Source organism: Roseivirga sp. (assembly GCF_034669765.1).
Classification (GTDB): domain Bacteria; phylum Bacteroidota; class Bacteroidia; order Cytophagales; family Cyclobacteriaceae; genus Roseivirga.
The window spans coordinates 1-57,671 of record NZ_JAXMOQ010000009.1 but is presented as its reverse complement, the minus strand read 5'-3'; the positions used below and the strand labels follow the sequence as shown (position 1 = coordinate 57,671).

At 40.9% G+C, this 57,671-nt stretch carries 51 protein-coding genes and 1 tRNA gene (1 of these 52 running past the window's edge); 28 read left to right on the top strand and 24 right to left on the bottom strand.

The annotated features are described in order from the left end of the window. The 3 genes from VOI17_RS16290 to VOI17_RS16280 all read left to right on the top strand — a co-directional run. Window positions 1–2,078 carry the 3' portion of an efflux RND transporter permease subunit gene (locus VOI17_RS16290; RefSeq protein WP_323758288.1) on the top strand. The gene continues 994 nt to the left of window position 1, outside the view, so only the last 2,078 of its 3,072 coding nucleotides appear in the window; its start codon lies off the left edge, out of view; it ends in the stop codon at window positions 2,076–2,078. Window positions 2,079–2,080: 2 nt separating this feature from the next. Further along, the gene (locus VOI17_RS16285; RefSeq protein WP_323758287.1) at window positions 2,081–3,385 is read left to right on the top strand and encodes a TolC family protein; all 1,305 of its coding nucleotides are present in this window, start codon (window positions 2,081–2,083) and stop codon (window positions 3,383–3,385) included. A gap of 116 nt (window positions 3,386–3,501) precedes the next feature. Continuing rightward, window positions 3,502–5,007 carry a transporter substrate-binding domain-containing protein gene (locus tag VOI17_RS16280; RefSeq protein ID WP_323758286.1) on the top strand — a complete coding sequence of 502 codons (1,506 nt, stop codon included), beginning with the start codon at window positions 3,502–3,504 and terminating at the stop codon, window positions 5,005–5,007. On the opposite strand, the gene crtD is transcribed toward VOI17_RS16280, so the two are convergent. The 6 genes from crtD to VOI17_RS16250 all read right to left on the bottom strand — a co-directional run bounded on the left by crtD (window position 5,008) and on the right by VOI17_RS16250 (window position 12,097). Then, window positions 5,008–6,471, bottom strand: coding sequence for a 1-hydroxycarotenoid 3,4-desaturase CrtD (gene crtD / locus VOI17_RS16275; protein WP_323758285.1), 1,464 nt, complete (start codon window positions 6,469–6,471; stop codon window positions 5,008–5,010). It abuts the gene before it with no gap. 199 nt (window positions 6,472–6,670) lie between these two features. Next, on the bottom strand, window positions 6,671–7,924 hold the full coding sequence (locus VOI17_RS16270) for an NAD(P)/FAD-dependent oxidoreductase (protein ID WP_323758284.1): 1,254 nt from the start codon (window positions 7,922–7,924) through the stop codon (window positions 6,671–6,673). A gap of 3 nt (window positions 7,925–7,927) precedes the next feature. Further along, the gene (locus VOI17_RS16265; RefSeq protein WP_323758283.1) at window positions 7,928–8,926 is read right to left on the bottom strand and encodes a 4-hydroxyproline epimerase; all 999 of its coding nucleotides are present in this window, start codon (window positions 8,924–8,926) and stop codon (window positions 7,928–7,930) included. A gap of 94 nt (window positions 8,927–9,020) precedes the next feature. Continuing rightward, window positions 9,021–9,380: a four helix bundle protein gene (locus tag VOI17_RS16260; RefSeq protein WP_323758282.1), complete on the bottom strand. Its 360-nt coding sequence runs from the start codon at window positions 9,378–9,380 to the stop codon at window positions 9,021–9,023. Between the two features lie 197 nt (window positions 9,381–9,577). Then, the gene (locus tag VOI17_RS16255) at window positions 9,578–11,146 is read right to left on the bottom strand and encodes an aldehyde dehydrogenase (NADP(+)) (protein WP_323758281.1); all 1,569 of its coding nucleotides are present in this window, start codon (window positions 11,144–11,146) and stop codon (window positions 9,578–9,580) included. Window positions 11,147–11,182: 36 nt separating this feature from the next. Further along, complete coding sequence (locus tag VOI17_RS16250; RefSeq protein ID WP_323758280.1) at window positions 11,183–12,097, bottom strand: dihydrodipicolinate synthase family protein; 915 nt, start codon at window positions 12,095–12,097, stop codon at window positions 11,183–11,185. A 125-nt stretch (window positions 12,098–12,222) separates the two neighbouring features. Here VOI17_RS16250 and VOI17_RS16245 point away from each other — a divergent pair, with 125 nt between their 5' ends. Beyond that, complete coding sequence (locus tag VOI17_RS16245; protein ID WP_323758279.1) at window positions 12,223–13,071, top strand: helix-turn-helix domain-containing protein; 849 nt, start codon at window positions 12,223–12,225, stop codon at window positions 13,069–13,071. A gap of 61 nt (window positions 13,072–13,132) precedes the next feature. Next, window positions 13,133–13,816, top strand: a complete 684-nt coding sequence (locus VOI17_RS16240) for a hypothetical protein (RefSeq protein WP_323758278.1) — start codon at window positions 13,133–13,135, stop codon at window positions 13,814–13,816. A 40-nt stretch (window positions 13,817–13,856) separates the two neighbouring features. Here the strand turns inward: VOI17_RS16240 and VOI17_RS16235 are convergent, their stop codons facing one another. The 5 genes from VOI17_RS16235 to VOI17_RS16215 all read right to left on the bottom strand — a co-directional run bounded on the left by VOI17_RS16235 (window position 13,857) and on the right by VOI17_RS16215 (window position 18,566). Further along, window positions 13,857–15,179 (bottom strand): NAD(P)/FAD-dependent oxidoreductase, encoded by a 1,323-nt coding sequence (locus tag VOI17_RS16235; protein WP_323758277.1) that lies wholly within the window; start codon window positions 15,177–15,179, stop codon window positions 13,857–13,859. Between the two features lie 11 nt (window positions 15,180–15,190). Beyond that, a complete protein-coding gene (gene kynU, locus VOI17_RS16230) occupies window positions 15,191–16,459 on the bottom strand; it encodes a kynureninase (RefSeq protein ID WP_323758386.1) in 1,269 nt (422 codons plus the stop codon). Then, the gene (locus VOI17_RS16225) at window positions 16,459–16,953 is read right to left on the bottom strand and encodes a methylated-DNA--[protein]-cysteine S-methyltransferase (RefSeq protein WP_245658032.1); all 495 of its coding nucleotides are present in this window, start codon (window positions 16,951–16,953) and stop codon (window positions 16,459–16,461) included. The genes kynU and VOI17_RS16225 overlap by 1 nt, the downstream gene beginning before the upstream one ends. 3 nt (window positions 16,954–16,956) lie before the next feature. Continuing rightward, window positions 16,957–17,970 carry an amidohydrolase family protein gene (locus VOI17_RS16220; protein ID WP_323758276.1) on the bottom strand — a complete coding sequence of 338 codons (1,014 nt, stop codon included), beginning with the start codon at window positions 17,968–17,970 and terminating at the stop codon, window positions 16,957–16,959. 62 nt (window positions 17,971–18,032) lie between these two features. Then, complete coding sequence (locus tag VOI17_RS16215; RefSeq protein WP_323758275.1) at window positions 18,033–18,566, bottom strand: 3-hydroxyanthranilate 3,4-dioxygenase; 534 nt, start codon at window positions 18,564–18,566, stop codon at window positions 18,033–18,035. An 88-nt stretch (window positions 18,567–18,654) separates the two neighbouring features. On the opposite strand from VOI17_RS16215, the gene VOI17_RS16210 reads away from it, so the two are divergent. Together VOI17_RS16210 and VOI17_RS16205 are read left to right on the top strand one after the other, a co-directional pair. Then, window positions 18,655–19,443, top strand: a complete 789-nt coding sequence (locus VOI17_RS16210) for an SDR family oxidoreductase (protein WP_323758274.1) — start codon at window positions 18,655–18,657, stop codon at window positions 19,441–19,443. A 9-nt stretch (window positions 19,444–19,452) separates the two neighbouring features. Then, entirely contained in the window at window positions 19,453–20,898 is a 1,446-nt protein-coding gene (locus tag VOI17_RS16205) for an aldehyde dehydrogenase (protein ID WP_323758273.1), read from the top strand. A gap of 362 nt (window positions 20,899–21,260) precedes the next feature. Here the strand turns inward: VOI17_RS16205 and VOI17_RS16200 are convergent, their stop codons facing one another. Beyond that, entirely contained in the window at window positions 21,261–21,992 is a 732-nt protein-coding gene (locus tag VOI17_RS16200) for a carbon-nitrogen hydrolase family protein (protein WP_323758272.1), read from the bottom strand. A 119-nt stretch (window positions 21,993–22,111) separates the two neighbouring features. Between VOI17_RS16200 and trxA the strand changes: the two genes are divergently transcribed. From trxA to VOI17_RS16185, 3 genes are all read left to right on the top strand, one after another. Further along, entirely contained in the window at window positions 22,112–22,411 is a 300-nt protein-coding gene (gene trxA / locus VOI17_RS16195; protein ID WP_323758271.1) for a thioredoxin, read from the top strand. Between the two features lie 325 nt (window positions 22,412–22,736). Next, complete coding sequence (locus tag VOI17_RS16190) at window positions 22,737–23,894, top strand: acyl-CoA desaturase (RefSeq protein ID WP_323758270.1); 1,158 nt, start codon at window positions 22,737–22,739, stop codon at window positions 23,892–23,894. Between the two features lie 145 nt (window positions 23,895–24,039). Beyond that, a complete protein-coding gene (locus VOI17_RS16185; RefSeq protein WP_323758269.1) occupies window positions 24,040–24,528 on the top strand; it encodes a GNAT family N-acetyltransferase in 489 nt (162 codons plus the stop codon). Between the two features lie 187 nt (window positions 24,529–24,715). Here the strand turns inward: VOI17_RS16185 and VOI17_RS16180 are convergent, their stop codons facing one another. The 4 genes from VOI17_RS16180 to VOI17_RS16165 form a co-directional block, all read right to left on the bottom strand. After that, complete coding sequence (locus VOI17_RS16180; RefSeq protein WP_323758268.1) at window positions 24,716–26,335, bottom strand: class I SAM-dependent methyltransferase; 1,620 nt, start codon at window positions 26,333–26,335, stop codon at window positions 24,716–24,718. A gap of 68 nt (window positions 26,336–26,403) precedes the next feature. After that, complete coding sequence (locus VOI17_RS16175) at window positions 26,404–26,778, bottom strand: cyanoglobin (RefSeq protein ID WP_323758267.1); 375 nt, start codon at window positions 26,776–26,778, stop codon at window positions 26,404–26,406. Further along, window positions 26,778–28,031 carry an aminotransferase class I/II-fold pyridoxal phosphate-dependent enzyme gene (locus tag VOI17_RS16170; RefSeq protein ID WP_323758266.1) on the bottom strand — a complete coding sequence of 418 codons (1,254 nt, stop codon included), beginning with the start codon at window positions 28,029–28,031 and terminating at the stop codon, window positions 26,778–26,780. Before VOI17_RS16170 ends, VOI17_RS16175 begins: the two co-directional genes overlap by 1 nt. Next, window positions 28,028–29,284 carry an NfeD family protein gene (locus tag VOI17_RS16165; RefSeq protein WP_323758265.1) on the bottom strand — a complete coding sequence of 419 codons (1,257 nt, stop codon included), beginning with the start codon at window positions 29,282–29,284 and terminating at the stop codon, window positions 28,028–28,030. The genes VOI17_RS16170 and VOI17_RS16165 overlap by 4 nt, the downstream gene beginning before the upstream one ends. A 169-nt stretch (window positions 29,285–29,453) precedes the next feature. Here VOI17_RS16165 and VOI17_RS16160 point away from each other — a divergent pair, with 169 nt between their 5' ends. The 12 genes from VOI17_RS16160 to VOI17_RS16105 all read left to right on the top strand — a co-directional run bounded on the left by VOI17_RS16160 (window position 29,454) and on the right by VOI17_RS16105 (window position 43,072). Continuing rightward, window positions 29,454–30,245, top strand: coding sequence for a DUF4905 domain-containing protein (locus VOI17_RS16160; protein WP_323758264.1), 792 nt, complete (start codon window positions 29,454–29,456; stop codon window positions 30,243–30,245). Beyond that, window positions 30,242–31,105: a LysM peptidoglycan-binding domain-containing protein gene (locus tag VOI17_RS16155; protein WP_323758263.1), complete on the top strand. Its 864-nt coding sequence runs from the start codon at window positions 30,242–30,244 to the stop codon at window positions 31,103–31,105. The genes VOI17_RS16160 and VOI17_RS16155 overlap by 4 nt, the downstream gene beginning before the upstream one ends. Before the next feature lie 3 nt (window positions 31,106–31,108). Next, window positions 31,109–33,067 carry a hypothetical protein gene (locus VOI17_RS16150; RefSeq protein WP_323758262.1) on the top strand — a complete coding sequence of 653 codons (1,959 nt, stop codon included), beginning with the start codon at window positions 31,109–31,111 and terminating at the stop codon, window positions 33,065–33,067. Between the two features lie 26 nt (window positions 33,068–33,093). Beyond that, window positions 33,094–33,888 carry a TIGR02757 family protein gene (locus tag VOI17_RS16145; RefSeq protein ID WP_416376057.1) on the top strand — a complete coding sequence of 265 codons (795 nt, stop codon included), beginning with the start codon at window positions 33,094–33,096 and terminating at the stop codon, window positions 33,886–33,888. A gap of 70 nt (window positions 33,889–33,958) precedes the next feature. Beyond that, window positions 33,959–35,125 carry a 6-bladed beta-propeller gene (locus tag VOI17_RS16140; protein WP_323758261.1) on the top strand — a complete coding sequence of 389 codons (1,167 nt, stop codon included), beginning with the start codon at window positions 33,959–33,961 and terminating at the stop codon, window positions 35,123–35,125. Between the two features lie 111 nt (window positions 35,126–35,236). Next, window positions 35,237–35,845: a sigma-70 family RNA polymerase sigma factor gene (locus VOI17_RS16135; RefSeq protein ID WP_323758260.1), complete on the top strand. Its 609-nt coding sequence runs from the start codon at window positions 35,237–35,239 to the stop codon at window positions 35,843–35,845. Window position 35,846: 1 nt separating this feature from the next. Further along, the gene (locus VOI17_RS16130; protein WP_323758259.1) at window positions 35,847–36,149 is read left to right on the top strand and encodes a hypothetical protein; all 303 of its coding nucleotides are present in this window, start codon (window positions 35,847–35,849) and stop codon (window positions 36,147–36,149) included. Window position 36,150: 1 nt separating this feature from the next. Next, on the top strand, window positions 36,151–36,723 hold the full coding sequence (gene gmk / locus VOI17_RS16125) for a guanylate kinase (protein ID WP_323758258.1): 573 nt from the start codon (window positions 36,151–36,153) through the stop codon (window positions 36,721–36,723). A gap of 4 nt (window positions 36,724–36,727) precedes the next feature. After that, window positions 36,728–37,303: a nicotinate (nicotinamide) nucleotide adenylyltransferase gene (nadD, locus tag VOI17_RS16120; protein WP_323758257.1), complete on the top strand. Its 576-nt coding sequence runs from the start codon at window positions 36,728–36,730 to the stop codon at window positions 37,301–37,303. A 138-nt stretch (window positions 37,304–37,441) separates the two neighbouring features. After that, window positions 37,442–40,051 carry a DUF5686 and carboxypeptidase regulatory-like domain-containing protein gene (locus VOI17_RS16115; RefSeq protein ID WP_323758256.1) on the top strand — a complete coding sequence of 870 codons (2,610 nt, stop codon included), beginning with the start codon at window positions 37,442–37,444 and terminating at the stop codon, window positions 40,049–40,051. A gap of 83 nt (window positions 40,052–40,134) precedes the next feature. After that, the gene (locus VOI17_RS16110; RefSeq protein ID WP_323758255.1) at window positions 40,135–40,746 is read left to right on the top strand and encodes a thiol:disulfide interchange protein DsbA/DsbL; all 612 of its coding nucleotides are present in this window, start codon (window positions 40,135–40,137) and stop codon (window positions 40,744–40,746) included. A gap of 145 nt (window positions 40,747–40,891) precedes the next feature. Beyond that, window positions 40,892–43,072, top strand: coding sequence for an acylase (locus tag VOI17_RS16105; RefSeq protein ID WP_323758254.1), 2,181 nt, complete (start codon window positions 40,892–40,894; stop codon window positions 43,070–43,072). A 277-nt stretch (window positions 43,073–43,349) separates the two neighbouring features. Here VOI17_RS16105 and VOI17_RS16100 read toward each other — a convergent pair whose 3' ends face one another. From VOI17_RS16100 to VOI17_RS16090, 3 genes are all read right to left on the bottom strand, one after another. Further along, window positions 43,350–43,652, bottom strand: a complete 303-nt coding sequence (locus tag VOI17_RS16100; RefSeq protein ID WP_068418913.1) for a helix-turn-helix domain-containing protein — start codon at window positions 43,650–43,652, stop codon at window positions 43,350–43,352. A 98-nt stretch (window positions 43,653–43,750) separates the two neighbouring features. After that, entirely contained in the window at window positions 43,751–44,365 is a 615-nt protein-coding gene (locus VOI17_RS16095) for a hypothetical protein (protein WP_323758253.1), read from the bottom strand. Window positions 44,366–44,383: 18 nt separating this feature from the next. After that, a complete protein-coding gene (locus VOI17_RS16090; RefSeq protein ID WP_323758252.1) occupies window positions 44,384–44,998 on the bottom strand; it encodes a hypothetical protein in 615 nt (204 codons plus the stop codon). 423 nt (window positions 44,999–45,421) lie between these two features. On the opposite strand from VOI17_RS16090, the gene VOI17_RS16085 reads away from it, so the two are divergent. The 3 genes from VOI17_RS16085 (at window position 45,422) to VOI17_RS16075 (ending at window position 48,677) form a co-directional block, all read left to right on the top strand. Further along, a complete protein-coding gene (locus VOI17_RS16085; RefSeq protein WP_323758251.1) occupies window positions 45,422–46,177 on the top strand; it encodes a S1 family peptidase in 756 nt (251 codons plus the stop codon). A 496-nt stretch (window positions 46,178–46,673) separates the two neighbouring features. Further along, complete coding sequence (locus VOI17_RS16080) at window positions 46,674–47,816, top strand: methionine aminotransferase (RefSeq protein ID WP_323758250.1); 1,143 nt, start codon at window positions 46,674–46,676, stop codon at window positions 47,814–47,816. Between the two features lie 63 nt (window positions 47,817–47,879). Then, window positions 47,880–48,677, top strand: a complete 798-nt coding sequence (locus VOI17_RS16075; RefSeq protein ID WP_323758249.1) for an amidohydrolase — start codon at window positions 47,880–47,882, stop codon at window positions 48,675–48,677. On the opposite strand, the gene VOI17_RS16070 is transcribed toward VOI17_RS16075, so the two are convergent. Both VOI17_RS16070 and VOI17_RS16065 read right to left on the bottom strand, forming a co-directional pair. Continuing rightward, window positions 48,674–49,066 carry a hypothetical protein gene (locus tag VOI17_RS16070; RefSeq protein ID WP_323758248.1) on the bottom strand — a complete coding sequence of 131 codons (393 nt, stop codon included), beginning with the start codon at window positions 49,064–49,066 and terminating at the stop codon, window positions 48,674–48,676. The two genes, VOI17_RS16075 and VOI17_RS16070, sit on opposite strands and share 4 nt — an antisense overlap. Then, a complete protein-coding gene (locus VOI17_RS16065) occupies window positions 49,063–51,279 on the bottom strand; it encodes an FG-GAP-like repeat-containing protein (RefSeq protein ID WP_323758247.1) in 2,217 nt (738 codons plus the stop codon). The genes VOI17_RS16070 and VOI17_RS16065 overlap by 4 nt, the downstream gene beginning before the upstream one ends. 82 nt (window positions 51,280–51,361) lie before the next feature. On the opposite strand from VOI17_RS16065, the gene VOI17_RS16060 reads away from it, so the two are divergent. Continuing rightward, entirely contained in the window at window positions 51,362–52,651 is a 1,290-nt protein-coding gene (locus VOI17_RS16060) for a UDP-N-acetylmuramoyl-tripeptide--D-alanyl-D-alanine ligase (RefSeq protein WP_323758246.1), read from the top strand. Window positions 52,652–52,752: 101 nt separating this feature from the next. Here VOI17_RS16060 and VOI17_RS16055 read toward each other — a convergent pair whose 3' ends face one another. The 3 genes from VOI17_RS16055 to VOI17_RS16045 all read right to left on the bottom strand — a co-directional run bounded on the left by VOI17_RS16055 (window position 52,753) and on the right by VOI17_RS16045 (window position 57,035). Continuing rightward, entirely contained in the window at window positions 52,753–53,709 is a 957-nt protein-coding gene (locus VOI17_RS16055) for a FecR family protein (RefSeq protein WP_323758245.1), read from the bottom strand. A 53-nt stretch (window positions 53,710–53,762) separates the two neighbouring features. Beyond that, window positions 53,763–56,441: a carboxypeptidase-like regulatory domain-containing protein gene (locus tag VOI17_RS16050; RefSeq protein WP_323758244.1), complete on the bottom strand. Its 2,679-nt coding sequence runs from the start codon at window positions 56,439–56,441 to the stop codon at window positions 53,763–53,765. 102 nt (window positions 56,442–56,543) lie between these two features. Beyond that, on the bottom strand, window positions 56,544–57,035 hold the full coding sequence (locus tag VOI17_RS16045; RefSeq protein ID WP_323758243.1) for an RNA polymerase sigma-70 factor: 492 nt from the start codon (window positions 57,033–57,035) through the stop codon (window positions 56,544–56,546). A gap of 163 nt (window positions 57,036–57,198) precedes the next feature. Between VOI17_RS16045 and VOI17_RS16040 the strand changes: the two genes are divergently transcribed. Together VOI17_RS16040 and VOI17_RS16035 are read left to right on the top strand one after the other, a co-directional pair. Then, a tRNA-Val gene (locus VOI17_RS16040) sits at window positions 57,199–57,276 on the top strand. 36 nt (window positions 57,277–57,312) lie between these two features. Continuing rightward, entirely contained in the window at window positions 57,313–57,597 is a 285-nt protein-coding gene (locus VOI17_RS16035) for a GIY-YIG nuclease family protein (protein ID WP_323758242.1), read from the top strand. Window positions 57,598–57,671: the final 74 nt, after the last annotated feature.

Below are 57,671 nucleotides of genomic sequence, written 5' to 3'. Positions count from 1 at the left end.
ATGAAGTGCAACAAACCATTATTGTGGCTTTTGCACTGGTGGTGGTAATTATCTTCCTCTTTTTACGTGACTGGAGAACGACCCTTATTCCTGTAATGACCATCCCGATTTCATTGATCGGAGCGTTTTTCGTGATGTACATTTTTGGCTTCTCTATTAATGTGCTCACGCTTTTAGGGATCGTACTGGCCATTGGATTGGTGGTGGATGATACCATCGTGGTGCTGGAAAATATCTATTCCAAAATTGAAGGTGGAATGGAGCCTGAAGAGGCAGGCATTAAAGGAACGAATGAAATTTTCTTTGCGGTAATCTCTACTACTGTGGCTTTGGTGGCTGTGTTTATGCCAGTGATTTTCCTTCAAGGACTTACTGGGCGTCTCTTTAGGGAATTTGGACTTGTGGTGGCTGGAGCCGTTGTGATTTCTTCCTTTGTTGCACTCACCCTCACCCCAATGATGAGTGCCAAGCTTTTGAGAAAAACCGAGAAAAAGAACTGGTTCTATCGCAAGACAGAGCCCTTCTTTGTGAGCCTTAACCGAGGTTATAACAATTCTCTGGATGCCTTTATGAACATCAGGTGGATGGCATTTGTAATCATTTTGCTTTCTGCAGGGATGATCGCTTTCTTTTTGTCGGGAAATAGAATTCCGGAAGAAATTGCTCCTTTGGAAGATAGAAGCTCATTAAGTGCGAATGCGACAGGGCCAGAAGGGGCTACTTTTGAATACATGGATCAATACGTTGATAGTATTATCAGTGCTGTCGATAAGCACATTCCCGAAAAGGAAGCTTTGATAACTATTACGTCACCTGGCTTCGGAAACAGTTCAATGAACTCAGCAAGGATTACGATTATGTTGAAGGATCCTTCTGAACGAGAAAGGAGTCAACAACAAATTATGGACGACTTTACACCTATTTTAGGGCAGTATACGGAAGCAAGAACCTCACTTTCTCAGCCAGCCACTATTGGTGGTAGAAGGAGTAGTGGGTTCCCAGTACAGTATGTGATTCAAGCGCCTAATTTGGAGAAATTGAAAGAAGTGCTACCAGAGTTTATGGCTAAAGCGCAAGATTCTCCAGAGTTTACATTTGTTAATTTGAACTTGAAATTCACCAAGCCAGAAATCACGATTGAAATTGATCGAGAGAAGGCACGAACATTGGGTATTTCAGTAAGAGATGTGGCCCAGACTTTGCAATTAGGTTTGGCGGGGCAAAGATTTGGATTCTTCATTTTAGATGGTAAACAATATCAAATTATAGGTCAGGTGGATCGGGATAACCGAAATGATCCATTGGATTTAAAAGCACTGTATGTGCGGTCGTCTGACGGAAGATTAATTCAGATGGATAACCTTGTGAGTCTAGAGGAAAATAGTTCGCCACCGCAGCTGTATCGATTCAACAGGTTTGCTGCAGCTACTGTTTCGGCTAGCTTAGCGCCAAAGGTAACAACGGGCCAAGGAATTGATGCCATGGATGCCATTGCTAAAGAGGTATTGGATGAATCATTTACTACCGATTTAGCTGGAACTTCACGCGAGTTTAGAGACAGTGCAGACAGTCTTTATTTTGCTTTTGGTTTCGCTTTGATTTTGATCTACCTGGTGTTATCCGCTCAGTTTGAAAGTTTTGTTGATCCATTAATTATCATGTTTACAGTGCCTCTTGCTTTAGCAGGCGCATTGCTAGTGATTTGGAGATACGAAGAGTCACTAAACATCTTTAGTCAAATCGGTATCATTATGCTCGTGGGCTTGGTGTCTAAAAACGGAATTTTAATTGTAGAATTTGCCAATCAAAGAAAGGCAGATGGGTTAAGTGTTCGTGATGCAGTTTTGGATGCTGCTAAATCACGTTTCCGACCAATCCTTATGACGTCTCTCTCTACCATTTTAGGGATTTTACCAATAGCCTTGGCGCTTGGTGCAGGGGCTGAAAGTAGGGTTTCGATGGGAGTGGCGATTATTGGCGGATTGATATTCTCTACGATATTGACCCTTTTTGTGATTCCCGCTGTCTATACCTATTTCTCCAGTAAAAAAAGTAGACTTTCTAGAACGACTGCCTGATTATGAAAATGAAAATAGCTTTAGTACTCTTCTTTTTTGCCTTAGTAAAAGTTAGTGCACAAGAACCATTGACCATTGCTGAGGCGGTTCAGTTGGGCCTTGAACATAACTTGTCGATTAAGATTTCAAAAAAATCGGCCGAAACTAGTGCCAATAATTCTGATATGAGTTATGGTGCATTGCTGCCTACTTTTGGAATTACCGCGAATAAATCTTTTAGTAATACAGATGTTACGCAACAGTTGGCCAATAGTAATGAAACGAGAGAGATTAAAGATGCCAAGACCAATAACCTCAATATTTCTCCAACTTTAAACTGGACAGTTTTTGATGGTTTAGGGATGTTTCATGTCCGAGACCGACTGAAGGCACAAGCCCAATTGGGAGAGGATGATCTTCAAATTCAGATAGAAAATAACATCGCACTTATTTCTAATGCCTATTACAGAGTGGTGCTGGAACAAGAACGAGCCCGTGTTTTTCAAGATGCACTAGATTTGAGTAAACAGCGCTTAGAACTGGCTTATACGCGATACGAAGTGGGTAAAGCCTCTAAGTTAGTATACCTTCAGGCACAAGTGGATTATAACTCAGATTCATCTAGTTTCTTAATCCAAGAAGAGTTAATCCGTAATGTAAAACTAGAATTGAATCGACTATTGGGTCAAGACTTAGAAAACGATTACGAAATCACTTCTGGCTTTTCTTTCGATAGTTCAATAGCCTTGGATGAAGTACTTGCTGACGCCAACTTGAATAGCCCTACCGTGGTGAGGGCGCAACGAAACAGGGATATAAATTACCTTCAAATGAAGGAATTGAATGCTGAAAAATTCCCACGTGTGAGCTTAAACTTCGGCTATACTTACAATGATAGAAATTCTGATGCGGGGGCAGTGTTAAGTAACCTTTCAACGGGTTTTAACTATGGTGCAGGACTCTCGTTTAATATTTTCAATGGCTTTGATTTAAAACGAAGAGAGCAAAACGCTCAAATTCAACTCGAGTTGACGGAACTTCAAATTCGTGATCTTACGCAGTCTCTAGAGTCTGATGTTCGTAAGGTATATGGGAATTATAGAAACAATATCCGCCTAAATCAACTTGAGGAGTTAAACCTTGAAGTGGCCAAGGAAAACTATGATATAGCACTCGAAAGGTTCAAAGTGGGTAACTCAACGGCTATAGAATTACGGGAAGCCCAAATTAATTTGGTCCAAGCCGAAATCAGAAAAATTACTTCTCAATACAATGTTAAATTGTCTGAAATCGAGCTTAAAAGACTTTCAGGAGGAAACGTGAAGTAGTTGATAAATGCTTACTGGCTTTGATTCCAAACTTTTCTTAAGTATTTTATCTAATCGAATTTGAACGATTTGCCCCTTAGGCTGGTTTAAGTTCTTGCTCACCATCAGGAGAGAATATGATAAAAAGAAAGTCGTTAGTGATTTTTATGGTGCTGTTTTCAGTGCTTCTTATACTTACATCGTGTCGAAAAAGTGCGACCACAAACAGTGGTGAAGCTACCATGCCCGAATTACGTGCAGAGCCAGTTAATCTTGGTTTTGATGAAATTAAGGAACGAGGCACCCTTACTGCCGTAGTTGATAATAGTTCTACGGGGTATTTTATTTACAGAGGCCAACCTATGGGCTATGAGTATGATTTGCTATCACGTATGGCTTCTGACTTGGGTCTTAACCTCAAAATTAAACTTACCTCTGACATTGATGAAGCATTCTTTATGTTGAATACAGGGGCAGCAGACGTGATGGCCTACCACTTAACTGTGACTAAAGAACGAACCGAGCGCGTAGCATTTACAGATAATCATACTGAGGTAAGACAGGTGTTAGTACAGCGCAAACCAAAAGGTTGGAGAAAAATGAAACTCCACGATATTGAAGAAAGTATGATCAGAAACCCTCTAGATTTAGGGGGGAAAGAAGTTCATACACGAAAAGGATCTTCATTTTCTGAAAGACTCGAGAACCTCTCCAATGAAATTGGAGAAGATATAATTATCCTCGAAGACGTTGCCATAATGGACACCGAGTCACTGATCAAAAAAGTAGCAGAAGGTCAGATTGAATACACCATTGCAGATGAAGATATCGCAATGATTAATGCCACCTATTACCCTGATTTGGATGTGGAAACCGCCATTAGTTTTCCTCAGAAAATAGCTTGGGCAGTACGGAAAAATGCGCCAGTTTTAAAAGACACCATAAATCATTGGTTGGATGAAGTGAAATCGACACCAGATTTTAATATGATTTATGATCGCTACTTCAAGTATAGAAAAACGCAAAATTTAAGAGCACAGAGTGACTTTAGTTCGGTTGGAGGAACCATGATTTCGCCTTATGATGAACTGTTTAAATCGGCTGCTGAAAACCTTTCCGTGGACTGGGTGATGTTAGCCTCTTTGGCCTATCAAGAATCAAAGTTTGATCCGGAAGTGGAGTCTTGGGCAGGAGCAAAAGGCCTTTTGCAGCTCACAGACATTTCAATTGAGCAGTTTAATGTTCAAGACCCTTTCAACCCTGAGGAAAGTATAGAGGCAGGAACTGAGTTTTTGGAATGGCTAGAAGATTACTGGGCTGATAAAGTGACCGACCCTAAGGAACGACTAAAATTTGTGCTGGGATCTTACAATGTGGGTCAAGGCCATGTAATGGATGCCGTAAAACTGACGAAGAAATATGGAAAGGATCCTCAGGTTTGGGATGGTAATGTTGCGGAATATTTGATTGCCAAGTCCACCGAGAAATTCTATACCGATCCAGTTGTTCGGTTTGGGTATTGTAGAGGAGATGAGCCAGTGAATTACGTTATGAGGATTTTGGAAAGGTATGATCAATACAAAACTTTGTTTGCGAAGAATTTAGAGGAACAGTCGGACTCCACTTTGGTTACCGTAAACTAACTATTCAAAGTTATTGGCTACAATTTTTGCTGATAATAGGCATAATGGAATTCCACCACCCGGGTGAACGCTTCCACCGCAGAAATACAGTCCTTTGATCTGTTTTGAAAAATTAGGATGCCTCAAAAATGCAGCATACTTATTATTTGAGCTATTCCCATAGAGTGCACCTTGTGTAGATGAGGTGCGAACTTCAATTTTTATTGGATCCAAAATGTCTTCTACTTCAATCAAAGACTCAATATCTTCACCCAATTGTTCTGAGAGCTTTTTCAGTACATTTTTTCTGGCCTCTTTAATTACCTCTTCCCAATCTTGCCCCTGATTATTTGGCACATTAATCATGGTGAACCAATTTTGACAGCCTTCTGGGGCGTCATCTTGCTTTTGGGTTGAAGTGATGTTTACATAAACTGTAGGGTCCTCATAAACACTTCCCTTTTTGAAAATATGCTGAAACTCTTTTTCATAATCATTTGAGAAGAAAATGTTATGAAGATCGAGTTGTTTAAAGTTCTTCTTGATTCCCCAATAAAAAATAAGCGCAGAGCTTGACTTGGGCTGATTGATAAGCTTTGTGGGTTTGCGCTCGCCTTTTAACAGTTTTTCATAGGTGTTTACAATATCCATATTGCTTACTACCCGATCCATTTTATGAAAGCCAAATTTAGTAACTATCCCTTTGGCTTGCCCTTTGTGTAAAGTAATCTTACTGACTGGTGTATTGAAAAGGAATTTGACACCCACTTTTTTTGCCAAGGTGTAAAGGCTTTGGGTGATGTCATGCATTCCTTGAGTTGGGAAATAGGCGCCTATCCCAAATTCTAAATGAGGAATGATGTTCATTGTGCCTGGTGCTTGGTAAGGGTCCGAGCCATTATAAGTAGCATAACGATTAAATAGCTGTACTACTTTTTCACTTTTGAATCTCGCTTTGTTTACCTGATTCATGGTGCTATTAAAACTGAATTTAGATAGCTTACCATAGGATCGGAACGCGTACTTGCTTACCCATGTACTTAGTTTATGCAATGACTTATGCATAAACAGAGGTGATAGAGATGAATAAAGAAAAGCACTTTTACTAAGCGCTTTCTCAATGTTTTCCTTTGGCTCTCCTGTTTTTTGATAGATTTCCTCTTTTAAGGCTTCAATGTCCGCCACAGCATTGATCTCGGTACCATCCGGGTAGAAGTATTTACAGGTAGTATCAAGTTTTTTGTAATCAAAGTATGCTTTAGTATCCAAGCCATGCAGCTCAAAAAGTGCTTCAATTTCTTCTGGTAATGTGAATAATGAAGGCCCAGCATCAAAGCGATAATTCCCCAATTGAATTTCAGTTAGCTTTCCTCCTGGGTGAGCGTTTGCTTCAAAAACAGATACGATATGTCCCTTCTCAGCTAAGCGAATGGCACAAGCCAAACCAGCTACACCAGAGCCTATGATTGCTACGGTTTTTCCCATAGAATTGAATTTACTTCTAAATTGAATTGCAACTAAATCGTGTTAGGGAGAGTACTGTATTGAAGTCAAAAATGAATCCAGAGCGAAAAAATGCACTTTTGCTTACAATTCCAAATTAATTATCGCTTTACGAATTAGGTTTGTGTTGTTTGTCCGCACTATTCCGTAAGAAGGGATAGTGCGGACAATGATTTGTGTTTTAAGCAAACCGCTCAACATCTAGTAAAGGAGACACAATTGATGGCTTCCTACCCAATATTTCTTCCGAGAGCATATGTCCAGTAATTGGCCCTAAAGTAAAGCCGAGCATGGCGTGGCCTGTGCCCACCAATAGGTTTTTGTATTTCTTTGTTCGGCCAATGTATGGCAGACCATCTGGCGTACACGGGCGCAACCCTGCCCAAGTTTCAATTTGAGAAAAATCCTGTGCTTCAAACTGAGGCATAAACTCTTTTACCGATTTGATGATCCCTTGAACCCTTCGCTCATTGATGTTCAATCCCGTGCCGGCAATTTCCATTGTACCCGCAATTCTGAGCCCATGCATCATTGGGGTGGTGGCTACTCTTCCTTCCACCAAAATGGAAGGGAGTTTCGGCATGGCAACAGGCGTAGGAAGAGTGAAACTATATCCTTTTCCTGCCTGCAAAGGAATATCTACCTTAAGTTGCTTCATCAGCAATGGCGACCATGACCCAGCGGCCAATACATATTCATCGGCAGAAAATTCACCTTTTGAAGTAATGATTCTATCGATTTTACCCGCTTTATGAATAATTCTATTGAGTTGAGTATTGTACTGAAACTTAACTCCAATTTGCTCTAACTTCTGCTTGAATTCGCGCATGAACACATTGGGCGTCATCCACGCATCACAACCAAAATAAACGGAACCAGCCATGTTGTACTGGACATTTGGTTCCATGGACTCGGTTTCTGTACGGCTCAAGACTTCGGCTTCGAGCCCAAAAGATTTGGCTAGTTCTACCAGTTCAATTTCATGGTGAAGGGTACTTTCGGTCTTGCAGATCATCAAAAGCCCGGGTTTTTTATAACCCGCTTCAATTCCTTCTTCCTCCATGATTTTTTCATAGAGGCTTTGGCTTTGTACCGTAAGATCATAAAGCACTTGAGCAGCACTTTGCGATTTAATGGCCGTTGCTGATTTCTTGAAAAGTAAGCCCCATTTTATCAGGTCGCGGTTGAGCCGGGGTTTTATATAAAATGGGCTTTCAGGGTTGAACATCCACTTGATGCCTTGACTGATAATGCCAGGTGAAGCCAGTGGAATAAGGTGACTGGGCGAAACGTATCCAGCATTCCCTGTAGAGCAGTTACTACTGCCATCGGTATTATCGATTACGGTGACTTCTACCCCTTGTTTACGAAGGAAATAGGCGGTGCTCAAACCTACAATCCCTGCACCAATCACAATTACTTTTTTCGCTTCCATCTTCTAAATCACCTGAAAACCATAGGCGTATGGATCATCGTCATCAATTACTATTGTATTGTATCCTGTGATTCTGGCCCAACCTTCAATGCTTGGAACAATACCCGAATACGCGCCTAATTTAACTACATCTTCTACTTTTCCAGTAAACTGACTGCCAATAATACTTTCGTGAACGAATTGATCTCCTTTTTGAAGTTTTCCTTTGGCTGCCCATTGTGCCATTCGTGCCGAAGTGCCTGTGCCACAAGGAGATCGGTCGATGGCCTTGTCTCCATAAAATACGGCATTTCTTGCCGTAGAATTAGGTTGAAGTGGAGCGCCTGTCCAAAGCACATGGCTTAAGCCACCGATGGTATCGTTTTCAGGATGACTGAAGCTATGCTCGGCATTGATGCGTTCTCTAACCTTCAAACTCCAACCAATCAGTTGCATGGCGGTGTAATCGGCCATGTCTCGGTAATTTTCTTGAGGGTCGACAATGGCGTAATAGTTTCCCCCATAGGCCACATCCACCTTGAGCATTCCTAAATCAGGGCATTCTACTTCGATATTCTCCTTTGCCAAATAAGCGGGCACGTTGGTCAGCTTTACCGAAGTCACCCTTTTCCCTTCTTGCTGATATTCAATTTTCACGATTCCCGCTGGCGTTTCTAGCTTTAGCTGTCCAGGAATTTTAGGTTGAACCAAACCCTCCTCAATCATAATCGTCACTGTACCGATGGTGCCATGACCACACATGGGCAAGCAACCACTGGTTTCGATGAACAATACCCCGATGTCATTTGCAGGGTCAGATGGTGGATAAAGAATACTCCCCGACATCATATCGTGTCCGCGTGGTTCAAACATTAATCCCTTTCGAATCCAGTCGAATTCTCTGAGGAAATGCTGTCGCTTTTCACTCATATGGGCACCTACTAATATTGGACCGCCCCCAGCTACCAGCCTTACTGGATTACCGCAAGTATGGGCATCGATGCAGAAAAAACGCTTGTTCATTTTAGTTTAATGAAATAAGGATTGAAGGGAATAATGTAATAATGGGTTCATGTTACAATGAATTAATTGGTGAGTGAGTTAATGATTCAATGTTTTAACGGTTGGTGTTTTTTCTGGCTTTTGAGACCACTTTGACTATTTCTAATGCTTCACTTTTGAATGGTGCTATTTGTTCTGGTTGTGCTAAATCTGCTTCCTCCATTACTTCCAACCAAAAGAGCGTTTCATCGGCTTCTTCGTTTACAATTGACATTTTAGCGAAAAACTCAGCTTGAGAGCGAGCAATACTGGCGGCTCTATAATTTGCTGCGGTCGATGTAACTGAACGTACAAGTTGTTTTCCCACAATATATGTAGCATCTGTCTTTTTTAGCTTACCATAGAATTTGATTATTTCTACCGCTAGCTTTTTAGTTCTTGCTTTAAATGCTTCAATAAATTCTACCTTTTCCATGACCTTTTTTTAATGAATTAAGGGAATAATGAAGTAATGAGGAAATGAACTAAGGAATAAATAAGTTAATTATCGATTGTTTTCTGATCATAATAGGTAGTGGTTTTGTGTCTTAACTACATTCCTTGATTCATTATTCCACTATCTCATTAATTCCTTATTTCATTCTTCCCTTAATTCCCTAACTCATTAATCAATTATCTCCTTAACTCATTGTCCACCTTTCTCCAGATACTAAGCGGATTCTCAGCCTTCAGCTCTGCGGGAAGCATCTGATCTGGCCAGTTTTGGTAGCAGATAGATCGGGTAAAGCGGTAAATGGCATCCGTGCCCACCGAAGTATACTTTCCATTGGTGCTGGCAGGGAATGGGCCTCCGTGGTGCATGGCTGGACAAACTTCAACTCCCGTTGGCATTCCGTTAAAGAGGATTCTACCTACTTTTTGCGAAAGAGCGTCTACTGTGTCGATGTTTTCGGCCATGTCGCTTTCAGTGGCCAATAATGTGCCCGTCAATTGCCCTTGAAGCGATTGAGCTACTTGCTTCATTTCGTTTTCATTTTCACAGACCACCAATAATGTAAATGGCCCGAAAATCTCTTCGTGAAGTTTTGTGTTTTTTAGAAATTCAGAGGCAACAACACTCGCGGTTAAGCCTTGTCCGCAGTTGTCTCCAGTGGCTGTAGCGTTTCCGTTTAAGGTTACGCCTTTTTCTTCCAACAGCGCTTTTCTATTCGCGTAATAGCTTTTAGCGATACCCTCATTCAACATTGTAGAAGGAGCCGTTTCGGCCAATGCTTGTGAAAGTGCGGATGAAAAAGCTTCTAATTCTGGCGATTGAATTCCCACCAATAAACCTGGGTTGGTACAGAACTGACCTACAGCCATACTGACTGAGCCTGCTACTGCTTTTCCCAAATCGGCTGGGCTTTCTTTTAGTTTGTTCGGGAATATAAATGTTGGGTTGATGCTCCCCATTTCCGCATACACCGGAATTGGTTCGTCTCTTTGGTTGGCCAAATCGAAAAGTGCTTTTCCTCCTCTAAATGAACCCGTAAAACCGACAGCCTTGATTTGCGGATGCTTGACCAATTGCTGACCCACAGGGATTCCACCATTTACCATGGAGAAAACGCCCTCTGGCATTCCGGTTTTTTGTGCAGCATTCAAAATCGCCTGCGAGACCATTTCGTTGGTGCCTAAATGTGATTCGTGTGCTTTTACAATCACTGGGTTTCCAGCGGCTAAAGCAGAAGCGGTATCGCCACCGGCTGTTGAAAAGGCTAGCGGAAAATTACTCGCACCAAAAATGGCGACAGGTCCAATGGCGACTTCCATTTTGCGCAAATCAGGTTTGGGCGCTGGCGCTCTGTCTGGAATTGCGGTGTCGATGGTGGCATTTACCCATGAGCCTTCGCGCACCAAATTGGCGAACATTTTTAATTGATTGCAGGTACGACCTCTTTCTCCTTGAATTCTACCCTCAGGCAAGCCCGATTCTCCACAAGCGCGCGCTACCAAGGTATCGCCCAAAGCCATGATCTCATCCGCTATTGCGTCTAAGAAGTCTGCTTTTTTTGTTGGCGCTATTCCTTTGTAGACTTGAAAAGCCTGTGTTGCTTTGGCTACTGCTTCATCAATTTCAGCAGTGGTAGCCACCGAAAACGATTCAGGGAAAGCCTCGCCATTGGCAGGGTTGTTTGCAAAGAGTTGTGTGGTGCCTTCTTTCGAAGGGGTTGATCCTATAAAGTTTGTTCCTTTAATCATTGTGTGTTTTTTGCTGCGCGAATAATTGAGTTCAATTTACAAATTCAAATAGTCTGGCAATTCAGGACGGGTTTTAATTCCTGTTTCGATAATCTGTAGTACGTGCTTTCTTTCTGCCCCTGAAAGGGCGAGTCTTGGCGCACGAACGTTTTCGGTACCGATGCCGGTGCCCACTTCAGCCAACTTAATGTTTTGTACCAATTTTGGGTTAATGTCCAGCTCTAATAGTGGCAAGAACCAACGGTAGATTTTCAAAGCTTCCGCATGTCTTCCAGCTTTCTGAAGTCGGTAAATGGCTACGGTTTCTTTTGGGAAAGCGCAAACCAAACCAGCGACCCAACCATTGGCGCCCATAAATATGCTTTCCAAAGCGAGGGTGTCAACGCCAGAAAGAATTTTGAAACGATCGCCAAAACGATTGATCATTCGGGTGATGTTTGAAATGTCGCGGGTAGATTCTTTTACGGCTTGAATGTTTTCGCATTCGGCCAGTTGCTCGAACATGTCTAAGGTCACTTCGATTTTATAATCTATGGGGTTGTTATACACCATGATGGGTAAATCGGTAGCGTTGGCGACTGCTTTATAATAGGTTACGGTTTCGTGATCATCCGCTTTATAGCGCATCGGAGGTAGCATCATTAAGCCACTGGCTCCGTTCTTTTTAGCTTTTTCCGCAGCAATAATGGCTGCCTTGGTGGTTTGTTCCGCAATGTTCATGATCACAGGAACTTTGCCTGCAACCATATCCACCGTGGCGCTTACTAAGGTATCCTTTTCATCTTCCAAGAGTGCACTGGCTTCACCCAATGTGCCACCTAAAATAATGCCGTCAACACCAGCGGCCAATTGCGCTTGGATGTTGGTTTCAAACATTTTTAAATCAAGTTTATCGTCATCTGTAAACTTTGTGGTTACCGCTGGGTAAACGCCTTGCCATGCTACTTTCATCGTATTGTTTTTTTTGGCTAAGGTAGGGGAGTCCATGCTGCACAACTTTGCGAAAATTCACCAATACTAATATGATATTTGCTACTTGGTTAACTTAGGTTTATTTTTGGGCTTAAATAATACAGGTGAAAGTACTTCCTTTTAAAATCCCTAAAACCGAAGCGTCATCAATCTACTTACAAATTGATGATGAATTGTATTTCTATGATATGCTTCATCAGCATCCTGAAATACAAATTACGTGGATCATTTCAGGGGAAGGAACGCTGATTCATGGTGATCATTTGGGGAGTTTTAGACCGGGTCAAGTCTTTGTGATGGGCTCCAACGTTCCTCACGTTTTTCGCTGCGACAAAAAGCACTATCAAGAGGATATGCGGGTGTTGTCTAAGTCGATATTCTTTCGTGCCGAACATTTAAGAGAAACTTCAAAGCTGTTTCCAGAAGTAAGAGAACTACTCGATTTTATTCAGAATGCGGAAAGGGGCATTCGAGTGAAGGGTGTTTTTTCAACCCAGATGATAAGCGCTTTTGAAAAGGTATTTGAAACCAATGGCTTAAAGCGGTTGAATGCATTTTTTGAACTGCTCAATTTGTTTGGCAACCAAGAGAGCATTGCCTACCTCAACGAGTTGCCTCAAAAATCAGTGAAAGAAGCGGAGGGAAGGAGACTGGACGATATCTTCCGCTTCACCCTAGAAAACTTTGGCAGACGCATTACTTTAGAAGAAGTGGCCGAAGTGGCCAATATGAACAAAGCTTCTTTCTGTCGCTATTTCAAACAGCATACCCGCAAAACTTACATCGACTTTCTAAACGATTACCGTATTGGACAAGCTTGTAAACTCCTGCTCAATAAGGACAATACGGTTTCCCAAGTCTGCTACGAATCTGGCTTTAGCAACCTCTCCAACTTCAACCGAAAATTTAAAGAAGTAACAGGCAAAACACCGAGGGGGTATAGGGGGAGTTAGATATTGATTATAAATTTAGAAATTAGAGAATTGCTTTGCTGAGTGCTTAAACCAGATGGAAATGAGATATAGAGATATCAGAAAATATATTGACCTTTTAAATAAAGGCAATATAGAGGAAGTGATTTTTTTGAGACCAATTAGTGAGAATGTCGATTTAGCCAAGGTTTGGCATAGACAGTCAAGAAAGACTGGAGGAGTGGTTTGTTCGCTTGATTTCTTCTTTATCAAAAATGAGGATGAAATCTACATAGGTGCTATTCTAGATATGTGCGATGATTTACATTGGTACATTGTCCCTAAACAAAGGAAAAAGGGATATTTAACAAGAGCCTTGACAAATGAAGTGCTTCCATATATTTTTCTTAATGGTAGAGAAAGTCAAAGGATAACCGTTAGTCCTGGCTTAGGTAGATTGGCTTACCTCAATTCTAAAAGTGTTGCAACAAAGGTGGGCTTTAAGTCGATTGATAAGGAGGAGTCAGTTTTCTTGTTAGAAGAAAGGGACGAGAGCTTTCAAGATAAGACAATTCAGGAAAGAAATATGGGGCTATCAAAAGATAGGTGTGAGATACTCAAAAGAAGGGTTAATGATCTTTCTAAAGAGTTACATAAAATAAGTGATGAGTTAAAAATGGCTTATGGAGATGACAGTTGCTTGAAAGAAATTTCTAAAGAAGTCTATTCATATGTCCATATTATTGAAGATTTGGAATGGAAGAATGATAAAAACCGAGTTGACTAAGTAGTTTTCAGGTAGAAAGATGTGTGGTAAATGTAAATTATTACAACTTCCTCACAATCCCCTCAAAATCCAGCCCTTCCCAAAGCTCTTCAATATTCGGTTGGGCTAACACTTGGTCCATAATGGCTTGTTGTTTTTTGCCTAGGGCATGGGCTTCGGAATAGCGGAAATCGCTAAAAGTAACCATGGTGTAGAGCGGCACCCATTTTTCTGGAAAAAGTTCGTTCAGGCGCTTTTCAATTTTCTTTTGCAGCACAAACATTGGGTCGGCTACTTTGTCGCGCATTTCTATAAAGTTATAGAGCGCCAAATCGGCAATGGCGTTTCCATCAGGAATTCGCAAGGCCTCATACTCCGCCAGTAGGGCAGGATTGATTGCTCCGTGCTTCTCTAGTAATTCATTAAAGACAAAGCAATCTTCAAAGCCCGCATTCATGCCTTGGCCATAAAATGGCACTAGCGCATGGGCGGCATCGCCAATCAATGCAGTATTTCCTTTTACCCAAGGTTTGCACCTCACGGTAATCAGACTGGAAGTAGGATTTTCGAAAAACTCAGTTTTCAATTCAGGAAGGAAAGGCAGCGCATCTTTGAACTTACTTTCGAAGAATTGCTGAACATCCTCTTCTGTTTTAATCGCTTCAAAAGATATTTTCCCTTCAAAAGGGAAGAAAAGGGTACATGTAAAACTCTTGTCTAAGTTGGGCAAGGCAATGAGCATGTATTCGCCTCTTGGCCAAATGTGAAGTGCGTTGGGGTCTAAAGCAAAATCGCCATTGGCCATAGGGGGCATGGTCAGTTCTTTATAACCAGCCGAAATATATTCTTGCGCATAATTGAACCTGTCGGTTTTTTGCATGGCCGAACGTAAGGCGGAAAATGCACCATCGGCCCCAAAAAGAAAATCGGCACTTATCTTTTTACCATTTTCAAAATGGGCGGTGGCGGTATCAAAATCTACTTCCTCACATTTATGATCGAAACGAATTTCAACGCCATGCGCTTCGGCTTCGCTCATCAACAGTTCGTTCAAGCCACCTCTGGAAACCGAATTAATAAATTGACCTTCTTTTCCGTAAGGTTGAAAACCAAGGTTTCCTTCCAAATCATGAATCATTCTGCCGGGCATCGGAATACAGCTTTCCTGTACTTTTTCTTTCAGACCTACTGCATCTAAAGCTTTCAGCCCACGCCTGCTTAAGGCGAGGTTGATAGAGCGTCCGCCTAAGGCACCTGCTTTACGCATGTCGCTTCTGCGTTCAAAAATGGTAACAGAATAGCCTTTCTTCGCTAAGAAAATTGAAAGTAATGAGCCTACAAGGCCCGCTCCCAAAATTGATACTTTTTGATTCTGGCTATCCATGATTACATCATTTAGAGGTTTTTCTTAAGTAGATGAGCAAACTGATACACGTCTTCGAAACGGTTATAAAGTGGAACTGGCGCAATGCGGATTACATTAGGCTCGCGCCAATCTGCAATCACTCCAGCGGCAGCCAGTGCATCAAAAAGTCTTCGGCCATCTTTATGGAAGAAAATGGAGAGCTGACATCCGCGTTGCTCAGGATCTGAAGGCGTGATGATTTCGAAAATACCAGAATCACCAGCTATGTCTTTGATCAAAAACTCAAGATAGCCCGTTAGTTGTAAGCTTTTCTTCCTCAGTTTTTCGATTCCAACTTCATCAAACAATTCTAAAGCGGCCAAATGAGAAGCCGTAGAAATTACGTTTACATTGCTCAGCTGCCAACCGTCTGCACCGGGCATGGGCTGGAAACCCTTTTTCATTTTAAATCTTTCTTTTTCATCGTGACCCCACCAGCCTGCAAATCGGTCAAGTGAACTGTCATTGGCATATCGTTCATGAATAAAAATTCCTGAAACGTTTCCTGGGCCAGAGTTTAAGTATTTGTAGGAACACCATGTAGCAAAATCCACATTCCAGTCGTGCAATTGCAAAGGCACATTCCCGAAGGCATGGGCCAAGTCAAACCCAACTTTAGCGCCTACTTTTTGGCCCGCTTCAGTAATCGCTTTCATGTCGAATAACTGGCCCGTGTAATACTGAACGCCACCAATGAGCACCAAAGCCAGTTCATCGTCCAGTTCAGCTATTTTGCTTAAAATGTCTTCGCCACGCAGCGTATGCTCACCAGTTCTAGGTTTGAGTTCAATCAGCGCTTCATCAGGATTGAGTCCATGAAATTTAAGCTGAGTTTCGAACATGTATTGATCGGAAGGAAAAGCACCTGCTTCACAAATGACTTTGTAGCGCGTTTTGGTAGGCTTAAAAAACGACACCATCAGCAAATGGAGGTTCACAGAAAGGTTGTTCATAGAAACCACCTCGATTGGTTTTGCCCCTACAATTCTAGACAAAGCATCTTTGCTGAATTTATGGTATTCCATCCAAGGCCTTTTGCTCGATGCAAAATGTCCTTCTACACCCAGGGTTTCCCAACCTTTCATTTCTTCTTCAATATAAGTTCTGGCGGTTTTGGGTTGAAGGCCAAGTGAGTTTCCAGTAAAGTAATAGCTGTCTTTGCCATTCACTTTTGGAATATGAAAACGATTGCGGTAATCTCTTAAGGGATCGTTTTTGTCTAAATACTGAGCGTATGCTAAAGTGTTCTCGTAAGTCATTAAAATAAACTGGTTTGTGCCATTCCAGGCATGCTCTTTTCGTGTTTTAATAGCCAAGCTTTTTTATCGAGCCCGCCTGCGTAGCCCGTCAAACTTCCATCTGAGCCAATGACTCTGTGGCATGGGATAATAATAGCGATTGGGTTTTTGCCATTGGCAGTTCCTACGGCCCTAATCTTCTTTATATCTCCTAACTTGATGGATTGTTTAGCATAAGTGCTCGTTACTCCAAAAGGAATGTCTTGTAGTACTTGCCAAACTTCTTGTTGAAAATCGGTTCCTTCTGGTGCCACAGGAATGTTGAATTGCTTGCGCTGCCCAACGAAATATTCGTGAAGCTGCTTTTTGCATTTACGCACCACTAACGGAATAATTCCTTCGTTCTCTTCTCCTATTTCATCCACAAAAACCACCATCTTTATGGCGTTTGCGTCCCCCACTATTTTGATGGCGCCCAAGGGCGAATCCATGTACGTGATTGCTGTATTTTTCAATGCTTAGTTTAAAAATTGTTCCTTAGATAAGTTTAACCACTCTAAAGTGGCATTGCAGAATATGTCTTCCACCACTTCGTTCGATAAGCCCATTTTCTCAATAAAGGCCCCAATTTCGAGGTCGCCTAAAGGGAATGGGTAATCAGAACCAAGGGTGATTCTTTTAGAGCCCTGCATCTCTAAAATGTATTTCATCATTAATGGGTCGTGGGTGATAGAATCTACCCAAAACTTCCCAATGTATTCCCGAGGGTTTACGGTATTGTCAATCGCTACTAAATCTGGGCGGCAGTTAAAACCGTGCTCAATTCTTCCAATGGTCGGTAAAAAGGAGCCTCCGGCATGAGAGAAGTTGAACCTTAAGTTCGGAAGTCGCTCCAAAACTCCACCAAAAATAAGTGAGCAAGCGGCCCTTGAGGTTTCGGCAGGCATGCCTACCAACCATGGCAGCCAGTAACGTTCAATGCTATGAAAGCCCATCATGTTCCAAGGGTGAATCATCACGGCCATGTCTAGTTCTTCGCAAGCTTTAAATATTTGAAAGAAGCGTTCGCTGCTTAAGTTTTTGTCATTGATGTTCGACCCAATCTGAATACCAGGCAGGTTCAATTCGTTTTTACAACGGTGTAATTCCTGAATGGCCAAATCCTCATCCTGCATCGGGATAGTGGCCAGTCCGATATAGTTCTGAGGATAGTCGCGGCAAATGCCTGCAATATGATCGTTCAAAAACTGACTGATTTCCAATCCGTGATGTGGTTGGGCATCGTAAGAAAACATAACCGGAATGGTAGAAATGACCTGCACTTGCGTTCCAAACTGTGCATATTCTTCCATTCTGATTTTTGGATCCCAACAATTTGATTGGATTTCACGGAAGAATTTGCTGCCTTTCATCATCATGGCTGCCCCCTCTTTGTGGTGGTGCAGATGAATGAAATCACCATAGCCAAACTTCTCTGTCCATTTGGGCAGATGTTCTGGAATGATGTGGGTGTGCATGTCTATCTTCAACATAAAGTGTATTGGTTATTAGTAATTAGTTATCAGGAACCTGATCACTCTTAACTCATTTTCTCTTAACTATTTACGAACCTAGGATCCGTTTTCATCACATGGCCGCAGTTATTACAAGTTCTAAGTTCTTCTGAACCGTAGAATTCGCGGAAGCGAGGAATGAAGTCTTTTTCAATATTGGTAAGCTTAAAATAGGTATCGTGTAGTTTGTTGTTGCAGTTGTCGCAAAACCACATTAGTCCATCGTTATGTTCAGGTTTTCTCACCCGCTCAATGACTAAACCAATCGAGCCTTCGGAACGCATAGGAGAGTGGGGCACTTTGGGTGGGTGTAAATACATATCGCCCGCTTTTAGAGGGATGTCCACCGCTTTTCCATCTTCCTGAATTCTTACCGTAATTTCGCCTTCTAGCTGATAAAAAAGCTCTTCGGTTTCGTTATAATGGTAGTCTTTTCGGGCATTTGGGCCACCTACAATCATCACAATGTAGTCGGTGCCTTCAGGGTAAAGGTTTTTATTTCCAACGGGTGGCTTTAGTAAGTCACGGTTTTCATCAATCCATTTTTGCAAGTTGAAAGGTCGTTTTACTCCCATGGTCTGTTCTATTTAGTTCTTGGCGAATTTAACGAAATTCGGGAAAGGCTAATTCCAATTTTGTAACTTTACTCAATACACAATTGCTATGAATTTAAATTTAAAAGGAAAACGAGCATTGGTTTGCGGTAGCACCCAAGGAATAGGTAAGGCTGTGGCTGAAGAATTGGCCAATTTGGGCGCTAATGTAACCTTGCTGGCTAGAAATACTGAAAAACTCAATGAGGTAAAAGAGTCCCTCTTTTCCTCTGGTGGGCAGAATCATCAAATCCTAACTGCGGATTTCACCAAAGTTGACGAACTGAAGAGCATTATTGAAGCCCATATCGCAGAGGGAAATGTCTATCATATTCTGATCAATAACACTGGCGGCCCTGCTGGTGGGCCAGCTTTAAATGCTGATGTAGATGAATTTAGAAATGCCTTTGAGCAGCATTTGGTGTGTAATCACATATTGACCCAAGCTTTGGTGGATGGAATGAAACACCAGACTTACGGCCGAATTATCAATATTATTTCTACCTCAGTTAAAATGCCAATTCCTGGCTTAGGGGTGTCGAATACCATTCGAGGAGCTGTCGCTAATTGGTCTAAAACCTTAGCGAGTGAGTTAGGTAAATATGGGATTACGGTAAATAATGTATTGCCGGGCGCCACTGCTACACAGAGACTTTCTTCTATTATTGAAAACAAAGCGAAGAAATTAGGTAAGAGTGCTGAAGAAGTGGAAGAAGAAATGAAGCGAGAAATTCCAGCGCACCGCTTTGCAGATGCCTCAGAGATAGCAGCAGCGGTAGCTTTTTTAGCAACCCCCGCAGCGGGCTATATCAATGGAGTCAATGTACCAGTAGATGGTGGAAGAACGGGCTGTCTTTAAGTTGAATCAATGGAAAGAATTCTGAATTATATCAATGGCGAATTGGTCGAGCCTATCTCTAAAAGCTATTTAGAAAACATCGATCCCTCGCGAGGGAAGGTATATGGTGAAATTCCAGACTCCGATGAGCGGGATGTAGAATTAGCGACTCAAGCGGCAAAGGATGCATTTTCAATTTGGGCAGCAACTCCGCGAGAAGAGCGCTCACGTTTAATGCTCAAAGTAGCTGATTTGATTGATACCAATTTAGAAAAGTTGGCCAAGGCAGAATCAAAAGACAATGGGAAGCCAGTGAAGTTGGCTACGAGGGTAGATATTCCGAGAGCATCGGCCAATTTTAGATTTTTCGCTACCGCTATTCTTCATGAAAGCACTGAGGCACATCAAACAGATGGACTTGCTTTTAATTATACTGAAAGGTCACCTGTCGGGGTTGCAGGATGCATTTCGCCTTGGAACTTACCTTTGTATTTGTTTACATGGAAGATCGCTCCAGCATTGGCTGCTGGCAATACTGTGGTAGCAAAGCCCTCAGAAATTACTCCTATGACGGCCTTTTTGCTGTCAGAATTATGTATTGAAGCAGGTTTGCCCAAAGGAGTTTTAAATATCGTTCACGGTTTAGGGCCAAAAGTAGGGCAAGCCATTTCGGAACATCCTGACATTCCTTTGATTTCGTTTACTGGAGGAACGGCCACAGGGAAACAAATTGCAGCTACAGCAGCTCCAATGTTCAAAAAGCTTTCTTTAGAGCTAGGAGGGAAAAATCCGAATATCATATTTGCAGATTGCAATTTTGAAGAAGCACTCAAAACTACGGTTCATTCAAGCTTTGCGAACCAAGGGCAGATTTGTCTTTGTGGTTCTAGGGTCTTTATCGAACGACCTATTTATGAGAAATTCAAAAAGGCTTTAATAGACAAGACTAATGCATTGAAAGTAGGAGACCCTGCTGATGAGTATTCTAACCTTGGGGCAGTAGTTTCAGAGGGGCATATGAAGAAAGTGCTTTCTTATATTGACTTGGCCAAGTCGGAAGGCGGAACCGTTATAGCCGGAGGCAAGCAAGTGACGCTTGATGGTGAATTTTCAGGAGGCTACTACATACAACCTACTATTATTGAAGGCTTAACATATGATTGCAGCACCAATCAGGAAGAAATTTTTGGACCAGTAATCACGCTTACTCCTTTTGATACCGATGAAGAAGTTTTGGCTATGGCCAACAGCACACAGTATGGCTTGGCTGCTACAGTCTGGACAAGCAATTTGAACAGAGCTCATTCGGTGTCTTCCAAACTTAATTCTGGTATCGTTTGGGTTAATTGTTGGCTGCTACGTGACCTTCGAACACCCTTCGGTGGGGTTAAGAATAGTGGGGTAGGTAGAGAGGGCGGATGGGATGCCTTACAGTTTTTCTCTCAAAAGAAAAATGTATGTATTAAACTTCTGTAATAATGTATAGTGCAAAAGCTTGCATTTGAACAGCAATCAGTGATTTTTGATAAAAAGCGGATAAGTTTTTGTTTTTATGCTTAAGTTAAGTTTTAATTAACAAAAAATCCGTTTATGTTTGTTTAGCTGTTGGGTAATATCAAGTACTCAAAGTTTTGGTCGAGGAGAGTTCCAATCTTCTAAGGATCTAGTAAAACTCAAGAAGATTTTAATAAGGAATAATGTCTATTGAAAGATAGATTAAAGATAAGTCTGGGTATAGGAATCGTGAGATTCGCTATAAGTAGTTAGTTACCCAGGTGTTTAGGTGAAAGGGAGTCGCTCCAACGGGGGTGACTCTTTTTTTGTGCCCGCTTCAATAATCAACTGCTAAAGCAAATACTTGTGGTTTGGGTTGTGGTGTCCAGAATCAAAAGGCCTTCATTAATGTCATCAAGTTCACTAATCATGTCTCCGTCTTTGTTCCATATAGCGGTTTCTCCTGCGCACTCCCCGCCATCTGACATTCCGATACAGTTAGCCATTAATACATTCATGGAGTATATACTGGCAATATTTGCCAATTCAGCCTTGGCTTTATTAACCCCGCTTCTAAACTTAGCCACGCTGGTAATGTATATTTCAGCACCACATTTAAAAGCATTTTCTGAATGCTCTGGAATTGAAATTTCATAGCAAATGGCCAAGGCAATTTTGTAGTTTTCAATCTTTAAAGACAAGGAGTTGTCTCCAGCTTGAAAGTAAGGCACTTCGTCAGCATGTAAATACCCTTTAGAATACACCTGAATCGGTTGGTTGGGTTGAAATATAAGCATGCTAATCGTAATGCCCTTGGCTGTTTTCATTGGTACACCAACCCCGATAGCGATATTCTTCTTGTCGCTAATGTTTTGGAAAACCTCCAAACGAACATCTTCTTTTTCAATGGCTAGGCTCTTAGCTAGACTTGGTTCGTAGCCAGTAAGAGACAGCTCAGGGAACACAATTAGCTTTACTCCTTGCGAAACTCCTAAGTCAATGATTTTGAGGTGCTGATGGATGTTGATATCAATATTACCTGGAATGGGCTTTGTTTGAGCGACACAAATTTTCATCGTTAGCAGAGATGATTATAATTCAAGTTCAATTTAGCACAATTGGCTAATTCAAAAGTATAGAATTCGGAACGAATCCTTTTGAATGAGGGTTTTGATAATGATAAAAAGCATATGGTATGAAAGGAAAATTTGAAACTCTAATTGCTCAAGACGCACCAGTGTTGGTTGACTTTTATGCGGATTGGTGTGGGCCTTGTCAGGCCATGGCACCCGTTTTAAAAGAAGTGGCCAAAGCCCACGAAGGAAAGGTGAAGATCATCAAAGTAGATGTGGATAAAAACCAGCCGCTTGCTCAGAAATTTGGCGTAAGGAGTATCCCGACTCTTATTTTGTTTAAAAATGGCAAGCTAGTTTGGCAGAAAGCAGGGATGCAAACGATAAAAAACTTATCTGATTTATTGGCAAAAGAGATTTAAAAATCGATTGGCTACAAAAATATTTACCTATCCAATTATAGCATGATCTAGTTAGCGTGTTTTAAGATAAATTTTAGAAAAAATCTAGATGGATTAAATAGAAGCTAACAAAAGGAGTTGATTTCTTTATTATTCTGTATTTCTGCCTTATGAATATAGACCTGAACTTGGTTTTATAGGTAATTATGAAGTGGCAAACCTTATTTTATTGTGTTCAACATGCCTTAAGGCTAGTAAATAATTCGTAACTTAGGCGATAAGAATTGCATGAGAGATTCAACTAACTATATTGTCAAATCACTCCTCTCAGCCTAGTAATTAGCCTATGAACTCAGACGTTTTAGAGCACAAAACTGCCCCTTCCGAAAAAAAGTTCCAGAAAGTAATTTTTGACAAATTCACGCAAGATGGCTTTCAAAGAGATGTCAACGAAAGAGTAGATCGTTATTTCACTTCAAATAATATAGCTAAAACCGCCACTAGCGGAATGGTTTTTAAAACCATTTGGATTTTGGTTGGCTGGGTAGCTACCTATGCTTTAATAATATCTGGTTTGGTGAGTCCGGTAGGGATGTTCCTTTTGGCTTTAGGGCATGGATTCCTTTCTGCTATGATCGGATTAAATATTGCCCATGATGCAATCCATGGCTCTTACACAAAAAATCAAAAATTGAATGAGCGCTTAGGACTCACATTCAACTTTATGGGGGCCAATGATTATGTGTGGAAGATCAGTCATAATTTAGTGCATCACACTTATACCAATATCCCCGAACATGATGGTGATATAGATCAACCACCAATTTTAAGACTTCAGCCCAACCAAGACTTATGGTGGGTACACCGTTTTCAGCATATTTATGCTTATTTCTTATACAGCCTTGCCACAGTATCTTGGGTTTTTGTAAAAGACTATAAGAAGTTTTTTCAACATCAGCTAGGGGGTCATTACAGAAAAAATTTCCCAAAGAGAGAAATCTTCAGACTGTTCTTTTATAAAGCACTTTACTATACTGTATTCTTAGTCATTCCAATTATCGTGATTGACTTGGCTTGGTACTGGATTGTTTTTGGTTTTATAGCAGCGCATTTATTGGAAGGGTTTACTGTAGCGGTCATTTTTATGTTGGCACACATTATTGAAGGAACTTCTTTTCCTGAGCCAGAAAAAGATGGGAAGATTGGAATGCCTTGGGCTGATTTACAAATGCATACCACAGCTAATTTTGCAATTAAAAACAAGGTGGTAAACTATCTATTCGGAGGATTAAACTTCCAGATTGAGCATCACTTGTTTCCGAAAGTTTGTCATGTCCATTATCCTCAAATAGCAGAGATAGTAAAGGCAACAGCTAAAGAGCATGGTCTTCCTTATGTTGAGCACGAAACCTTCTTTGGAGCTGTAGCATCACATACCCGTTTCCTTAAGCAGTTTGGTACAACTCCTAAAGGAGTTGTAATACCTAGAGTGGTTAACGCATAGAGGTTGCAATCAAGAATTTTGAAATCCCGTTAGTCTATCTCGATTAACGGGGTTTTTTGTTTTAAATCATTGGTCAATGATTCATTGAAAATTGATTTTGCCGCTCTACATTTGCATAAATAAAAACCTCGTTAGTTTATTTATTGTGCCAGAAGAATCCTCTAAACCAAGTGCAGAAATCATTGATATTTCTGATACCCCTGAACTATTTTTAGAATTGCTTCCTAACGACTGGAAGTTAGAATTAGAATCGAACTGGAAAGAATTTGCGCCAGCGGTTAAAGTATATGGAATTAAGCTGAACCAAGAGCTGATAGGTGGAGGCTTGGTTTTTTCTGACCAAACTTCAGAAACTGACAATTACCCTCCAGTAGCTGAATACTATTTCGATAATGGCTTTTTATACATTGGCTACCTTTGGGTGGCTGAGATATTTAGGGGACAAAATTTAGGTGATTTTTGGCTAAACTCAATTTTCGAAATGTACCCTAAAAACCCTTTTTGGCTTTCGATTGAAGATGCAGGGTTGGCTAAATTCTATCTGAAAAACGGTTTTACGCTTGAGAGAGAAGTGATGTACTCAGGAGGAAAGGATTGGATCTACGTAAGGAAATCAGCGTCTGATTTAGTATAATAATGTACCCAAAAGCAATCTCCTGCCCTTGTTGGAGTTGTCTCCAACAAGCTGGAGACACTTAAAAACAGCTTTTTTTATCAATAGATAGCTCTTTTTTTAGTAATAAAAGTCTAAAGCCTTGGCGGTTTGTGGGTGAAAAACACCCACAAAGGCAGAGGATAGCTCATCGGGAAGGGAGTTAAAATTAACCCTCCCCCTTAAATAGATTTACCGTTACTGTTGCTAAATCGGAATTCGGGAATTTCCTAAATTTTGAAGAGTCTTGGTATAAACCTGCTTCGGCTAAGATCTTAACAAAGATATCAACCTCAACGATGTATTGGTCGGAAAAACCATGCGTAGCATCATAGGCTGTGGCAGAAGTTCTACCCAAGTTTTTCGCTACCAAGTCTGGGGCAACGGTATGTAATTCGATCAATAACAACCCAAACCTTTCTACATAAGGTGTCCATTTGGTGAAGTGCCCCAATAGCGAATCTTCCACCAAATTATTGTTGATGCGTTTCCCTTCAAAAGCAAAAGCTCCTGTCGAGTTACTCACCCTGTCTTTGTTAATGTGGGTTGGCATTTCCCAAATTCTGTTGTGGTCTAAGAATGTTCTCACATTCAAAAGTTCGCCAAGTTCAACCCCATAATTTTCTTTTAGGTCTTTGGCCAATAATGCCGGTTGACCAATGTCTCCCCAAATTACTTTTGCCCAAATATCGGCTTGAATTAGGTTGGCCTTGGTGATTTTTAATGCCGCTTCATTATAATCTACCCCAACCAGAATGAGTGGGTGTTCATCAAGCATTTTACCTCTTAAGGTTTGTTGCTCTATTACATCAAATAAGTGCTGAAGGAAGGCGCCATTTCCACAGCCCATATCTAAAATTCCTTTCGGCTGCTGCTCAATCGGCTTGTTAAATAGCTCAACAATAATTTCGTCAACGACTTTGAAATAGCCTGAATGCGCACCACCACTGCCCCATACATTCATGGCACGGTCCACATGGCTTTCGGGTTCCCCTGGTTTGGTTTCCTTTAGCACTTTTGGGTTACCGAAAATCAAGTCTTCTAACTTTCTAAAAGTAGGAATATAGGATACGGTAACACCATAGGCACTTGCTCTCTTGGCATAGAAAAGGCCTGTTTCGGTGAACTCATAATTGCCATTGACTTCTGTAAACCAGCCTAAATGGGTGAAAATATCAAGAAGCTTCTTAAAGTTTTTAGTGTCTTTATGGAATTCTTCGGGTCTGAATTTTGCCTCCATAAAGTACTTATGGAACATGCCGTTCATGCTCATATGCACAATGCTTGGTCCGATCAAAATACCTTCAATATGAGCTAGTATCTGTTCTTGAACAGCTTTTTCTGTTGGGTTCTCAGAAAAGCTGATCCCGTAATTTTTCTTAAAATTCTCAAAAATTTTCTCAAGCAACTGGAACGGTTCCACCTCAAATTTTCTAGGATGAAAATTCTCTGAAAACTTTAAAAGCTCAACCACTTCTTTGTAGAGATCGATATAAGGAAATGCTAAAACTCCTTTATTGGTAATAGCGTAAGTGATCTCATCTTTGGCGTTATCCACCGTTTGGGTTAACCAGCCTTGGGAGGCCAAAAGTCGAAGCCCAACATTCAAATAACCTTCGTTTGCCTTAAACTCTTGGGTGATTTTTTCCAGCGATGCTTCTTTATGCGCTAAAAGGTATTGAAGTACCCCTTTTTGCTTTAAAGCATAAGCCGTTGGGGCTGTGCCAATACCATCTAAATGTTGAAATAATCTGCTGCGTAATTGACTTTGAGATTCTTTAGATAGCATAGTTGTTGCGTTTTCTTTTGTTCACGAAGATACATTTCTACCTGTATCGTCTGTGTTTTAATCCTGTATTATTTGTTAATCATATGCTGCGCTGCGCCATAGACATATTCCCAAAAAGCGTCTTTTTCAGCTTCGGGAAAAGTGGCTTTTTCTAGGGCCGCGTGCATGTGCTTGAGCCAGTGCGTTGCTTCTTCGGTACCTATCTTCCACTGAAAATGTCTTCGCCTCAGCATCGGATGTCCACGTTCGTCAGTATAAGTTTGTCTGCCACCCAGTGCTTGAATGAAGAACAACTTGAGTCGGTTTTTGGCTGGTAGCAAATCTTCAGGATACATTTTTCTGATCAGCTCGTCCTGCTCCAACTCAGCATAGAAATCATCCACCAGTTTCAGAATGTTCTCTTCACCAATGCGTTCATAAAGCGTTTGACCTTTTTCAGACATTATACTTTTTCAAAAGCTTGCGAGAAATCTTTTAAAAGGTCGTCTGGGTTTTCAATTCCTGTCGAAATTCTGACCATACTTGGTGTAATGCCCACGGCCTCACGGTCTGCTAAAGTCATATTAGAGCTACTCATGGTAAAGGGGTGCGAGGTAAGGGTTTCCGTGCTTCCTAAACTCACGGCCAGTTTTGCCAATTTTACTGCATTTAAAAAACGGAAAGCTTCGGCTTCGCCACCGACTACATCGAAGGCCAACATGGCACCGCCAGAAGTCATTTGTCTTTTGGCCAATTCATATTGCTTGTGGCCTTCAGCAATGTGTCCGACATAATATACCTTGGCTACTTTCGGATGATCGCGCAAGAAGTCTGCTAATTTTGATGCATTCGAAGCCTGTTTTTCCATGCGTAGGGAAATTGTTTCTAAGCTTCGGCTGATGAGCCAAGAGGTCCACGGAGAAGCCATACAGCCCAAGCCACTACGTACTTTCTTAATGCGTGACACCAAAGCACTGCTTCCAGAAATGGCGCCAGCAATTAAGTCGCTATGGCCACCAATATATTTTGTTGCCGAATACATGATTAGATCTGCACCGTGGTTGATGGGTTTTTGCCAAAGCGGCCCCATATAGGTGTTGTCTACAGCCACAATGGTTTTGTTGCCTTGATTTGAAAAACGTGCGGCAACGCGCACCGTCATTTCAATATCAATTAAGGTATTGGTAGGGTTGGCGGGTGTTTCTACATAAATACAAGCCAATCGATTTTTTCTTGGGTGCGCCTCGATTAAGCTTACGATTTCCTCTTCCGTCATATCTGGACTAAAAGCCAGCGACTGGACATCGAATTTTGGAAGGAAGTTCTTGATAAAAGCATCGGTGCCACCATAAATAGGGAAGGACATCAGTACCAAATCACCCGCTTGGCAAATTTCTAAAAGCGAGGTAGTGATAGCAGCCATCCCACTTTCGAAAAAAGCCGATTCTTCCGATTCGTCCAGTAGAGAAAGGCGCTTTTCAGCAGTGACTAAATTGGGGTGATTCAGTCGGGTGTAGATCAAGCTTTTGCTTAATTCGTCTGCTCCAGCTCCGCCATATACTTTTTCGAAATAGGCTTTTCCTTCTTCGGCTGTGGCAAACTCGAAAGTTGAAGTTTGGAAAATTGGGTTCTTAATAGAATTTCTAACCAATGACGGTTCATGCCCATAGCTCATCATTAAGCTTTCGGGACTAAATTCAGAGTGATTGTCGCTCATACTTTTTTCGATCTAACTTTTATGGAAGTTCCTTCTTGGCTAATTACCGTTATTTTTTCGCCCTTTTCAACATATTCTCCACGGGTGTAGGCGTCATATATTTCTCCATCAATTTCTATTCGTCCACTAGGCCTCAATGTGGAGAAAACGACTCCTTCTTTTCCTATCAAATCAGCGGTGTAAAAAGAAGAAGTATAACCATCGGCTTTGCGCTGTTCGCTCATGAGTGCCACTCTGCTGAACATCTTCGATTCTGTAAACCGATAGCCCAGCCCGAATATTAGTAATATGGCCCCGAACATGCCTGCAAAAACTACAACGGCAGCGGTGCTCAGTTCACCAGAGGGTACATAATCAAAGTTGAAGAAGTCGTTATCGAGCATCACAAAAATAAGCGCCATGACTACACAAGAGATACCTGCTATTCCTGCTACGCCAAAACCTGGAATCACAAAGACTTCAAGTGCAATGAGGATAATCCCGATAAACAGCACGGCAATTTCCCAATTGGCGGCAAGTCCATTGAGGTAATAAGGGGTGAGGTAAAACACCAAAGCTATACCAGCTGCAGCCAGCGGAAAACCAATGCCTGGCGTTTGCAGTTCGAAGTAAATCCCACCTACAATCACCAAGATCAAAATTCCGCTAATAAATGGGTTGAGGAAGAAGGCGATGATTTTTTCAGATTCGGCCAATTCGTAATTGATCAGCTCATAATTCTCAATATTGTTTTTGGACAGTAAGTCTTCAATGCTGGTGACTTGCATTTCGCAAAAGCCATTTTTGATCGCTTCAGAAGTGGTAAACGTAATTGTTTTTCCTGCTTCAGTAACGCCTTCAATTTCGATACGGTCGTCCACCATGCCTTCAGCAATAGTAGGGTCACGATTGGTTTGTTCGGCTGTAGAACGCATAATCGATCGCATGTAAGATTGGTATTTGTCTGGCGCTTGGCTTCCGTCTTCACCAAGGACCACGGTAGCGGCACCAATATTGGCACCTGGCACCATGTAGATGCTGTCGCAGGCAATTGAAATTAGCGCACCAGCTGAAGCTGCATCGTTATTGATGAACACCCAAACTGGTTTTTCGTATTCTAAAATTCGGGTGCGAATATCATTAGCATCGTTTACAGCACCACCATAGGTATCCATGTCGATGATAATGATATCGGCATTTTCATCCGTGGCTTGGTCCAAGGCTAAATCCACATAGCGGTTCATCCGCGGATCAATATCATTACGGATCTCCATTACGAAAATCCTTTTTTTTGTGGGGTCTTGGAATGGATTCCATTTGGCAAAAAGCCCTGCGCAAAATAAAATGGCGAGGCAAACCAACCCTATTCTTCGTACAAATTTCAACATCGCTTTGATAGGCCTATGAATCGGCTATTTTTGTGTCAAAATACAAAGAAACGCATTGCCAAAGCAACTTCACTTACAGTTTTCGGAAGTATTCCCTACAGATATTTGGGAAACCGCCCTTTCCAACGATCGGTTGCTGATTAGTAACCGTAATGGAGAAGCCATGGAAGCGACTTTTTCGCTGTTTCATTTGGGCAGTCAGCAGTTTGAATGGAAGGCCTTGGGCTTTGATGAAAACTGGTGGGTAACTGTCTATGCTTTTGTAGGTGATGTCATTGTTTTTCAGATTTTTAATGATGCTCAAAATATTGAAGAACGCTCTGTTTTTGGCTTTGATGCAAACACCCAAGAAGCAGTTTGGTCGGTGGATAATATTAATGTGTGTGGCCTAAATGGTTTTGCGCTTTCGCTCAAAACGAATGAGGAAGAAGCTGAAGTTTTCTCGATTGATATTCGAACGGGAAATGAAATTTTAAGTGCAGAAGAAGATTTTTCGGTCAAATCTATGTCGGGAAGCCTAATTCTTCCGTTCCATTACACAGGCGACAGTGATCACTTTACCACGGTTGTTCGTTTTTTAAAGGAATTTACTGAAGTCGATTTGGTTGGCGCTTGCGATTATCTTGAATATGAAGGGCTTATTTTTATTTCAGCACACGAAAAGCTGGAACAGAATTTGACTAACAAGCTTTATGTTTTTAATGCAAATGGTGAACTTGTTTTGAAGGAAGTTTTAGCGCAACATGCTAAAGGACTAGCCTCAGATACTTTTTATATCGTTAATGAACAGCTTATATTTGTTAAAGAAAAGCGCGAGGTCAAATGCTATTTAATAAAGGATTTATGAGAAAGTTTTTGTTGAGTTTGTTGGTGTTAGTGATGGCGGCAACGTCAAGCTTCGGTCAAGCAGACTCGCTAGGAATTAAAAAGGAAGGTGAAAAATACTTTGTAATCCATAAGGTGGCTTCTGGTCAAACACTTTACTCTTTGGCGCGCAGGTATGGAACTACGGTAACCGACATAAAGGTAAAGAATGCCGAATTGGTGAATGACCTACAAGTGGGGCAAATCATCAATATCCCTTACGGAAAACCAATGGGCCAACCTGAAATACCAACAAAGACAACGCCTCAAACCAGTAAAAATCATACAGTTGCTGCTGGTGAAACACTCTTTTCTATTTCACAGAAATTCAACGTTGATGTTAATGAGCTAAAGAAATTAAATAATCTTACTTCCAATTCATTGTCCGTTGGGCAAACCCTAAAAATATTTGTTGGTGCAACCAAAACTGAAACGGTAACAAAACCAATAACAACTCCTATTGAAAAGACCATCGAGAAACCAAAAGCCAAAGACTCAACTCAAGAGATGACCAATTCAATGAATTCGGAGGCTGAAGAAATTGTTGAAGAGTCTTACAATGGAAGTCCTTTCAATGAGATCGTTGAAGAAGGCCAAGCGGAGCTTATTATTGAGGATGAGTCATCCACCAAATTTTTGGCTTTGCATAAAACAGCCAAAGTGGGCACTGTAATCAAAGTAAAAAATCGCATGAACAACCTTACTGTTTATGTACGTGTGGTGGGTGAAATTCCTGATACGGCAGATAATAAAAATATTTTGATCAAACTCAATAAGAGGGCCTATGATCAATTAAAGGCTTTGGACAATCGTTTCCTTGTGGAACTGAGCTATTTTCAATAACTCATGAGGAGAGTCTATGCCAAAACGATATTCATCTTTTTGGCTTTTCTTATGCTGAAAAGCCCTGCTTTGGCTTTTCAAATTCCATCCAACGATACCCGTCAAAGTGCTTTTCAAATTCCTTTAGGGCCTAATGGCAACTTCTTTTCTAAGGGAGACCAGTTTAGCATCAGCGGTGCTTCTGGAGATGGAACTTACTACAGTCAATGGGGTAGCAGGGCCAGTAGAAGTGTCTGGTTTAAATTTAAAGCCCCCGCTTCTGATAAAATCATTATTACTGTTGAAGGACAAGAGTCCTACATCCAACTGGCCTTGGTCAATTCTAACGATGAAGAATTGGCGAGTTCTGCCTTTGGTTACCCTGTCAATTCGGAACAATTGATGTACTCTGGTCTCAGAGAAGGCGAAGAATATTTCATTGTGGTGGACAATCCAATTGAAGGAAAAGCCATGGGCCAATTCACTTTAAATTTTCAGAATTACCTACTGACTACGTGCACCCAACCTTATGTGTTGGCATTGGACAAAGATGGGAACGGCAGGATTGAAATTGATGATTTATTGAACGCAGACTGCTATTGGCCTTGCGCTGGCGTAGAATGCTCCCGTGAGCTGAAAAAATCAACATTCGACTGCGATGACTTGGGTGAGAACTATGTAACCATTAAAGGAGTTGGAGCAAGTGGAACAGCTTATTATGGAACCACTTTGGTGAAGGTGGTAGATAATATACCTCCTACTATTGCCGCACGAAATATTCGAGCAAATATCACAGACGGAAGTTCTGTAAAAGTGGACCCAAAGAATGTAATTCTTTGGCGTTGCGGAGTGATTGGTTCTATTCCAAGTCCTGATCCCGTTCCTGGAGCTGGTGAATCCTTATTCTTTCAAGACGCTCCTTGTGCTAAAGATAATTGTGGAATTGTGCTTTATGAATTGAGCAAAACCACCTTTACCTGTGACGATCTGGGTGAAAACGAAGTGACAGCCCGAGTAGTAGATAAAAGCGGGAATGAGGCAACCAAGAAAGTGATTATCACAGTCTATGATATGACTGCCCCAGTGGCTAGAGCTATAAATGCCACGGTTTATTTGGGAGCAGATGGTTTGGCAAAGGCAGAAGCAGACCTAATGGATGGTGGCTCTACTGCTGGTTGTGCAGGCTATGAAACATCATTAAGCAAATCTATTTTCGATTACAATGATTTGGGCGAAAACAAAGTGGCTTTTATTGTTAGAGATGACCGTGGTAATTTAGCTTCAACTATAATAGAAATCACGGTTAAAGACACTTTAAAGCCAGTAGTCATAAGTCAGCCTGCACGAATGTATTTAGATGCAACCGGTAAATTAGAAGTTCGAGATGCCATACCGTTGGCTAAGCTTTGTAGCGATGCTGTGATTGCCGTGAGAGAAAATGGTGGAGGTTTTGAACCAGACGGAAGTAAAGAAAACGTGTTTTTCGAGATGTTCTCAAAACAGGGAGGTTGCACAAAAGACAATGCCCAAATTAGCGAGTTTTGGACAGAGCCAAGGGAGTTTACTTCTGCCAATTTAGGCGAAAATGAAGTAGAGCTTTTTGTTTCAGATATGTCTGGAAATTATAGTTCTACCAAAGCTAAACTGACGATTCTTCCTTTTAATTCTTTCTGCAAAAACGAGCTTTGGGCTGTCAAATCAGGAGACTGGAACGACCCCAATATTTGGTCGGACAAGGAAAATGGAGATGTAATTGGTATGGTGCCTTGTGAAAAGACAACAGTCAATATTAAAGGTCAAAAAGTTGATTTCCTTACCGAAGGAGAAATTACAGTGAACACCGTAAATCTTTTGGAGGGAAGCGATCCAACGGAATTAAATATTCAAATGGGCAGTTTGAAGATTAAACAAGCCATGAGCCAAAAAGGAAACGTAACCTTGAAGCAAAGCCAAATAGGGAAGTTGGAAGTGATAAAGAAGTAGATTTAGCCCACCATATTTATAGCCACTTGATTTCCGACAAACTCAAAGATTTCCTAGACGCTAAAGTAGAGCAATTCAATCAGCCTAATTTTATTGAGAACGATCCAATCGTGATTCCTCATAAATTCTCGAAAAAGGAAGACATAGAAATCACGGGTTTTTGGGCTTCCATATTGGCTTGGGGTCAGCGTGTTACCATCATCAATAAATGCAATCAGCTGTTCGGTCTGATGGACAATGCTCCACATGATTTTATAATGAATCACAAGGAATCAGACCTTAAGCGTTTACTGAATTTCAAACACCGTACTTTCAACACTACCGACACCCTTTATTTTATCGCTTTCTTCAAGGATTTCTACACACAGCATGATTCGCTTGAGCATGCTTTTTTAGCAGGAATGAAGTCTGGAGATACCGATATGGCGAATAGCCTTATCCAGTTTCATAATTCCTTTTTTGCTTTGCCCGATGCTCCTGAACGCACCCGAAAACACATTGCCACGCCCGCCAGAAAATCGGCCTGTAAAAGGCTAAATATGTACCTGAGATGGATGGTGCGACAAGACGACAAAGGAGTTGATTTTGGCATCTGGAAGAATATTTCACCAAGCCAACTAGTATGTCCCTGCGATGTCCATGTGGATCGAACTGCTAGAAAATTGGGGCTGATTACCAGAAAACAAACCGATTGGCGAACCGCCATTGAGCTTACCGAAAACCTTAAAGCGCTAGACCCGAATGATCCCGTGAAATATGATTTCGCACTTTTTGGTTTGGGAGTCATTGAAGGTTTTGAGCACGAGTCAATCTCATTTTAGCCACTCGTACTCTAGTTGCTAGTGCTAAATTTCTGTGTATAATTAAGTTTTTAGTTTAAATTAACAACTTATGCATGACTTTAAGCGGCTTCTTTTTTTGTGTTTACTGGTTTTTGGGGTTCTTTCAATTTCTTCTTGTTCTAAGTCTAAAGGTTCGACCCAAGACATTAATAGTGTAGTGATAGGAGCCGAAAAAGTGATGAAGTCATGGGATTTAGATTTTGAAAAAAATGATGTTCAAATTTATCCTTTAAGCAATAATGATGATTTACTGATTAGTAATGTCCAACACATGGATTTTTTGGGTTCAAATGCTGTGTTATTCGATAACCGTATTCATCAAATCTTGATCTTCAATTCGTCTTATGAGCTTATAAAAAGAATTGAGTCAAAAGGTGAGGGCCCAGGTGAGTTTAAGTTTTTGGAATGTTTTTTCGTGGACAAAGAGAAGAATGAAATAGTTGTGTACGATTCGCGGTTGTTTAAATTCTTGACTTATGATGCTAAAGGTCAGTTCATCAAAGAAAAAAAGGTGGAGTATTTTGCCAGAGACCTGTTTAAGGTGGGTGATAAGTGGCTGATTAACAATGCATGGAGCGATGATAAATCCAATCCTTACCAAATATTTGTCGCAGACGAGAACTTTGAAATCTTTAATAAACTTAAGGTGCAGGATAAAAGCATTGTTTCCACCATTGCGAACCCTGCATCTTTCATAGAGACAGACGCTAATGATATCATTTTTTATGAACCGCTTTCTGATACGGTATATCAATTAAACTCTTCTTTTGATAAACTTACCCCCTTCCTTCTTTTCGATTTCCAAGGGTTGGAGTACACTGAAGACTTGCTGTATTCTAGCCGTATAAGAGAATTTATTGACAAGGTAGGGCGTGGAAAATACAAAGGTTGGGTTAGAGGCTTGTTGATTAATAGTGATGACATGCTTTTTCAGTTTTACGAGACAAACGGATCGAAGAAATTGGAAAACGTGATGGCATTGTATCAAGCAGAGCAACTAAAATTATTTTCTCAATTTACAATTGGTGGAGGCTTAAAGGTCTTTTATCCTAAGTTGATAAAAGACGGTAGATACTATAGTGTATTGTCTTCAGAGGTAATTGAAAACTTTAGAGAAGAGGGTTTGGAAGAAAAAAATCTATCCCTAAGGGTTTCTGAGCTTATAAAAAACGCAAAGAATAATGGTTATACATACATTGTTTCATTCAAACTGTGATTTCAGGGAACTGTCTTTGACTGAAAAATTTGGAGTTTATACTTTCCTTTTTAAATCCTTAATGCTTCCTGATTTTAGGATAGGGCAATTAATATTTGCTATTTTTGCACCATGTCTGAAGAAGCTGTGAACAAAGAAAATCAGGGGACGCAAAGACAGAAATACAGCGAGAAAGAAGCCGCTCGTGTTTTTGATCAGGAATTCATGCCACATGTTAATTCCATGTACAATTTTGCGTATCGACTTACATTTGATGAGGATGATGCTAAAGACCTAGTACAAGATACTTATTTGAAGGCCTTTAGGTTTATCAACTCATTCGAGCAAGGAACTAATGCCAAAGCGTGGTTGTTCCGCATTTTGAAAAACAGCTTTATTAACGAGTTCCGTAAAAAGAGCAAGCAGCCCGCTAAGGTGGACTATAATGAAGTTGAGTCATACTACAATTCTGACGATATAGATGAAAGCATCACAACCGATCTAAGGGTTGAAACTGTTCAGCACATGATTGGTGATGAAATCACACTGGCGATGAATAGCATTCCAGTAGATTTTAGAACAGTTATTATTCTAAGCGATTTAGAAGGATTTACTTACGAGGAAATGTCTAAAATTTTAGATATACCAATTGGTACCGTTCGTTCTAGATTGCATAGGGCAAGAAACATGCTGAAGGAAAAACTTTCTTCGTACGCAAAGGAAATGGGATATAACAAATAATATGAAAACCATGAGTGAGTTCTCAGACTGGTTCAAAAGTAGTTTCAAGGAATGTTATTGCGAGAGGGGTAATCTGGTGGATGAAAAGAGATTTTCTGAAATTATTCAGCTAGTGCTAGATAACGAAGCAGACGAAGAGTCGCGCGCCATCTTTGAAGAAAAAATTAGAACCTGTGTTAAATCAAACGGTAATTACGAGCGCGAAAAATGTGTGCAAGAAAGCATAAAGCAAAAACTTTGTGAGCACAAGCAAGAAATACCTGAAGACCTAGCCAAAACCATTAAAAAGAGCATCGGTCTGTAACATGGGTAAAGGAAAAGCATTCATTTTCACTGCACCTTCTGGGTCGGGCAAAACTACCATTGTAAAGCACCTGCTTGCCAATAACCCTAAGCTAGGTTTCTCAATATCTGCTAGTACACGCGATAAACGCGGTCGTTCCGAAGAAAACGGAAAAGACTATTACTTTCTGAGCAAAGAAGAGTTTCGTCAGAAGATAGAAGACGATGCCTTTGTGGAATGGGAAGAAGTGTATACTGGTAATTATTACGGCACTTTAAAATCAGAAGTAGAACGCATTTGGGCCGATGGTCGTCATGTGGTTTTTGATGTTGAAGTGAAAGGAGCCTTAAAACTTAAACAATATTTTGGCGATGACGCCCTGGCCGTTTTTGTAAAAGTCCCTTCTATGGAAGAACTTAAAAGACGATTAACTGGCCGAGGTACTGAATCTGCCGAGAGTCTTTCACAGCGTTTCTATAGGGCTGAATTTGAAATGACATTTGAAAACAAATTTGATGTTACTTTAGTCAATGAAAACCTAGAAGAATCTTTTGCAAACGCAGAGGTTTTGGTTGCTGACTTTCTAAACAAATAAGATTTTGCGCATCGGTCTCTTTTTTGGTTCATTCAATCCTATTCACATAGGTCACTTGGTAATTGCCGATGTCATGGCCGATCAGACTGATTTAGGTCAAGTTTGGTTTGTGGTAAGCCCACAAAACCCTTTTAAAAGTTCCAAAACTTTGCTCCACGAATTTGATCGACTGAAAATGGTCGAATTGGCCGTGGCTGATAATTTTAAGTTTAGGGCTTCCGATGTGGAATTCCACATGCCCAAACCTAGTTATACAGCCGATACACTGGCTTATCTCTCTGACAAACATCCAGAGCATGAGTTTGTGCTCATTATTGGCGAAGACAATTTGGTGCATTTCCATAAATGGAAAAACTATCAGGCCATTTTAGACAATTACGGACTTTATGTGTACCCGCGTCCGCAGGTAGATCGTTCTAAAATCAAGGTGGCCCACGAGAGTATTAAATATGTAGAGTCACCCATGTTGGATATTTCAGCCACATTTATTCGTGACGCCATTCGCAATGAGCATTCCGTTCAATACCTCCTTCCAGAAAACGTAGCCGACTACATTCGCTTCAAGAAATTTTATCAATAAGGCTATGAGAAATGGGATTGAGAATTTTTTTTCAAACCCAGACGCCTAATTAGTTGTTCTTCACGTCTATTAACTAAGTTGATAATGTACTAAAGGAAAAGAGGTGCTTTATTTGCTGGTCAACACAAAACTCAAACCATGTTAAAACAACAATTTTTTGTAGCATTACTGCTGCTATTCTCGCTCTCCTCAATGGCACAAGGCATTAAGGGGACCATTAAAGACGAAAAAGGAGAGGTACTTCCTTTTGCTTCCATTTATGTGAAAGAAGTCGGTTCAGGTACATCTTCAAATTTTGATGGCTTTTACGAATACCGACTTCAGCCTGGGAATTATCAAGTCACTTACCAGTTTATGGGCTATGCCACAGTAATCAAGAACATAAAGGTCGGTGCTGGCTTCGAAACGGTGAACATTGTTATGAACCCACAGGTCATCAATTTGGCATCGGTTACCGTGGAGGCCAAAGCAGAGGATCCTTCTTATACCATTATGCGTAAGGCCATTGCCAAAGCTGAATATCATTTGTTGCAAAATGACAGCTATTCGGCAGAAGTATATATGAAAGGAACAGGCCAAATTACTAAAGTGCCTTGGCTACTGAGAAAAACTTTTGAAAAGGAAGGAATTGATACCTCTCAAGTATTCACGTCCGAATCGGTGAGTGAGATTTACTTCGAAAGACCGAATACCTTTAAAGAGAAAGTGATCTCGGTAAGAACTACAGGTCAAGAAAGCGATAACGCTAACCCTAATGCTTATATCAACAGCAGCTTTTACCTTCCAGATGTGGTGAATGCGGTTTCTCCCTTGAGTCCTCGGGCTTTTTCATATTACAGATTCAAATATGAAGGCAGCTTTAGAGAGCGTGGTTACGAAATCAATAAGATTAGAGTTACTCCACGGTCTAAAGGAGATGATTTATTTGAAGGGGTGATTTACATCAGAGAAGATTTCTGGAACATTCATTCCCTAGATTTAACCACCAGCTTAATGGGCTTCCAAATTAGAATTGAGCAGATATTCGCGCCCATAAAAGGCGAAATCTGGATGCCCGTGACCCAGAAGTTTGAATTCTCAGGTTCTATTTTTGGTTTGGCCGGCAGCTATAATTACTTGGCTTCGGTAAGTGATTATACAGTAACCGAGAATGAAGATTTAGATCCTTCCGTAATTCTTATCGATGAAAAAATTCAGGCGGCTCCAGAAGAAATCAAAGCCATTAAGTCGGGTAATGTAGAAGAAGGCGTGAATCAAGTATTCAAGGAAGATCAAGAAGTTTCGCGCAAGCAATTCAAGAAATTGATGAAAGACTATGATAAGGAAGAGCGCAAAGAAGCTGGTGAAGTTGATGTAGTTTCTGATTACTACTTTAATATTGATTCGTTGGCTACAAAGAAAGACTCTTTGTACTGGGTAAGTAGAAGACCAGTTCCGCTATCCAAAAAGGAAATTGTGGGCTATCAACGCGAAGACAGTGCGTATTTTGCAGACAAAGCCAAAGCCGAAGCAGATACTTTACGCTTGAAAAACGGAGCAAAGTTTAGAGTTGGAGACATTTTATTTGGTAGCTACTACAAACTTGGTGATCGATTGAGGTTTGATTTCCCTGGCTTTGTTCCTCGATTGCGTTTCAATACAGTGGAGGGGCTAAACCTAGATTTTACAGGCACACTCTCTTGGCGTCAGGACACTACAACCAATTTAAGGATTTCGCCTTTTGTACGTTATGGTTTTTCTGGTGAACAGCTTTACGGTAAGGTAGAAAGCATTTTCGGAATAGGTAAAAATGAACAGCGTGGCACTTTTAGGGTGCAAGGCGGAAATTACATTGAGCAATTCAATCCTACTGCAATTGATGACTTGAGCAATTCACTCTATAGTCTTTTGGCCGAAAAGAACTTTGCCAAATACTATGAGAAAACATATGCGAATGTGAGTTTTGCCAAACGTTTCCGATTCCGTTATACCCTTGGCGCTAAGCTAGAATGGGCCAGCAGAAGTGAACTTTTCAATACCACCGATTTCAGCATTTTTGATGTAGAAAACAGAGAATATAAAACCAACCAACCCGTCAACAATGAAACCATAGTAGGAGGGTTTGAAGACAGCAAAGCCTTAATTTCTAGCCTTGCATTTACAGTAAAGCCTTGGTTAAAATTCAGGAGATATAATGGCCGATTAATTCCATTATATGATTCGTCCCCTACGTTTAGCCTGTCTTATAAAAAGGCATTTAATGATGTTTTAGGAAGTGACACCCAATACGATCAATTAGAGTTTGGTCTAAAAACTGCCTTCGATTTAGGGGTAAGGGCAAAGATTGATATAGAAGGAGAAGCAGGTAAATTCTTCAACACCTCTCAAGTGCTCTTCACCGACTTTAAACATTTTCAAGGCAATAGACTTCCTTTTTCACCCATGAGTGTGACAGGAGGATATAGACTCCTTGATTATTATAAATACAGCACTTCCGATCAATATGCTTCGGTATTTACGCACATCAGGTTTAGGAAATTTTTGTTTACACAGTTGCCAATGCTCCGATTGAGTGGGCTGAAAGAAAACTTATTTGTGAACTATTTAGCCACCCCAACTTCCGACAATTACACAGAACTAGGCTATACCATTGATAATATTTTCAGGGTATTGCGGGTTGAGTTCGTGCAGTCGTTTCAAGGCTGGAAGGCCAAAGATTTTGGAGTACGTATAGGAGTGGCCGCAATTATCGGAAATAGTAATGATTAATTGGGCGTAAAGGGCATTATCTGTATAAAAAACCTTTTTCTAACCCACTAAACTTTGTAGTTTCGGCACCATAAGAAAAAATCATGAAAGGACTATTAATAGCGTTAATGTTGACTGTAGGAGTAGGATCGGCTTTTGCACAGTATCAGGAAAATGTACACTACTCTGTGGTGTCTGAAAAGGCAACCGCAACTCCAAACGTAACCGAGTATTTCTCTATGTATTGTGGCACTTGCTATCAATTTGAGTCATTAATGCCACAAATTAAGGCGGCATTAAAGCCGGGAACAAAGTTCGAAAAATCTCATGTAGATTATATCCCACACGATAACCCTGTAATGCAAGCTGCAATTGTGCAGGCATTTGTGGTTATGGAGAAATTGGGAGCGAAGGGCGTTGAAATTAGAGCGTATTTCTTCGACCAGATTCATGTCAAAGGCAGAGCTGTTGACAGCATGGATGTTATTAAAAAGATGTTCGAAGAGAATGGACTGACCAAGGCAGAGGTTGATAAGCATTTTGCTGACAAAACTTTGCAGGACAAAGCCAAAGTAATGGCAAAAGCTTATTTAAGCAAGCAGGTAAATAGCGTGCCTGCTTTTGTGATCAATGGAAAATACTCCATAGATATTGGCAGTGTGAAAAGTATCGAAGAATTAACAGGCTTGATAAATTTCCTTGTTGAGAAAAAATAATTAGTGAGTCGTTAAGGTTTACTTGGTAATATTAGAATCGGGTCTCTTTTGAAAAAAGGGGACCCGATCTTGTTTACAGCCCACCCACAAAAATCTTCTTGCAGATTTCCCTAGTATGTTCCATCTTTCTTCAAACCTTACAACCATGAAGAAAATCTTTTTTCTATTATTCATTTCAATTCTTTATTCCTGTCAGCCCAAAGCTACCGATGAAGTAAGTCAGTGGGAAGCACAGGCAGAAAACGTCCAGATCATTCGTGATGATTTTGGTGTGCCACACATTTACGGAAAAACCGATGCTGACGCGGTTTTTGGTTTGCTTTACGCCCAATGCGAAGATGATTTTGCACGTGTGGAACGCAACTATGTTTGGGCCACAGGTCGCTTGGCAGAAATGGAAGGCGAAGACGCTTTGTACAGCGACTTGCGCGCCAGGCTATACATGACGGTAGATGAGGCCAAAGCTGCTTATGACGCCTCTCCAAAGTGGCTTCAGGAGCTTTGCGATGCTTATGCAGACGGAATCAATTATTACTTACACACCCACCCAGAAGTTCAACCTAAAGTACTTACGCGTTTTGAGCCTTGGTTCCCAATGTTCTTTAGCGAAGGCTCCATTGGTGGTGATATTGAAAGTATTTCTACCCGCAGGGTCAAGTCATTTTATGAGAATGATCAGTCTTTGGCGCTTAGCGAATTTGGCGATGGCCTTACACATCCTGATCCTTATGAAGAACCAAAAGGATCGAATGGCTTTGCGATTGCTGGCGAACATACTGCCTCTGGCGATGCCATGCTATTGATCAATCCACACACTTCTTTTTACTTCCGCCCAGAAGTACATGTGGTGAGCGAAGAAGGTTTGAATGCTTATGGCGCTGTTACTTGGGGGCAGTTTTTTGTGTACCAAGGTTTTAACGATAAAATGGGCTGGATGCACACTTCTACTGCCGTTGATTTTATTGATGAATTTGTGGAAGAAGTTTCAGAAGTAGATGGAAAACTACAATACAAATACGGTGAAGAAATGCGCGATGTACAGGTTTCTGAAGTGACCTTGAAATACAAGGATGGAAATGAAATCAAGGAAAGAACTTTCCCGATGTACCGTACCCATCATGGCCCAGTGACGCACAAACTAGACGACAAATGGGTAGTGACCAAAATCAATTGGGACCCTATCAATGCGCTTACCCAGAGTTATACCCGTACCAAACTGAAAACCAATGAGGAGTTCAGGGAAATGATGGACATCAGAACCAACTCATCCAACAATACGGTCTATGCCGATGCAGATGGAAACATTGCTTACTACCATGGTAACTTCATTCCAAAGAGAGACACTCAGTTCGATTATTCTAAACCAGTAGACGGCAGTAACCCAGCAACCGACTGGCAAGGAAGCCATACCGTGGACGAGAGCATTACCATTTTAAATCCTGCCAATGGTTGGATTCAGAACTGTAATTCTACGCCATTTACCGCAGCCATGGAGTTCAGTCCAAAGCCGGAAGATTACCCTGCCTACATGGCGCCCGACCAAGAGAATTTTAGAGGCGTTCATGCGGTGAAAGTGTTGAAAGAAGCTGAAAACTTGACCCTCGATAAACTCATCGAATTGGCTTACGATCCTTACTTACCTGCCTTCGAGAAACTGATTCCTGGTTTGGTGGAAGCTTATGATAGAAGCAGCAAAAAGAACTCGGATTTAAAACCAGCGATTGACGTTTTAAGAAACTGGGATATGAAAACTTCGAAGGAATCTGTGGCCATGTCTATTGCTTATTACTATGGTTCGCTTTACAACCGAGTGGGCAAGAACCCAGAACGTTTAAGTGGAAACGAGCGCGTAGATTATTATGGAACAGGCTCGCCATATACCGAAAGACTTGAAGTTTTTGAGGCTTCTATAAAAGAGTTGGAAGAAGACTTCGGAACATGGAATACGCCTTGGGGCGAAATTAATAGATTCCAGCGTTTGAGTGGTGATATCGACTTGAAGTACGATGATAACAAAGAAAGCATTGCCATAGGCATGGCTTCCTCTCGGTGGGGGGCGCTGGCTTCTTTTGGAGCGAGCAAAAAACCTGGCACCAACCGTATTTATGGTTCTTCGGGCAATAGCTTTGTGGCCGTAGTAGAGTTTGGCGATAAAGTAAAAGCCAAGAGCATGTTGGCAGGTGGCCAAAGTGGCGATCCAGCCTCTCCGCATTTCTACGACCAAGCCCAGCGTTATGCCGATGGCGAGTTTAAAGATGTAGCCTATTACAGAGAAGATGTAGAAGCCCGCGCAGCAGAAACCTATAGCCCAGGCAAAAGAAAATAGATTTGAATTTTGATGGATTAGAATAAAAGGAGCTGAAGCAATTCAGCTCTTTTTTTGTGGGTGAAGAGCACGAACAGAGGCGGAACTAGTCGGTTAGAAGCCGATCTATCAATCCTCCCCGATACAATCGAGGAGGAGTTGGGGCCTGATGGTGAAGAACACCAACAGAGGCGGAAAATGGCATCTTCTCACCTACAAAGGCGAAATTATAAGTCAGGCTATAGCCTGACAAAATAAAGTTGAAAGTAAGGCTATAGCTTGACGATGATTAATGATTTTAAACGTCAAGCGAAAACTTCAAACTGCCACCTAATCCTTCTCTGATGATTCTCATTAAGGTCGAAAGTCTAATGTCACTAGCATTATTTTCAATTCTTGAGATGTAGTTTTTAGTGGTTCCAACTTTTACAGCGAGTTGCTCTTGTGTTAGGTTCTGTTTCTTTCTAGCCTCTTGAATTAGAATACCAATTTTAAACGTTTCAAATTCTTCTTGGAATTGCTCACGTGACTCAGTTCCAGTTTTCCCGTACTGCTCATCCAGATGGTCGTCAAACGATGTGATTCTCTTATCTGTTTTCATAATATTCTTTCTTTAATCGCTCAATTTTATTGAAGTCAAACCGAGCTAAAAGTTACCTAAAAAGATAACATTCTCTAAATTAGAATATGAGATTTTTATCATTGAGCCTCAGTGGTTTGTTGCTGTAGTTTTTTCTTGAACTCTTGAATATCCTCATAATCATCAATTCCAAGAAGGTCTATTAACTTAAGGAAGTGTAGTCTACCTATACTATGATAGTGTTTTAAGTGTTTTTCAAGCCTCTTCATCTGGTTTTCGTGCATGAGTTGAAAATTCAATTCAATTATCTCTCCGTCCAGTAAGGTCAATATTAATTTGTTACCTGTTCCATTTGATCTGACTGGATTAAAATCTCTTCTGTATTCCCATTTATCGAAATAGTCGTAAACAGTGAAATCAATCTTCTTAAAGGTGTTTAGAGAATGTTTTTCCCCATCTATTGAAATCCAATCAGAACTAAAAATTAGCTTTTTGATAAGGTTTCCATTTAATGGCTCTCGCTTGAAGTTTTTGGTGAATGTATAGTATACCATTAAGCTCCCAGTTATGAACAGGCCATTCAGCCCCAAATCTTCCAGAAACTCTGATTCGAATATTTTTTCTGAGAGAAATGCGAAGGTGAAAGAAGGTAGGAGTAAAGCAAAAACAATAACATTGGGTGTTATCCTTCTTGTCTTTACTGGGGTGAATATTTTGAATTCAACTTCATCCATTGTATATGGAGGTGTCCGTTAGGTGTTTTGCATTGTATAGCACATTGCCTTTGATGTCGGCTCAATAAAAATGTACAAATCCCCATCGCACCAAAAGTTTAAGTTTTCGAAATACTGTTCCATTCCATCAGTTGGTTCAACGTTGCTATAGGTAGCTTTGATATTGCTAAAACTTCCTAATTGACATAAGAACTTCATTGGGTTACCACTTTTAGGGCATTTTGGGACTTCAGCTTCCTGAAGCCAGTCTGGTTCACCACATATTCCAATACTTTCAAATTCATCAATTTCATCCTTTTCTTCTACACTGACCTTCACTCCTTCAAAAATGATTTTTGAGTTTTTGTCAATTTCATCAAATGCACTTGTTGAGGCAGCCGTGTCCTTTGGTTCAATAATTAGCGGGCTATTTGGGTTGGCATAATCAAGGTATACAGAATACTCGTCAGTGTAAATGGGGTGAATAAGGTTTACCCTGAATGGTAACCAAGAAAACAAAGGATCAGTGTTGTCAATGAAGCCTAGATATTGAAAGCCTGCAATAAATTCGTTGTAAGGAATTATGAAGTCGAGCGGAGTTTCTCCTCCAATTTGATGTTTACCTTTTTCGTTTCTTATTAGTTCATATTTCATTTTATAGAATTGAAAAGTGTATCGGATATTCCTTTAGATTTTCTCATGGTTGTGTGCAGTTCTATTTATCACCAAAACTTCCACCAAGGTTTAGAAATACTTCTGGGATTCGTCTTTTCCTTTGTAGAAATCTTTATGTTGGTTGTTTTGTCAGATTCGTTAGAGAATTCTGGAGGAAAAGTTTTTGTACCTTCAATATAGTGGTAAATCGCTGTTCCAAAACCTTCTTCAGGGGTTTAGAAACCGACCTATCAATCCTCCCCGATACAATCGAGGAGGAGTTGGGTAAGCCAATATAAAGAATGGTATTCAAAGTATTGTTACCCTTCTGAAATGATCTGACGAGAAAACAATCTACTAATTAATTAGTTGTAAATAAGAAAGCGCTTACGTAAATTGGCTTTTGGTTTAAAATCTCAAAATATGAAAGCATTCATTTCACTTAGTTTTATAGGGTTATTGTTGATGGGTTCGCGCAAAGAAATCGTGATGCGGCACGATGTAGACGATTCGGAATATGTGGCCTTGGGCGCAAAGTATGGTGGTTCGGCTGTGCGTTTAAATGCAGGCTGCGGCACATTTATTCAACCCAATTGGATCCTTACCGCGGGTCATGTTTTGGAAAGCTCAAGGGTGGGGGAAGATGTCACCGTAAACGGAGTAAAATACGCCATCAAAAGAAAAATCATTCATCCTGATTATAACCTGAGGGGAGCCGTCAATCATGACATTGCCTTAATAGAATTGGAAGAAAATGTACCCAACATGGAATTGGCCATACTTTATTCAAATTCGGATGAAGTGGGCAAGGAAATCATTTTTGCAGGCACGGGTTGGGCAGGCACAGGCGATAAAGGAATGGTAGACGGAGCCATTAACAAAGACCGAAAACTCAGGGCAGCCCAGAACTTAATTGATGGCACCAAACCTAGCTATATCCGCTTTACTTTTGATGCACCGGGCTCGGAGAATGTACTTCCTTTAGAAGGTATCAGTGGCCCAGGCGATAGTGGAGGTCCTGCCCTTTGGTTCGATGGCGATCAGGCTTATATCATGGGAGTAAGTTCCCATCAAGATGGTCGAGATACAGGAAAACCAGAAGGCGTGTATGGCGTGTATGAATACTACACCCGAGTAAGCGAATACCTGCCATGGATCAATGAGGTAATGGGGAATTGATTCTATTTCCCAATCCTTTTTTTCAATCCCCCAACCCCCTTGGCCAAGGGGGAAAGTAGTAACGGTACTTTTCCTTCAAATTATATACTCTTCGTGTTCTGAGCCACGCAAGTATTCTAAATTGACTAAAGCTGCTAAATCGAAGCTTTCCCCCTTAGAAAAAGGGGGTTAGGGGGATTTGCCTGCTTTACTGCTAATCTCCAATAATTACCAGATCAATGAGGTAATGGGGAAATTGATAATTCAATTTTTTGGTAAGTCCCCCTCCAACCTCCCCCGCCTCGCTTTGCTGAAGCTTCGCGAAGGCAAGGGGCCTACTTCACCATCAATATTCAAGCACCCCACACTACCCACTACTCATAACCCAATACCCTTAACTCTTAACTAATAACTAATCCCTCTTAACTAATCCCTCTTAACTAATCCCTTTGCTTAACAGCCCATAAAACCCTAATTTCCACACGTTAAATTCAACGTACCCTAAGCCACAAACTCAATGCATATCAATTCAAAACTGCCCAATGTAGGTGCTACCATTTTCGCCACCATGTCTAAAATGGCGAAAGATTATAATGCTTTGAATCTATCGCAGGGTTTTCCTGATTTTCCAGTCTCACCAGAGTTAATTGAGGGCGTTCATCATTATATGAAGGCAGGTTTTAACCAATACCCACCCATGACGGGTATGCCGCAGCTGCGCGAAAGAATTGCAGCGAAAATCGAAAAGTCATTCGGGGCAAAGGTCAATGTAGAAACTGAAATCACTTTGACTTCTGGAGCGATAGAAGCGATCAATGCCACCATCACCACTTTGGTCAACAAAGGGGATGAAGTGATTATGATGGATCCCGCTTATGATGCTTATGATCCCATTATTACCCAAAATGGCGGAGTAACCATTCCGATTGCATTGACCCAACCGCATTTTGCCATCGATTGGGAAACCGTGAGGAAGAAGGTGAATCCGAAGACCAGAATGATCATTATCAACTCTCCGCATAACCCCACGGGCGCAATGATTGATGCGAGTGACTTGGAGATTTTAGCAGAGATCACACGAGACACCAATATCATCGTGCTTTCAGACGAAGTCTATGAGCATATTGTATTTGATGGCTGGGCACACGAATCGATTTTAAAGCATGAAGAACTGAGGCTGCGGTCGGTGGCTACATTCTCTTTCGGGAAAACCTTCCATGCCACAGGCTGGCGCATTGGCTATATGGTGGCGCCTGATTGGATAACTGCGGAAGTAAGGAAAGTGCATCAGTACATGGCTTTTGCCGTGCACACGCCCAGTCAATTGGCCATTGCCGATTATTTGGAAGATGCTGACCATTACAATAACCTTGGCGCTTTTTATCAGCAGAAACGCGACCTGTTTTTAGAATTGATCAAAGGTTCTCGCTTTGAATCGCTGCCCTCAAACGGGACTTACTTTCAGTTGTTGAGTTATAAAAACATTTCTGAAAAGCCAGATCTAGAAATGGCCGAATGGCTGACCAAGGAAAAGGGCATTGCCTCCATTCCAATTTCAGTTTTTTACGACACCAAAGAAGACAATAAAATGCTCAGGTTCTGCTTTGCAAAAAGTGAGGAGACTTTGAAGAAAGCGGCAGAAATACTTTGTGCTATTTAACGGCACACCAAATTTGGATCAAAATTCGGTTCCTTTAATCTAAAGTCCACTTAACTTAGCCCTATGCAAGACCTACGAATTTCCCTTGTTCAAAGCGATGTCCACTGGCACGAAATAGGCGCCAATTTGGCTACCTACGAAGAGAAAATCTGGAGCCTGAAAGGCAAAACGGATTTGGTTTTACTTCCAGAAATGTTCCAGACGGGTTTTTCAATGCAAAACACCGAGCTGGCAGAACCCATGAATTTCACAACCTTTAAATGGATGAAGCAAATGGCATTGCAGATTGATGCGGTCATTGCAGGCTCATTTATGGTGAAGGAAGAGGGGGAAGTGTTCAATCGTTTGATTTGGATGCAGCCCAATGGCGAATGGCAGAAATACGATAAGCGCCATTTGTTCCGAATGGCCGATGAACATGATCATTTTGATTTTGGTACCGAACGCCTCATTGTAGAGTGGCGAGGCTGGAAGATTTGTCCGATGGTTTGTTATGATTTGCGTTTTCCGGTTTGGTCCAGAAACCGAAATTTAGAATATGATCTGCTCCTTTATGTAGCCAATTGGCCAGCGGTGCGTGTCAATGCTTGGGATGCTTTGCTGAAAGCCAGGGCCATTGAAAATGTAAGCTATACTGCTGGACTAAATAGAGTAGGGACGGATGGCAACGGAATCGAATACAACGGTCATTCAGGTGTTTACTCACCCAAAGGCGAAACATTGGCTTTTTCTGACCCCGAAGTTTCGGGGGAAGAGATTATCACACTGACTTTAAGCCGAGAAGATTTAGATCATTTCCGAGCTAAATTTCCAGCGCACCTAGATGCGGATGATTTCGAAATTAAGAAAACTGGTTTTTAGTGATTTAGGAAGTTACGAATTTGAACTAAGGATTCCTCAACACTTTCGCACTTGAAAACTTCCTTCTTCATCATTTTTGCCATTTTCTCAAACATTGCGTTCTCTCCCTGGATTAGAATAAAAGGGGCAATGGCTTTGTTCCGAAACACTTTTTCAATCAATGGAGCACAGCTACCGAGCTTCTCATTCTGATTAGAATCTAAGCATAGCACCACTTTTTCAGCTTCCTTTAAAAAAGAAACCCCTTGGCTAATCACAAAGGGTTCGGAGTGGGAGTCGGCTTCGAAAATCAGCGCTTCAGGAAATTCCGTTTTCATCATTTCCACCCATTCGTTCCGAAATTGGATTTGGGCAATGGGCTTTATTTGAAGGTGAATGAATAGGGTCATTTCTGAATTAAAATGCGTTGCACAGTGGGTTTATTGGTTCCGTTTGAAACCCGAATAAGGTAAACCCCAGCCGCCAGTGGTTCTGTGTTTATTTCTTTTGAAAGCCCAGCGGAGATCGGCAGATTGGAGAAAATCATTTCACCTTTGACTGTGTACATTTCTGCCTGTGCATTGGTGTCTGTTCTAATGTAAAAGCTGCTACTGGTGGGGTTAGGGAAGAGCGTGAGCCGAATTGCATTGGTTTCTGATCCATTCTCGGCAATACTTTCATTTTTCAACACAGAAATCCCCCCTCGGTTATTCCCAATGAATAAGGCGGGCTTGCCGTCACCAAAAAGGTCGGCAGCAGCCATCCATGAAATTTGGCTAATAGCCGTAGTTGTTGGGTCATTAAGCAGGTCGTTGTTGAGAATATTTTTTGACGATGAACTTGGAACAAAGTCAGCATTGATTGTGCCTGAAAGAATACTGATTTGGCCCGAAACATCCGTTTTGATTAGCTCTTGTTCCCCATTATTATCTAGGTCTGTAATGAAAATACTGGGGTATAAGGCTTCGAAATTTGCAGCAATGCCAGCGTAGTTTTGAATCACATCTTCAAAAATGAAATTGCCTTTATTTAGGTAAAGGTTTAGCGCACCAAAACGTGTGCCCAGCAGCATGTCTAGATTTCCATTTTTGTTGATGTCATAGAAATAAGCATTGTCGTTTTCGCTAATTGTTATCGAAATATCTTGAGTATTGGCAAAAGAGAAATTGCCTTGATTCAGTTTGTACTGAAGTTTGGTTTCGTTGCTTGCGGTGGTGGATTGATAAATAAGATCTTGCTGTCCATTCCCATGGATATCGGCAAACTGAATTTTAATATTTCTGAGGTTCTGAGACTTCAATCCAAGGAAATCATTGTCGACTAACTCAAAAGCAGGGGCAAACTTTCCACCCGTATTTTCAAATAAGAAAATTGAAGCCACAAAGTCATTCTCGGTGATTTGGCCTCTATTTCCTACGAAGAGATCATAGTCGCCATCGTCATCATAGTCTGCGAAAGCAGGATAGATATTCTCTCCTAAATCGAGCATTTCGTTCTGTAAAAAGGGGGCTGAGCTTCCTGAGAAATCAGGTTGAGTGTCGGTGCCCAAATTGGAATAGACTTTAGAAGTATTGCTGAAATCTACACTATTCAGTACGTTACCATCCGCATTGCTAGAAATCAATAAGTCCTTATTTCCATCAAAATTGACGTCTTCGAAAAAAGCGTTTGGGAATATCTGAAAGCCAGCAGGGTTGGGCGCAGGGTAGCTGCTAAAGGAAGTCATTAATGCGTTTTGCGCATCGCCAACATTCTCCATATAATAGAGCGTTTGGCAAAATTCGTCTGAGGTGATAAGGTCCAAGTCCCCATCTCCTTCTGCATCGAACAATAGGATAGTTTTTCCTCCCGCATGTTCCAATGCTGTTGGGCCATTGATGTCGTAGCTGGTGTTAGCAGCTCCGCCAACATTACATGAATTGCCGGAAAAGGCGAAGCTATTGCACTCGCATTCCGCAAATTCACCCCACCTTCTGGTTTCTCGTGCGAAGGACAAATCATTGCAATTGCCATTTAATTCCATACTCGTATTCTTGTAATAGTCGATGGTGCTGGCCGTGGTAAATCGATAGGCTAGAATGTCCAGGTCGCCATCTCCATCAACATCGGCAATGCCGGGAATGTCGGAAGCGTTTACTTGAATGTTGGCGCCTGAATCGAAGCGTAGAAAGTCCACAGCCTGTTCCCATTCTGGAAGACTGCCTGAACTGATATTCTTGAAAACGGTAATTCCTTGGGGCACGCTGGTGAAAATATCCATTTTGCCATCGCAGTTATAATCGGCCAAAATAAACCAATGGTTGATTTCGGTAGGGAAGATACTTTTGTATTTAGGAGCCCAAATAAATTCGTTGTTCTTGGCCAAGTAGGTAGTCAGTTCGCCCGACATTCTGTGGTAGATGATGAGGTCTTCGATGCCATCACCGTCTAAATCCATCTTCTGAAATTGAGCAGAATTGATTCCCCCTTCCCAAGCACGGTCAAGCATTTCTCCATTTATGGTTAATGGAATGTCATTTTCATAACGAAATGAAAACTGTGCAGACAGGTTTAAAACGAGGAGAAAGAAAATTGACGAAAAGAGAAACTTCATAACACTGTACTGCAAATGTAAAGATTTCAATGATTGCTAGTTTAGGAACGGCATAGCTCGTCATTCTGTATTATCTTGTCGTGCAATTTGACTGACAAAGATTTCAAAACCTATGAACATTGCTTCACTTTACGAAAAATTTAAGGCCTCTACTGGTATAAGTACCGATACAAGGGAAATCGAAATGGGCAATCTCTTTTTTGCGCTGAAGGGTCCCAACTTTAACGCAAACAAACTGGCTGAGCAAGCGCTAAGTCTAGGGGCATCCTATGCCGTAATTGACGACTCGGAATATGAAAATAACCCTCTTTGTGTATTGGTAGGTGATGCTCTTGAAACACTTCAGGCGTTGGCCAATCATCATAGGAGGCAGTTGACTATTCCTATAATTGCCATTACAGGATCGAACGGAAAAACCACTACCAAGGAACTTACAAGAAACGTTCTGGCTACCAAATATATGGTTTCGGCTACGATAGGTAACCTCAATAATCACATAGGTGTGCCCCTTACTTTACTGAGCATTGGAACTGATATTGAAATGGCCATTATCGAGATGGGTGCCAATCATGTAGGAGAAATTGCGGCCCTTTGCAAAATAGCTGAGCCAACGCATGGCTTAATTACCAATATTGGGAAAGCACATTTAGAAGGTTTTGGAGGTTTTGAAGGGGTAATCCGTGGGAAGACTGAAATGTATCATTGGCTGATTGAAAATGGAGGAACCATCTTTGTAAACTCTCAGAATGAAATCCTTTCTAACATAGCCCAACGAAGAATTGAATCGCCTATTTACTATCCTGCTAAAGGTGATTTTCTAGCGCTATCCTTAATTGAAGCAAAACCGAATATTGTTTTTGAAGATGGGGAAGGCAAAAGGACTACCACCACATTAAGCGGTGCATATAACTTCGAAAATATTGCCACCGCACTTTGTGTGGGGAAATACTTTAAAGTAGATATGGAGAAGGCTACACAAGCCGTAGCCACTTATAGTCCGGATAACAATAGGTCTCAAATTTTAGAGAAAGGGAGCAATACCATTATCATGGATGCTTACAATGCTAACCCAACCTCGATGAAGGCTGCCTTAGAGAACTTAAGTCTTCTGAATGCCACGAGTAAACTGGCAATTTTAGGAGATATGTTGGAGCTGGGAGAAACAAGCGAAGCAGAACATTCTGCTATTGGAGCATTGACATCAGAATTGGGAATAGAAGAGGTGATTTTTTGTGGACCTCATATGAAGACTGCTAAGGAAGCAAACCCTAAGGCATTATACTTCGAAACAAAGTCAGCTTTGAATGACCATTTGATGGCCAATATAGTTGAAAACAGAACTATCCTTCTTAAGGGATCTAGGGGTATGGGACTGGAATCAGTCTTAGACTTTATTGGGTAAAAAAAGAGGAACGGTACCACCCGTTCCTCAACCTCAACCTAAGAAACTAGTGACAAGATTATTTCTAATAATGCCACTTGTTAACAATTAACGTTTTGACACTAAGGTGTCAAAACGCTTTTACTCATTATCTTTACCTGCTTGTCTTCAATCTGGAAATGGAGTCCCATTGGGCTACAAACCAGCTGTAGTGCTTCTGTTAAATTTTTGTTGTTGAAATAGCCTGTATAGGTTCTGTCTTGAATGTCATTAATATCAAACTCAAGGTTTACGTCATACTGTCTCTCTAGCTCTTCAAACACTTGGGTGAGCATTACGCTTTCAAAGTCAAAGTCTCCTGTTCTCCAATTATCAATATACACTAAAGAAATGGAAGAAACGTCTTTAATTTCTCCGTCTTCGGTTACTAAAACTTGGCCTGGTGTGATTACTTGAGATTCACCGCTATTCTTAACAATCACTTTAACTTTGCCTGTTTTACAGGCTACTTCCAAAACATTGTTTCTTTCTTTTACATTGAAGCTAGTTCCCATAACGATTACATCGCCAAGTTGAGTTTCGACTGTAAAATCACTTCCTTTTTTCACTTCGAAAAAGGCTTCTCCAATTAAACTCAGCATTCTTTCATTTTTCCATTCGCTTTCCGAGAATGAAACTTTTGAGCCAGCATTCAGATAAACGACTGAACTATCTGGTAGGTAAACCGTCTGAACCTCCGCAAGAGAGGTTGCTATAATTGAGTGATTGGTACTGATACTTGATTGCTTAAAAATAAAGAACGCTCCAATTGCTAAGATTAAAGAAGCCGCAATGCCTATCCAATACGATCTGTATAAAGGAGTTGCTTTTTGAGATTGTTCTTCTGAGAACTTTTTTTCAAGATTAGCCCAAGCCTCCTGTTGGGTGCTTTTATTTGGCACATCAAAACACTCTGTTCTACTCAGGGATTTGAGTAAAATGGATTTTGAATCACCTGAATTAGCATTCTGAAGAAATTCCTCTGAAGAAATCTCACCATTTAGCCATTGCGACTCATATTGGTTAGTGGTTTGGTGCATGAGGTGTTAGTACACACGTATAAGCGGATACCCTACCTTAAGGTCTAGATAAATTAAAAGAAAAGATTTAAGAATATTGAGGGGGTGAAATCAAGCAGTACAATGTCTCGATAAAATTGACTTGGTTCTTCTCCATTACCTATTGCTCGTTCGATGGCATGAATATTTAGCCTTCTGCTTTGAATGTTTTGATGGTTGTATGCATTGAGAATTGAAATACCGAACTCTCCTCTGATTTTTTCATTTTCAAATTTTAAGGCAGCTGAAAGGTCTAGTCTATGATAAGAAGGCAATCGCTCAACGGTTTTATTGAGATTGAGGATTTCGTAATTAACTATGGTGCCATCGTTGTTTCGAATAAAGTTAAGATCTGGTTTGAAAAAGGGTTTTCCGCTGCCATATAAAAAAGTGGCCGAAAGGTTGAACTTCTTAAACTCAAGAATGTGGACGAATTTAGCTTCGTTGCGTTGGTCTAACCTTGAAGGGAGGCGTTGTCCAGCATTTATCTGAGAATAGGTACTGCTTGATTTACTGTGGGTGTAAGCCAGCCATCCGTGATATGGGCCAATCTTTTTCTGTATCAATAGATCAAGTCCTCTAATTTTATCTTCACCATTCGATACAGTTACTAATGGCCGAGGATGGTTAGGCCTCCCGGGGGTGATTATATGTGAAACCGTAAATTCTACCAACCCAGAAACATCTTTATGGTAGTACTCCATATCTACCATAAAACCATTTTTAGAATAATTTAAACCACCAATAAGGTGCTCGGCCTCTATGGCGCCAAACATTTGATCATTGGCCAAATTCCAACCGTCTTGGAGGTTAGAGTGCGGGTCGTCATAAGTGATTTGCCTTGCAAGCTGATAATATTGTCCGTTCGACAACTTGAGTTTTAATGAGGGTGTAAGCTGGTAGGTCATTCCTAGTCGCCTCGCGAAGTAATTTTCGTTTGTGAGGTCTGTGATGTTATGTCTGAAACCGACATTCAGTCTAAAGTTCTTTGTGACCCTGAGTTCGTCTGATGCGTATAACCCAACAATGTTACCCGATTGCTTTCTATTGCCAGTGGGTTGCTGTATTTGTTCATCAATGGTAACATCATTGATTGTGTTAATTGAAGAGATATTGAGTCCAAAATCGATCTTGTGTATCTCTTTTAACTTTAGCTCATGCCTGTAATTGATTTGTAAATCGGCTACTTCGTTGAGACGGTTTGCACCGTGTGTTCTAATGACCTGCTCATTCTTATCTCTGTCTTCGCTTTGAAAAAAGTAGTCAAAGTTGTGGCCTGAATAAGCTAATTGGAAACTTGAATAGTAATTTTTACTCCAGTTTCGTGACCATGTGCCTCCAATGCCTAAGTTTCCCCAAAGGGAGCTTTCATCTATATTTTCGGAAGTGCGATTAGTGCTTGAGCCTGTGATTTGATCAAAGTCAGTATATAGCTCGTCCCGGCCCCAGTACATTGAAAAACTGGCGATGTCTCTATCAGAAAGGTTGTAAGTAGATTTTAAATTGAAATCGTAAAAATGAAAATTTGGCCTGAGCGAGTTGCTGTTTCCTTGGTTGTTAAGTTGGTTCGAACTTTCACGGTAGTTTTTATAAAGCTTCTGAAATAGATTACTCCTAATAATATCTGTGTAGGCCCTTCTAGTACTGAAGTGAATGGCACCCTTGCCTTCATTTAAGGGCGCGTTTACACTCATTCTCGCACTTAGAAGGTTTATGCCGAATGAGTATTCTGGATTATTGAAATTTCCCGATTTACCAGTTATATCCACTACCCCAGAAACTCTATCTCCATATTTAGGGCCAAAACCTCCCTTATAAACCTGTATGTCGCGTACTGCGTCAGGGTTGATTGCACTAAAAACACCAAAAAAGTGATCGAGTCTATATATTTTGAATCCGTCTAGTAATACTAGATTTTGGCTCGATGGGCTATTTCTGATGATAAGATCGGAAGAAGTCTCATCTGTTCCACCAATCCCTGGTAGTAGTTGCAGCGACCTGAAAACATCTAATTCTCCCAAGCTGGATAAAGAAGTTAGACTATTAGGATCAATGGAAATTTGGCTTATTTCTTCTCCATACTGAATTGTATTATCTGTTCGAAGATCAACTACCGTGAACTCTGCTAAATCTAGAGTATTTTCTGCCATGGAAACCCGAATGGTCATTCTGGATTTAGTGGGATCGAGCTTTACTGTACTCTTTTTATATCCCAAATAAGTTACCTCTATAGTCGATGTATCCGTAGGTACTTGACTCAAAGAGAAAAAACCATCTTTATTTGAAACGGTACCTTTGTTTTCTCCAGCAACCCTGATCAATGCATTGGGTAAAAATTCTCCCGTTTCGGCATCGTGGATCATTCCATAAACAGTAAGATCAAACAAGCTAGGGGTATTGAGATCAATATTAACTTGCCCAGGAGTGAGGATTATTTTACCATTTAAAACTCGGTAGTCAATCCCTTTAGACGAGAGTATTTCATCAAGGAAAGTGGTAACGGATTTATTGCTGTATTGACCATTCACTGTAACCCCAGTAACTAAGGCGTCATCATAGGCTATTTTAACATCATACTTGTTTTTTAATACGCGAATGACTTTGGATAATGAGGTATTATTAAATTTTTCGGAAATGGATATATCAGGAAGCTCTTGCGAGTAAAGCAGACCACTAATGAAAAAGAGTATGAGAAGGCAGGTTAATTTTTGCACTGCTTATTGTAACGTTACCTCTTTGTTATTGATTTAAAAATTAAGTCTAATGGTGCAAAACCAATCCTCTATGAGGTAGTTGTATTTCATTTCTTAATATAGTTAAATTTTGTGATTCACTTTGTCTCGTAAGAAAAATAGTGCCCCATGCATGCGTTTTTCAACGGCTTTAACACTTAGTTCCAATCTCTCTGCAATTTCCTTATAGGTCAATTCGTCAATTCGGTTCATTAGAAATACATCTCGTTGCTTTTCAGGCATTGCTGCAATTGTCTGTTGGAGTTGTTCTTTAAACTCCTTTTCCTCTAAAGCGTATAGAGGCGATTGCCCATTAAACTGATCTTTGTTTTTCTCAGCAAAATTAAACACCACTTTGTCATGGCGAAACTTATTGAGTAACATGTTACTGGCGATGGTGTAAAGATAGCTTTTGACAGTCTCTGGATTGACTTCTTCGCGCTTGTCCCAGAGTTTCATGAAGACATCTTGAGTTAGGTCTTCAGCCAAATCAACGTCTCCCGATCTATAGTAAAGGAAGTTCTTGATTGGAGTATAATAGAGATCGAATATTTGTTTGAACTCTACAAGCGTCATTTTAGGATGATTCTATTTTAAGACCCTTGCGAAGTTAGTTAAAATATGGTCTTTAAGGTGCTCAAGCGGCTTTTTGATTCTGTTATGAAAAAAATGAATTTTATTTCACGTTACTATTTGCAATAATGAAAACCAATATTACCTTTGCATTCCCAATTAGGAAGGGCGCTTAGCTCAGTTGGTTCAGAGCACCTCGTTTACACCGAGGGGGTCGGGGGTTCGAATCCCTCAGCGCCCACCAAAAGGCAGTCATTTATGGCTGCCTTTTTTAGTGTTTATGCACTACGTTTATATTCTATATTCCCCATCCACAGACCGCTATTATATAGGTGAAACCGCCTTTGTATCAGGTCGTTTGGAGCAACACAATGGATGTTTTTATAAGAACGCCAGTACCAAGTCTGCTTCGGACTGGGAGTTGTTTTTAGAAATTGAATGTATTGATCGAAGTCAGGCATTGAAGATTGAGCGATTTATTAAGCAACAGAAGAGCCGGAAATTTATAGAGCGATTAAAATCGGAATCAAAAATAATTAATGATCTTTTGTTAAGGTTTAAATAAGGGGTCGGGGTTCGCTCCGAAGCTTCGGAGCCTCAGCGCCCACCAAAAGGCAGTCATTTATGGCTGCCTTTTTT

Excerpts from the sequence above, each read along its gene's own strand:
- VOI17_RS16045 (WP_323758243.1), bottom strand. The coding sequence starts at position 57,035 with ATGACGCTTGTAGAGTTCAAACAAATATTCGATCTCTATTATACTCCA.
- VOI17_RS16180 (WP_323758268.1), bottom strand. The coding sequence starts at position 26,335 with ATGCTATCTAAAGAATCTCAAAGTCAATTACGCAGCAGATTATTTCAA.
- VOI17_RS16265 (WP_323758283.1), bottom strand. The coding sequence starts at position 8,926 with ATGAACAAGCGTTTTTTCTGCATCGATGCCCATACTTGCGGTAATCCA.
- VOI17_RS16205 (WP_323758273.1), top strand. The coding sequence starts at position 19,453 with ATGGAAAGAATTCTGAATTATATCAATGGCGAATTGGTCGAGCCTATC.
- VOI17_RS16150 (WP_323758262.1), top strand. The coding sequence starts at position 31,109 with ATGAGGAGAGTCTATGCCAAAACGATATTCATCTTTTTGGCTTTTCTT.
- VOI17_RS16070 (WP_323758248.1), bottom strand. The coding sequence starts at position 49,066 with ATGACCCTATTCATTCACCTTCAAATAAAGCCCATTGCCCAAATCCAA.
- VOI17_RS16210 (WP_323758274.1), top strand. The coding sequence starts at position 18,655 with ATGAATTTAAATTTAAAAGGAAAACGAGCATTGGTTTGCGGTAGCACC.
- VOI17_RS16200 (WP_323758272.1), bottom strand. The coding sequence starts at position 21,992 with ATGAAAATTTGTGTCGCTCAAACAAAGCCCATTCCAGGTAATATTGAT.
- VOI17_RS16190 (WP_323758270.1), top strand. The coding sequence starts at position 22,737 with ATGAACTCAGACGTTTTAGAGCACAAAACTGCCCCTTCCGAAAAAAAG.
- crtD (WP_323758285.1), bottom strand. The coding sequence starts at position 6,471 with ATGGGAAAAACCGTAGCAATCATAGGCTCTGGTGTAGCTGGTTTGGCT.
- VOI17_RS16170 (WP_323758266.1), bottom strand. The coding sequence starts at position 28,031 with ATGAGCGACAATCACTCTGAATTTAGTCCCGAAAGCTTAATGATGAGC.
- VOI17_RS16165 (WP_323758265.1), bottom strand. The coding sequence starts at position 29,284 with ATGGAGATCCGTAATGATATTGATCCGCGGATGAACCGCTATGTGGAT.
- VOI17_RS16135 (WP_323758260.1), top strand. The coding sequence starts at position 35,237 with ATGTCTGAAGAAGCTGTGAACAAAGAAAATCAGGGGACGCAAAGACAG.
- VOI17_RS16080 (WP_323758250.1), top strand. The coding sequence starts at position 46,674 with ATGCATATCAATTCAAAACTGCCCAATGTAGGTGCTACCATTTTCGCC.
- VOI17_RS16140 (WP_323758261.1), top strand. The coding sequence starts at position 33,959 with ATGCATGACTTTAAGCGGCTTCTTTTTTTGTGTTTACTGGTTTTTGGG.
- trxA (WP_323758271.1), top strand. The coding sequence starts at position 22,112 with ATGAAAGGAAAATTTGAAACTCTAATTGCTCAAGACGCACCAGTGTTG.
- kynU (WP_323758386.1), bottom strand. The coding sequence starts at position 16,459 with ATGACTTACGAGAACACTTTAGCATACGCTCAGTATTTAGACAAAAAC.
- VOI17_RS16175 (WP_323758267.1), bottom strand. The coding sequence starts at position 26,778 with ATGTCTGAAAAAGGTCAAACGCTTTATGAACGCATTGGTGAAGAGAAC.
- VOI17_RS16115 (WP_323758256.1), top strand. The coding sequence starts at position 37,442 with ATGTTAAAACAACAATTTTTTGTAGCATTACTGCTGCTATTCTCGCTC.
- VOI17_RS16155 (WP_323758263.1), top strand. The coding sequence starts at position 30,242 with ATGAGAAAGTTTTTGTTGAGTTTGTTGGTGTTAGTGATGGCGGCAACG.
- gmk (WP_323758258.1), top strand. The coding sequence starts at position 36,151 with ATGGGTAAAGGAAAAGCATTCATTTTCACTGCACCTTCTGGGTCGGGC.
- VOI17_RS16075 (WP_323758249.1), top strand. The coding sequence starts at position 47,880 with ATGCAAGACCTACGAATTTCCCTTGTTCAAAGCGATGTCCACTGGCAC.
- VOI17_RS16055 (WP_323758245.1), bottom strand. The coding sequence starts at position 53,709 with ATGCACCAAACCACTAACCAATATGAGTCGCAATGGCTAAATGGTGAG.
- VOI17_RS16260 (WP_323758282.1), bottom strand. The coding sequence starts at position 9,380 with ATGGAAAAGGTAGAATTTATTGAAGCATTTAAAGCAAGAACTAAAAAG.
- VOI17_RS16100 (WP_068418913.1), bottom strand. The coding sequence starts at position 43,652 with ATGAAAACAGATAAGAGAATCACATCGTTTGACGACCATCTGGATGAG.
- VOI17_RS16035 (WP_323758242.1), top strand. The coding sequence starts at position 57,313 with ATGCACTACGTTTATATTCTATATTCCCCATCCACAGACCGCTATTAT.
- VOI17_RS16095 (WP_323758253.1), bottom strand. The coding sequence starts at position 44,365 with ATGGATGAAGTTGAATTCAAAATATTCACCCCAGTAAAGACAAGAAGG.
- VOI17_RS16220 (WP_323758276.1), bottom strand. The coding sequence starts at position 17,970 with ATGTTGAAGATAGACATGCACACCCACATCATTCCAGAACATCTGCCC.
- VOI17_RS16085 (WP_323758251.1), top strand. The coding sequence starts at position 45,422 with ATGAAAGCATTCATTTCACTTAGTTTTATAGGGTTATTGTTGATGGGT.
- VOI17_RS16240 (WP_323758278.1), top strand. The coding sequence starts at position 13,133 with ATGAGATATAGAGATATCAGAAAATATATTGACCTTTTAAATAAAGGC.
- VOI17_RS16285 (WP_323758287.1), top strand. The coding sequence starts at position 2,081 with ATGAAAATGAAAATAGCTTTAGTACTCTTCTTTTTTGCCTTAGTAAAA.
- VOI17_RS16105 (WP_323758254.1), top strand. The coding sequence starts at position 40,892 with ATGAAGAAAATCTTTTTTCTATTATTCATTTCAATTCTTTATTCCTGT.
- VOI17_RS16090 (WP_323758252.1), bottom strand. The coding sequence starts at position 44,998 with ATGAAATATGAACTAATAAGAAACGAAAAAGGTAAACATCAAATTGGA.
- VOI17_RS16060 (WP_323758246.1), top strand. The coding sequence starts at position 51,362 with ATGAACATTGCTTCACTTTACGAAAAATTTAAGGCCTCTACTGGTATA.
- VOI17_RS16215 (WP_323758275.1), bottom strand. The coding sequence starts at position 18,566 with ATGGGAGTAAAACGACCTTTCAACTTGCAAAAATGGATTGATGAAAAC.
- VOI17_RS16235 (WP_323758277.1), bottom strand. The coding sequence starts at position 15,179 with ATGGATAGCCAGAATCAAAAAGTATCAATTTTGGGAGCGGGCCTTGTA.
- VOI17_RS16280 (WP_323758286.1), top strand. The coding sequence starts at position 3,502 with ATGATAAAAAGAAAGTCGTTAGTGATTTTTATGGTGCTGTTTTCAGTG.
- VOI17_RS16130 (WP_323758259.1), top strand. The coding sequence starts at position 35,847 with ATGAAAACCATGAGTGAGTTCTCAGACTGGTTCAAAAGTAGTTTCAAG.
- VOI17_RS16270 (WP_323758284.1), bottom strand. The coding sequence starts at position 7,924 with ATGGAAGCGAAAAAAGTAATTGTGATTGGTGCAGGGATTGTAGGTTTG.
- VOI17_RS16255 (WP_323758281.1), bottom strand. The coding sequence starts at position 11,146 with ATGATTAAAGGAACAAACTTTATAGGATCAACCCCTTCGAAAGAAGGC.
- VOI17_RS16110 (WP_323758255.1), top strand. The coding sequence starts at position 40,135 with ATGAAAGGACTATTAATAGCGTTAATGTTGACTGTAGGAGTAGGATCG.
- VOI17_RS16250 (WP_323758280.1), bottom strand. The coding sequence starts at position 12,097 with ATGAAAGTAGCATGGCAAGGCGTTTACCCAGCGGTAACCACAAAGTTT.